General features: G+C 65.2%; 59 protein-coding genes (1 of these 59 running past the window's edge). 36 read left to right on the top strand and 23 right to left on the bottom strand.

Features of this window, described 5'->3' with window-relative positions; all coding sequences use genetic code 11:
* Together VJ673_RS22755 and VJ673_RS22750 are read left to right on the top strand one after the other, a co-directional pair.
* On the top strand, positions 1–709 hold the 3' portion of the coding sequence (locus VJ673_RS22755) for a hypothetical protein (protein WP_324128461.1). Its footprint begins 233 nt before the window's first position; the window shows 709 of its 942 coding nt (coding positions 234–942); its start codon lies off the left edge, out of view; its stop codon occupies positions 707–709.
* A gap of 37 nt (positions 710–746) precedes the next feature.
* Entirely contained in the window at positions 747–932 is a 186-nt protein-coding gene (locus tag VJ673_RS22750; RefSeq protein WP_324128460.1) for a hypothetical protein, read from the top strand.
* A gap of 1 nt (position 933) precedes the next feature.
* On the opposite strand, the gene mnmA is transcribed toward VJ673_RS22750, so the two are convergent.
* The 3 genes from mnmA to VJ673_RS22735 all read right to left on the bottom strand — a co-directional run bounded on the left by mnmA (position 934) and on the right by VJ673_RS22735 (position 3,207).
* A complete protein-coding gene (gene mnmA, locus VJ673_RS22745) occupies positions 934–2,031 on the bottom strand; it encodes a tRNA 2-thiouridine(34) synthase MnmA (protein WP_324128472.1) in 1,098 nt (365 codons plus the stop codon).
* Between the two features lie 16 nt (positions 2,032–2,047).
* Positions 2,048–2,596, bottom strand: a complete 549-nt coding sequence (locus VJ673_RS22740) for a hypothetical protein (RefSeq protein WP_324128459.1) — start codon at positions 2,594–2,596, stop codon at positions 2,048–2,050.
* A 155-nt stretch (positions 2,597–2,751) separates the two neighbouring features.
* Positions 2,752–3,207, bottom strand: coding sequence for an NUDIX hydrolase (locus VJ673_RS22735; RefSeq protein WP_324128458.1), 456 nt, complete (start codon positions 3,205–3,207; stop codon positions 2,752–2,754).
* 199 nt (positions 3,208–3,406) lie between these two features.
* Between VJ673_RS22735 and VJ673_RS22730 the strand changes: the two genes are divergently transcribed.
* From VJ673_RS22730 to VJ673_RS22715, 4 genes are all read left to right on the top strand, one after another.
* Positions 3,407–4,327: a branched-chain amino acid transaminase gene (locus VJ673_RS22730; RefSeq protein WP_324128457.1), complete on the top strand. Its 921-nt coding sequence runs from the start codon at positions 3,407–3,409 to the stop codon at positions 4,325–4,327.
* Positions 4,328–4,340: 13 nt separating this feature from the next.
* Entirely contained in the window at positions 4,341–4,541 is a 201-nt protein-coding gene (locus tag VJ673_RS22725) for a zinc-finger domain-containing protein (protein WP_324128456.1), read from the top strand.
* A 102-nt stretch (positions 4,542–4,643) separates the two neighbouring features.
* Positions 4,644–5,075 carry a YybH family protein gene (locus VJ673_RS22720; protein WP_324128455.1) on the top strand — a complete coding sequence of 144 codons (432 nt, stop codon included), beginning with the start codon at positions 4,644–4,646 and terminating at the stop codon, positions 5,073–5,075.
* 129 nt (positions 5,076–5,204) lie between these two features.
* Entirely contained in the window at positions 5,205–6,596 is a 1,392-nt protein-coding gene (locus VJ673_RS22715) for a phosphomannomutase/phosphoglucomutase (RefSeq protein ID WP_324128454.1), read from the top strand.
* A 42-nt stretch (positions 6,597–6,638) separates the two neighbouring features.
* Here the strand turns inward: VJ673_RS22715 and VJ673_RS22710 are convergent, their stop codons facing one another.
* Positions 6,639–9,182, bottom strand: a complete 2,544-nt coding sequence (locus VJ673_RS22710) for a putative bifunctional diguanylate cyclase/phosphodiesterase (protein ID WP_324128453.1) — start codon at positions 9,180–9,182, stop codon at positions 6,639–6,641.
* 147 nt (positions 9,183–9,329) lie between these two features.
* Positions 9,330–11,948, bottom strand: coding sequence for an alanine--tRNA ligase (alaS, locus tag VJ673_RS22705; RefSeq protein ID WP_324128452.1), 2,619 nt, complete (start codon positions 11,946–11,948; stop codon positions 9,330–9,332).
* Between the two features lie 152 nt (positions 11,949–12,100).
* On the opposite strand from alaS, the gene VJ673_RS22700 reads away from it, so the two are divergent.
* The gene (locus VJ673_RS22700) at positions 12,101–12,652 is read left to right on the top strand and encodes a cob(I)yrinic acid a,c-diamide adenosyltransferase (RefSeq protein ID WP_324128451.1); all 552 of its coding nucleotides are present in this window, start codon (positions 12,101–12,103) and stop codon (positions 12,650–12,652) included.
* A 7-nt stretch (positions 12,653–12,659) separates the two neighbouring features.
* Positions 12,660–13,739 (top strand): cache domain-containing protein, encoded by a 1,080-nt coding sequence (locus VJ673_RS22695; protein ID WP_324128450.1) that lies wholly within the window; start codon positions 12,660–12,662, stop codon positions 13,737–13,739.
* A gap of 51 nt (positions 13,740–13,790) precedes the next feature.
* Here VJ673_RS22695 and aroG read toward each other — a convergent pair whose 3' ends face one another.
* Entirely contained in the window at positions 13,791–14,876 is a 1,086-nt protein-coding gene (aroG, locus tag VJ673_RS22690; RefSeq protein WP_324128449.1) for a 3-deoxy-7-phosphoheptulonate synthase AroG, read from the bottom strand.
* A gap of 164 nt (positions 14,877–15,040) precedes the next feature.
* Here aroG and VJ673_RS22685 point away from each other — a divergent pair, with 164 nt between their 5' ends.
* From VJ673_RS22685 to msrQ, 5 genes are all read left to right on the top strand, one after another.
* A complete protein-coding gene (locus tag VJ673_RS22685) occupies positions 15,041–15,442 on the top strand; it encodes a COG4315 family predicted lipoprotein (RefSeq protein ID WP_324128448.1) in 402 nt (133 codons plus the stop codon).
* A gap of 24 nt (positions 15,443–15,466) precedes the next feature.
* A complete protein-coding gene (locus VJ673_RS22680; protein ID WP_324128447.1) occupies positions 15,467–15,967 on the top strand; it encodes a sigma-70 family RNA polymerase sigma factor in 501 nt (166 codons plus the stop codon).
* 2 nt (positions 15,968–15,969) lie between these two features.
* Positions 15,970–16,737, top strand: coding sequence for an anti-sigma factor family protein (locus tag VJ673_RS22675; protein ID WP_324128446.1), 768 nt, complete (start codon positions 15,970–15,972; stop codon positions 16,735–16,737).
* A gap of 85 nt (positions 16,738–16,822) precedes the next feature.
* Positions 16,823–17,764, top strand: coding sequence for a protein-methionine-sulfoxide reductase catalytic subunit MsrP (msrP, locus tag VJ673_RS22670; protein WP_324128445.1), 942 nt, complete (start codon positions 16,823–16,825; stop codon positions 17,762–17,764).
* Positions 17,765–17,781: 17 nt separating this feature from the next.
* Positions 17,782–18,471: a protein-methionine-sulfoxide reductase heme-binding subunit MsrQ gene (msrQ, locus tag VJ673_RS22665; protein ID WP_324128444.1), complete on the top strand. Its 690-nt coding sequence runs from the start codon at positions 17,782–17,784 to the stop codon at positions 18,469–18,471.
* Between the two features lie 172 nt (positions 18,472–18,643).
* On the opposite strand, the gene mog is transcribed toward msrQ, so the two are convergent.
* Entirely contained in the window at positions 18,644–19,234 is a 591-nt protein-coding gene (gene mog, locus VJ673_RS22660; protein ID WP_324128443.1) for a molybdopterin adenylyltransferase, read from the bottom strand.
* Positions 19,235–19,250: 16 nt separating this feature from the next.
* The gene (gene yjgA, locus VJ673_RS22655) at positions 19,251–19,826 is read right to left on the bottom strand and encodes a ribosome biogenesis factor YjgA (RefSeq protein WP_324128471.1); all 576 of its coding nucleotides are present in this window, start codon (positions 19,824–19,826) and stop codon (positions 19,251–19,253) included.
* Between the two features lie 61 nt (positions 19,827–19,887).
* Here yjgA and pmbA point away from each other — a divergent pair, with 61 nt between their 5' ends.
* Both pmbA and VJ673_RS22645 read left to right on the top strand, forming a co-directional pair.
* Positions 19,888–21,228, top strand: coding sequence for a metalloprotease PmbA (pmbA, locus tag VJ673_RS22650; protein ID WP_324128442.1), 1,341 nt, complete (start codon positions 19,888–19,890; stop codon positions 21,226–21,228).
* A gap of 124 nt (positions 21,229–21,352) precedes the next feature.
* Positions 21,353–22,453, top strand: a complete 1,101-nt coding sequence (locus VJ673_RS22645; protein ID WP_324128441.1) for a TRAP transporter substrate-binding protein — start codon at positions 21,353–21,355, stop codon at positions 22,451–22,453.
* Between the two features lie 145 nt (positions 22,454–22,598).
* On the opposite strand, the gene VJ673_RS22640 is transcribed toward VJ673_RS22645, so the two are convergent.
* Together VJ673_RS22640 and VJ673_RS22635 are read right to left on the bottom strand one after the other, a co-directional pair.
* Entirely contained in the window at positions 22,599–24,332 is a 1,734-nt protein-coding gene (locus VJ673_RS22640) for a TRAP transporter large permease (protein ID WP_324128440.1), read from the bottom strand.
* On the bottom strand, positions 24,325–24,921 hold the full coding sequence (locus VJ673_RS22635) for a TRAP transporter small permease subunit (protein ID WP_324128439.1): 597 nt from the start codon (positions 24,919–24,921) through the stop codon (positions 24,325–24,327). Before VJ673_RS22635 ends, VJ673_RS22640 begins: the two co-directional genes overlap by 8 nt.
* A 210-nt stretch (positions 24,922–25,131) precedes the next feature.
* On the opposite strand from VJ673_RS22635, the gene VJ673_RS22630 reads away from it, so the two are divergent.
* From VJ673_RS22630 to ribD, 4 genes are all read left to right on the top strand, one after another.
* Positions 25,132–25,770, top strand: coding sequence for a histidine phosphatase family protein (locus tag VJ673_RS22630; protein ID WP_324128438.1), 639 nt, complete (start codon positions 25,132–25,134; stop codon positions 25,768–25,770).
* A 77-nt stretch (positions 25,771–25,847) separates the two neighbouring features.
* The gene (gene glyA / locus VJ673_RS22625) at positions 25,848–27,098 is read left to right on the top strand and encodes a serine hydroxymethyltransferase (RefSeq protein ID WP_324128437.1); all 1,251 of its coding nucleotides are present in this window, start codon (positions 25,848–25,850) and stop codon (positions 27,096–27,098) included.
* Positions 27,099–27,200: 102 nt separating this feature from the next.
* Entirely contained in the window at positions 27,201–27,710 is a 510-nt protein-coding gene (nrdR, locus tag VJ673_RS22620; protein ID WP_015434652.1) for a transcriptional regulator NrdR, read from the top strand.
* Entirely contained in the window at positions 27,691–28,785 is a 1,095-nt protein-coding gene (gene ribD / locus VJ673_RS22615; RefSeq protein WP_324128436.1) for a bifunctional diaminohydroxyphosphoribosylaminopyrimidine deaminase/5-amino-6-(5-phosphoribosylamino)uracil reductase RibD, read from the top strand. Before nrdR ends, ribD begins: the two co-directional genes overlap by 20 nt.
* Positions 28,786–28,820: 35 nt before the next feature.
* Here the strand turns inward: ribD and VJ673_RS22610 are convergent, their stop codons facing one another.
* The 4 genes from VJ673_RS22610 to VJ673_RS22595 are packed head-to-tail and all read right to left on the bottom strand — an operon-like array spanning position 28,821 to position 32,990.
* Entirely contained in the window at positions 28,821–29,576 is a 756-nt protein-coding gene (locus tag VJ673_RS22610; RefSeq protein ID WP_324128435.1) for a HesA/MoeB/ThiF family protein, read from the bottom strand.
* 14 nt (positions 29,577–29,590) lie between these two features.
* A complete protein-coding gene (locus tag VJ673_RS22605) occupies positions 29,591–30,040 on the bottom strand; it encodes a hypothetical protein (RefSeq protein WP_324128434.1) in 450 nt (149 codons plus the stop codon).
* 23 nt (positions 30,041–30,063) lie between these two features.
* Positions 30,064–31,443 carry a S41 family peptidase gene (locus tag VJ673_RS22600; RefSeq protein WP_324128433.1) on the bottom strand — a complete coding sequence of 460 codons (1,380 nt, stop codon included), beginning with the start codon at positions 31,441–31,443 and terminating at the stop codon, positions 30,064–30,066.
* A 44-nt stretch (positions 31,444–31,487) separates the two neighbouring features.
* Entirely contained in the window at positions 31,488–32,990 is a 1,503-nt protein-coding gene (locus VJ673_RS22595) for a murein hydrolase activator EnvC family protein (RefSeq protein ID WP_414635683.1), read from the bottom strand.
* Positions 32,991–33,262: 272 nt separating this feature from the next.
* Between VJ673_RS22595 and VJ673_RS22590 the strand changes: the two genes are divergently transcribed.
* The 6 genes from VJ673_RS22590 to VJ673_RS22565 are packed head-to-tail and all read left to right on the top strand — an operon-like array spanning position 33,263 to position 36,279.
* Positions 33,263–33,592 (top strand): ArsR/SmtB family transcription factor, encoded by a 330-nt coding sequence (locus tag VJ673_RS22590; RefSeq protein WP_324128431.1) that lies wholly within the window; start codon positions 33,263–33,265, stop codon positions 33,590–33,592.
* Positions 33,593–33,630: 38 nt separating this feature from the next.
* Entirely contained in the window at positions 33,631–34,047 is a 417-nt protein-coding gene (locus VJ673_RS22585) for a rhodanese-like domain-containing protein (protein ID WP_324128430.1), read from the top strand.
* Positions 34,048–34,049: 2 nt separating this feature from the next.
* On the top strand, positions 34,050–34,313 hold the full coding sequence (grxC, locus tag VJ673_RS22580) for a glutaredoxin 3 (protein WP_324128429.1): 264 nt from the start codon (positions 34,050–34,052) through the stop codon (positions 34,311–34,313).
* Positions 34,314–34,365: 52 nt separating this feature from the next.
* On the top strand, positions 34,366–34,836 hold the full coding sequence (gene secB, locus VJ673_RS22575; RefSeq protein ID WP_324128428.1) for a protein-export chaperone SecB: 471 nt from the start codon (positions 34,366–34,368) through the stop codon (positions 34,834–34,836).
* 4 nt (positions 34,837–34,840) lie between these two features.
* Positions 34,841–35,287, top strand: a complete 447-nt coding sequence (locus VJ673_RS22570) for an SH3 domain-containing protein (protein ID WP_324128427.1) — start codon at positions 34,841–34,843, stop codon at positions 35,285–35,287.
* Positions 35,275–36,279 carry an NAD(P)H-dependent glycerol-3-phosphate dehydrogenase gene (locus tag VJ673_RS22565; protein ID WP_324128426.1) on the top strand — a complete coding sequence of 335 codons (1,005 nt, stop codon included), beginning with the start codon at positions 35,275–35,277 and terminating at the stop codon, positions 36,277–36,279. Before VJ673_RS22570 ends, VJ673_RS22565 begins: the two co-directional genes overlap by 13 nt.
* Positions 36,280–36,305: 26 nt before the next feature.
* On the opposite strand, the gene VJ673_RS22560 is transcribed toward VJ673_RS22565, so the two are convergent.
* Positions 36,306–36,773: a tRNA (cytidine(34)-2'-O)-methyltransferase gene (locus VJ673_RS22560; RefSeq protein ID WP_324128425.1), complete on the bottom strand. Its 468-nt coding sequence runs from the start codon at positions 36,771–36,773 to the stop codon at positions 36,306–36,308.
* A gap of 1 nt (position 36,774) precedes the next feature.
* Positions 36,775–37,476, bottom strand: coding sequence for a ComF family protein (locus VJ673_RS22555; protein WP_324128424.1), 702 nt, complete (start codon positions 37,474–37,476; stop codon positions 36,775–36,777).
* Positions 37,477–37,548: 72 nt separating this feature from the next.
* Between VJ673_RS22555 and bioB the strand changes: the two genes are divergently transcribed.
* From bioB to VJ673_RS22540, 3 genes are read left to right on the top strand one after another with little or no spacing between them, the layout of a single operon-like run.
* Complete coding sequence (gene bioB, locus VJ673_RS22550) at positions 37,549–38,538, top strand: biotin synthase BioB (RefSeq protein ID WP_324128470.1); 990 nt, start codon at positions 37,549–37,551, stop codon at positions 38,536–38,538.
* Between the two features lie 18 nt (positions 38,539–38,556).
* Complete coding sequence (locus tag VJ673_RS22545) at positions 38,557–39,450, top strand: methyltransferase domain-containing protein (protein WP_324128423.1); 894 nt, start codon at positions 38,557–38,559, stop codon at positions 39,448–39,450.
* Positions 39,447–40,109, top strand: a complete 663-nt coding sequence (locus VJ673_RS22540; RefSeq protein WP_324128422.1) for a pyrimidine 5'-nucleotidase — start codon at positions 39,447–39,449, stop codon at positions 40,107–40,109. The genes VJ673_RS22545 and VJ673_RS22540 overlap by 4 nt, the downstream gene beginning before the upstream one ends.
* Positions 40,110–40,152: 43 nt before the next feature.
* On the opposite strand, the gene hemB is transcribed toward VJ673_RS22540, so the two are convergent.
* Complete coding sequence (hemB, locus tag VJ673_RS22535) at positions 40,153–41,169, bottom strand: porphobilinogen synthase (RefSeq protein WP_324128421.1); 1,017 nt, start codon at positions 41,167–41,169, stop codon at positions 40,153–40,155.
* A 196-nt stretch (positions 41,170–41,365) separates the two neighbouring features.
* Positions 41,366–42,016 carry a ribosome biogenesis GTP-binding protein YihA/YsxC gene (gene yihA, locus VJ673_RS22530; protein WP_324128469.1) on the bottom strand — a complete coding sequence of 217 codons (651 nt, stop codon included), beginning with the start codon at positions 42,014–42,016 and terminating at the stop codon, positions 41,366–41,368.
* A gap of 123 nt (positions 42,017–42,139) precedes the next feature.
* Here yihA and VJ673_RS22525 point away from each other — a divergent pair, with 123 nt between their 5' ends.
* The 4 genes from VJ673_RS22525 to phoU all read left to right on the top strand — a co-directional run bounded on the left by VJ673_RS22525 (position 42,140) and on the right by phoU (position 45,642).
* The gene (locus VJ673_RS22525; RefSeq protein WP_324128420.1) at positions 42,140–42,769 is read left to right on the top strand and encodes a c-type cytochrome; all 630 of its coding nucleotides are present in this window, start codon (positions 42,140–42,142) and stop codon (positions 42,767–42,769) included.
* A gap of 160 nt (positions 42,770–42,929) precedes the next feature.
* Positions 42,930–44,177 carry a molybdopterin molybdotransferase MoeA gene (moeA, locus tag VJ673_RS22520; RefSeq protein WP_324128419.1) on the top strand — a complete coding sequence of 416 codons (1,248 nt, stop codon included), beginning with the start codon at positions 42,930–42,932 and terminating at the stop codon, positions 44,175–44,177.
* A 23-nt stretch (positions 44,178–44,200) separates the two neighbouring features.
* On the top strand, positions 44,201–44,869 hold the full coding sequence (gene rpiA, locus VJ673_RS22515; RefSeq protein ID WP_324128418.1) for a ribose-5-phosphate isomerase RpiA: 669 nt from the start codon (positions 44,201–44,203) through the stop codon (positions 44,867–44,869).
* Positions 44,870–44,940: 71 nt separating this feature from the next.
* Complete coding sequence (gene phoU, locus VJ673_RS22510; protein WP_324128468.1) at positions 44,941–45,642, top strand: phosphate signaling complex protein PhoU; 702 nt, start codon at positions 44,941–44,943, stop codon at positions 45,640–45,642.
* A gap of 91 nt (positions 45,643–45,733) precedes the next feature.
* Here phoU and VJ673_RS22505 read toward each other — a convergent pair whose 3' ends face one another.
* The 5 genes from VJ673_RS22505 to VJ673_RS22485 all read right to left on the bottom strand — a co-directional run bounded on the left by VJ673_RS22505 (position 45,734) and on the right by VJ673_RS22485 (position 51,506).
* Positions 45,734–46,006 carry an oxidative damage protection protein gene (locus VJ673_RS22505; protein WP_324128417.1) on the bottom strand — a complete coding sequence of 91 codons (273 nt, stop codon included), beginning with the start codon at positions 46,004–46,006 and terminating at the stop codon, positions 45,734–45,736.
* 44 nt (positions 46,007–46,050) lie between these two features.
* Complete coding sequence (locus VJ673_RS22500; protein WP_324128416.1) at positions 46,051–47,745, bottom strand: sensor domain-containing diguanylate cyclase; 1,695 nt, start codon at positions 47,743–47,745, stop codon at positions 46,051–46,053.
* 58 nt (positions 47,746–47,803) lie between these two features.
* On the bottom strand, positions 47,804–49,159 hold the full coding sequence (argA, locus tag VJ673_RS22495; RefSeq protein ID WP_324128415.1) for an amino-acid N-acetyltransferase: 1,356 nt from the start codon (positions 49,157–49,159) through the stop codon (positions 47,804–47,806).
* A 126-nt stretch (positions 49,160–49,285) separates the two neighbouring features.
* On the bottom strand, positions 49,286–50,773 hold the full coding sequence (gene pap / locus VJ673_RS22490) for a polyphosphate:AMP phosphotransferase (protein ID WP_324128414.1): 1,488 nt from the start codon (positions 50,771–50,773) through the stop codon (positions 49,286–49,288).
* A gap of 10 nt (positions 50,774–50,783) precedes the next feature.
* Positions 50,784–51,506 (bottom strand): 16S rRNA (uracil(1498)-N(3))-methyltransferase, encoded by a 723-nt coding sequence (locus VJ673_RS22485; RefSeq protein ID WP_324128413.1) that lies wholly within the window; start codon positions 51,504–51,506, stop codon positions 50,784–50,786.
* 132 nt (positions 51,507–51,638) lie between these two features.
* On the opposite strand from VJ673_RS22485, the gene VJ673_RS22480 reads away from it, so the two are divergent.
* The 4 genes from VJ673_RS22480 to VJ673_RS22465 form a co-directional block, all read left to right on the top strand.
* Entirely contained in the window at positions 51,639–52,448 is an 810-nt protein-coding gene (locus VJ673_RS22480; RefSeq protein WP_324128411.1) for an inositol monophosphatase family protein, read from the top strand.
* A gap of 93 nt (positions 52,449–52,541) precedes the next feature.
* A complete protein-coding gene (locus VJ673_RS22475; RefSeq protein WP_324128410.1) occupies positions 52,542–52,790 on the top strand; it encodes a hypothetical protein in 249 nt (82 codons plus the stop codon).
* Positions 52,791–52,823: 33 nt separating this feature from the next.
* Positions 52,824–53,699 (top strand): phosphoribulokinase, encoded by an 876-nt coding sequence (locus VJ673_RS22470; RefSeq protein WP_324128409.1) that lies wholly within the window; start codon positions 52,824–52,826, stop codon positions 53,697–53,699.
* A gap of 132 nt (positions 53,700–53,831) precedes the next feature.
* Positions 53,832–55,028, top strand: a 1,197-nt coding sequence (locus tag VJ673_RS22465) for a transketolase family protein (protein WP_324128408.1), incomplete at its 3' end; no start/stop codon positions are given.

Genomic DNA, 55,028 nt, shown 5'->3' with positions numbered 1-55,028 from the left:
CCCCGAACTCAAGCGCGTCAAGGGCGCAATGCTGGCGGGCGCGCTGTTCAACCGCGCGACCGACATCTTCACGAAGCTGATGGAACTGCAGGAGTCGGGCATCGAGATCGAGTCCGACAACGCCTTGATGCGCGAATGCGGTTTCTGTCTGCAGGAAGCGCTGACGCTGGGCAAGCTCGTGCGCCATCGCAGCGGCGAGGAAGGCATCGACGAGCTCTGGGGCGAGCCTTTCCGCGCCTTCTCGATCCCGGTCGAAGCCTTCTACGACAGCCGTTACATCAAGATCTCGCAGACGCTGCGCGACATCGACCGCATCGCAGCCGTGATGGTGGAAACCTTCGGCGGAACCTATTTCTTCGAAGGCATCGAGGACCCGACGCTGCGCTTCACCGAGGCGGCCAAGGTCAAATGCGAAACCCTGCGCACCGACCCGGCGATCTTCGATGTGTGGGCCACCTTCGCCGTCGCCGCCGAGCACCTGGCCGCATTCTCGCCACGCCTGGTCTCTGCAACGAGCCCCGAAGACCTGCAACTCGCCGCCGACGGCATGAACCTCATCATCCAGGGGCGCGATCTCGTCAGCTACATCACGCGCGCGCGCGTGCCGATGCCGAAGAGCACGCTCGCTTATGTCGAGCGCTGCGAGCGCTATCGCAATACACTGCGCCTGCGCTCGCAACCGGCCCCGCTCCTATCACCTACCCGTTGAAGGAAGTTCGCCCCTCGCCTGGGGCCTGCAACACACGATGAAAAAAACCGACCTCGAAAAACTCAACGGCCTCAAGATCCGCGGCCGCATGAAGAACGTCGATACGCCCGCGCGCTTCAGCCGCGACTCGAATGCGAACGGCGCCGCCGCCAAGCTCAACCCGCTGATGGCCAAGCTGCTCGGCAAGCGCAACGAGGACAGCGGCAACGACGGCAGCGTCTGACTTAGACGATCACCCCGCCGCCCAGGCACACCTTCGACTCATACACCACCACGCTCTGCCCCGGCGTCAGCGCCCACTGCGGCTGCGCGAACGCAATCTCGGCGCGCCCGTCGGCCAGCGCGTCGATCTCGCACGGCATGTCCGGCGTGCGGTAGCGCGGCTTCGCCGTGTACACCCAGTGCGTGTGCGGGTCGCGCCCCGCGATCCAGTTGAGGTCCGTCGCCGTGAGCGTGCTCCGCAGCAGCGCCGGATGGTCGTGCCCCTGCACCACGTGGAGCACGTTCGCCTTCACGTCCTTGCCGGCGACGTACCACGCGTCGTGCTCGCCCGCCTCGTCCTGGTTGCCCTTGATGCCGCCGATGTGCAGGCCCTTCCGCTGGCCGATCGTGTGGTACATCAGGCCCTGGTGCTCGCCGAGCACGCGGCCGTCGTCAAGGTTGCGGATCTCGCCCGGCTTCGTCGGCAGATAACGCATCAGGAACTCGCGGAACGGACGCTCGCCGATGAAACAGATACCGGTCGAATCCTTCTTCGCGGCGACATGTAGCCCCGCCTCCGCGGCGATCCTGCGCACTTCGCGCTTGTAGAGGCCGCCGAGCGGGAACAGCGTCTTCGCAAGCTGCGCCTGCGTCAGGCGATACAGGAAGTAGCTCTGGTCCTTGGTGCCGTCCTCGGCCTTCAGCAACTGGTACTCGGTGCGCCCGTCGTTCACCCACTCACGCACGCCAGCGTAGTGCCCGGTCGCGATCTTGTCCGCACCGAGCTGCATCGCATGGTCGAGGAAGCAGCGGAACTTGATCTCGGAATTGCACAGGATGTCCGGGTTCGGCGTGCGGCCGGCCTCGTACTCGCGCAGGAAGTCGGCGAAGACGCGATCCTTGTACTCGGCGGAGAAGTTCACGACCTCCAGGTCGATCCCGATCACGTCGCACACCGACGCGACGTCGACGAGATCCTGACGCGTCGAGCAGTACTCGTCGTCGTCATCGTCCTCCCAGTTCTTCATGAACAGGCCCGTCACCTGATAGCCCTGCCGCTTGAGCAACAGCGCCGTCACCGACGAGTCGACGCCGCCGGACATGCCGACGACCACCTTCATTCCGTTGGGATCGGTATTACTGGACATTCGGTCCTTCTCCACTCAGCCATTGATCCAGCGGCAGCACCACCGCAGGATCGCCATGATCCACGAACCAGCTATCGACCGCAAAGCGCGCCCCCGGATGCCCAGTCGGACGCACCTCCACCACGGGTGCCGGCACGACGATGTCCGCGAGCACCTCGGTGCAATCGCACATCGCCAACATGGGCGCGACGTAATCGGGCACCAGGGCCGGCGCATCGGGCAACCGCTCCGGCGCCGGCGGTTCCAGTTCCTCGATGACCGCCGAAAAATGCTGGAAGATCGCGAAATGCCGCCTTTCCGGCTCCAGCACCCGGTGAAAATGCAGCCAGCCGCGGGCGGACATCATCTCCAGGAAGCGCGTCGTGTTGGTCGAGTGATCGATGCAATCCATCCGCCCCTCGACCCCGTCGTCCAGAAAATTACCGCGACGGTCCGCGGCGATCGGCGTCTGCTCCCCGGCAAGCCCGTACAGCTTTCCGATTGCCCCTGCGATCGCCACGCGCTCGGAAGCGGCGTCATTCGCCTGCTCGATTTCCATACGTACCGTCGCGAGGCGATCCTCCGCGAGGCTCACGAACCCGGACGTCACACAGCCGTAGTTGAAACACACCTCGAGCTCTGCGGCTGCATGCGCTGCGAGCCCCCATCCGAGGGCGCACGCGACGAAAACGGCGCGCGGGCTCATCATCCCGCTCAGACCGGATGATGGCGGATCAGCTCGAGCCCGTAGCGCCGCCCCGCGATCCAGTCCTCGACCACCTGCAGGACCAGCGGGCTGCGATGCCGTTCGCGGCACGCCCGCAACTCCTCCGGCGTAAGCCAGACGGCGCGCACGATGCCTTCATCGAGCGTACGTCCGGGCTGCTCGTCGCCGACCGCGCCGCCGAAAGCGAAGCGCAGATAGGTCAGATTGCTGGCGGGCACCGTCCACTGGTAAATCCCGACCAGGTATTCGGGCACGAAACCGTGAGCCGTCTCCTCCAGCGTCTCGCGGGTTGCCGCATCGACGAGCGACTCGCCGAACTCGACGTGGCCCGCGGGCTGGTTGAAACGCAGCCCGTCGGCAGTATGTTCCTCGACCATCAGAAAGCGCCCGTCGCGCTCGATCACCGACGCCACGGTCACATTGGGTTTCCAGCTTCTCTCCATACCCGGTCCGCCTGCCCAGAAACGGCGCATTTTAACGCGACCGACGCTGTTTCCGCCGTACCGGACATCGGAGCCTCTCGACACAGGCAACCGAGCCCCATCCCGGACGCCGCAAACCTTCCGCCTTGCGCTAGAATTCACGGTTTGTTTCGGACCCCTGCAAGGCCCGAATTCCTCACATCCGCCGGAGAACCCCTATATGTCCATGGCTGACCGCGACGGTTTCATCTGGCAGGACGGCAAGCTCGTGCCCTGGCGCGAAGCCACGACCCACGTCCTGACCCACTCCCTGCACTACGGCCTGTCCGTATTCGAGGGCGTGCGCGCGTACAAGACGGCCAAGGGCACCGCGATCTTCCGGCTCGCCGAACACACCCAGCGCCTGCTGAATTCCGCCAAGATCTACATGATGGACATTCCTTATTCCAAGGAAGACCTCATGGAAGCGCAAAAGGAAGTCGTGCGCGCGAACAAGCTCGAATCCTGCTACCTGCGCCCGCTCGCCTTCTACGGCTCGGAAAAGATGGGCATCTCGACGCGCGGCTCGACCGTGCACGTGGCGATCGCCGCCTGGCCGTGGGGCGCCTACCTCGGCGAGGAAGGCCTCGAGAAAGGCATCCGCGTGAAGACCTCGTCCTTCTCCCGTCACCACGTCAACGCCACCATGCCGCGCGCGAAGGTCGCCAGCACTTACGCCAACTCGATCCTCGCGAACCTCGAAGCGACGCAAGACGGCTACGATGAAGCGCTGCTCCTCGACACGCAGGGCTTCGTCGCGGAAGGCGCCGGCGAGAACCTCTTCGTGATCAAGGACGGGAAGATCTACGAACCCGAGATCGCCTCGGCGCTGACCGGCATCACCCGTGACTCGGTGATCACCATCGCGCGCGAGTTCGGCCTCGAAGTACAGTCGAAGCGCCTCACCCGCGACGACATCTACATCGCCGACGAAGCCTTCTTCACCGGCACCGCCGCCGAAGTCACCCCGATCCGCGAACTCGACAACCGTGCCATCGGCGCCGGCAAGCGCGGCCCGATCACGCAGAAGATCCAGGCCCGCTTCTTCGATGTCGTCAATGGCCGGGCACCCGAATACGAACACTGGCTCGCTTACGTCTAAGGAACCCGCTGCCATGGCTGAAAACCAGGACAAATCGCAACCGATCGCCGTCACGGCTCACGACCTGCCGCTGTACTGCCCGCAACCCAATGCACCGCTGTGGGCACGTCATCCGCGCGTGTTCCTCGATGTGCTGGCCGAAGGTGAAACCGTCTGCCCGTACTGCAGCGCGAAGTACGTGTTCACCGGCGAGCGCCCCAAAGGTCACCACTGAGGGGCCACCGCAGAGCGGTGACAGCAAAGGCAACATGATCCATGGGGGCGGCAACGCCCCCATGCCTTTTCAACAGCAGGAAACCGGGATCGACCTTCCGCCGTGAGCAAACCGATCTTCACATCCGCTGCCGAGGCCGAGGCGGCCTTCTACGACGCGCTGGCCCGAGCCGATCTCGATTCCATGATGGCCATATGGTCCGAGGACGACGAGGTGGTCTGCGTGCATCCCGACGCCCCGCGCCTCATCGGCCTCGCCGCCGTGCGCGAATCCTGGCGTCAGATCTTCGCCAGCGGCATGCGCCTGCAGGTGCACACCTCCCACTGCGTCGCGTGCGCCAACACGCTGCTGACCGTACATAACGTCATCGAACACGTCGCGATGAAGGACGACGACCAACTGCATCCGCCGATGGTCGCGACCAACGTCTACGCACGCGGCGCCTCCGGCTGGAAGATGGTCATGCATCAGGCATCGCCGACGCCGGACGTGCAGCGCACCGCAAACGGCGACGCGCCGCGCGTCGTGCATTGACGAACCCGTCCGCGCGCGAAGTGTCCGGATGCAACAGGGCGCGCCCCGGGCCCACGCATCTGAGATAATCCCGCCGTTTCACGCACTCGCGCGATGCCGCGCTCTTCACTCGAAATACCTGGATAGCCCATGACTTCGACGCACTACGCCGCTCCCGCACCCGAAATCTTCAAGGCATACGACATCCGCGGGATCGTCGACAAGACCCTCACCGCCGACGCAGTCCGCGCGATCGGCCACGCACTCGGCTCCGAAGCGGTCGCACGCGGCCAGCGCGCGATCACGGTCGGCCGCGACGGCCGCCTCTCCGGCCCGGAACTCGCCGGAGCCCTCGCGGACGGCATCCGCGCCGCGGGCGTCGATGTCGTCGATATCGGCTGCGTCCCGACCCCGCTGACCTATTTCGCCGCCTATGACACGGGTACCGACTCCTGCGTCAGCGTCACCGGCAGCCACAACCCCCCTGACTACAACGGCCTCAAGATGGTGCTGGGCGGTCAGACCCTTTACGGCCCGATGATCCAGGACCTGCGCCGCCGCATCGTCGAAAACGAGCTCACCCACGGCACCGGCGAACTGCGCCACGCGAGCGTCGAGCAGGCCTACATCGAGCGCGTCACTTCCGACGTCAAACTCGCCCGTCCGATGAAGATCGTCATCGACTGCGGCAATGGCGTCGCCGGCGCGATCGCCCCGGATCTCTTCCGGCGGCTGGGTTGCGAGCTCGTCGAGCTCTTCTGCGACGTCGACGGCACCTTCCCCAACCATCACCCCGATCCGTCCAAGCCCGAAAACCTGCAGGACGTGATCCGCGCCCTGAAGGAAACCGATGCCGAACTGGGCCTCGCCTTCGACGGCGACGGCGACCGCCTCGGCGTCGTCACGAAGGACGGCGAGATCATCTACCCGGATCGCCAGCTGATGCTCTTCGCGGCCGACGTGCTGTCGCGCGTACCGGGCGGCGAGATCATCTACGACGTCAAATGCACCCGCAATCTCTCCGGCTGGATCCGCGAGAACGGCGGCAAGCCGACGATGTGGAACACCGGGCACGCGCTCGTGAAGGCCAAGCTCAAGGAAACGGGCGCACCGCTCGCCGGCGAGATGAGCGGCCACGTGTTCTTCAAGGAGCGCTGGTACGGCTTCGACGATGGCCTATACGCCGGCGCGCGCCTGCTGGAGATCCTGTCGCGCCACGCCGACCCGAGCGCCGTGCTGAAGGCGCTGCCTGACGCCGTGAGTACGCCGGAACTGAACCTCAAGATGGCCGAAGGCGAGCCCTTCGAACTGGTGCGTCGCCTGAAGGAATCGGCGAAATTCGACGGTGCGACCGAAGTCATCACGCTCGACGGCGTGCGCGTCGAATACGCCGACGGTTTCGGTCTCGCGCGCCCCTCGAACACCACGCCGGTGGTCGTCCTGCGCTTCGAAGCCGACACGGCCGAAGCCATCGCCCGTATCCAGGCCGACTTCCGGCACGCGATCGAAGGCGTCTGGCCCGGCGTCAAGCTGCCATTCTGATCGTCGGCCCCGCCGCAGGGCGGGGTCCTGCAACGGCCTCCGTCAGGCGGCGTGGGTTGCCGCATCGGGCGCGAGCAGCGCGCCGGCATCCTTCGCGGCGAGCGGACGCGAGAAGTAATAGCCCTGCATGATGTCGCAGTCCATACCGACCAGGGCTTCCATCTGCGCCTGCTCCTCGACGCCTTCCGCCACCACCTCGAGCCCGAGGCCGTGCGCCAGACCGATGGTCATGCGCACGACATGCGCGCCGCGCTGCTCGAGAACCGTGTCGATCATCGACTTGTCGAGCTTCAGGCAGTCGACGGGCAGGTTCTGCAGGTAGGTCAGCGAACTGTAGCCGGTGCCGAAATCGTCGATCGCAATCTTCACCCCCAGGGCGCGCAGACGCTCCAAGGCTCCACTCCCGTCGGACAGATTGTCGATCACCATCGATTCGGTGATCTCCAGCGTCAGCGCCTTCGGCTCGAGGCCGCTACCACGCAGGACCTCCGCCACCGCACCGACGAAATCCGACAGCAGGAGCTGGCGCGCCGAAACGTTCACGCTCATCCGTAGATCAGGCCGCCCGCTGCGTTGCCAGGCCAGCAATTGGGCACACGCAGTTTCGAGAATCCAGCGCCCGACTTCGACGATCTGCCCGCTACGCTCGAGCAGCGGCACGAACTCGGCCGGCGACACGAAGCCGAGTTCGGCGTGCTGCCATCGGAGCAGCGCCTCGAAGGAGATGACCTGACGCGTGCGCAGATCGAGCTTGGGCTGATAGACGAGCGAAAACTGCTGCTCGCGCACCGCGTTGCGCAGCTCCCGAACGAGGAGGTTCTGACGGGCCGCCTTGAGCCGCATCTCGTCGCTGAACATCCGGTACTCGCCGGCGCCGCTGCTGCGCGCATGCCGTAGCGCGTGCTCGCAGCACACGAGCAGTTCTTCGGTGCCGTCGGCGTCGTCCGGGAACACCGCGAGCCCTGCGCTCAAGGACACCTCGGCGTGCTGGTTGTCGAAGACCAGAGGTTCGCGGAAGGCCTCCATGATGCGTTCGATGACGATTCCGACGTCCTCGGGTTTTTCCAGATCCTCGAACATCAGCGTGAAGTCGTCGCCACCGACGCGCGCGAGCGCCCTGTGCTCGATCGCCTCGCGCACCGTGACTTCGTCATTGACGCGGAGCGTGTCGCGCAGGCGTGCAGCCACCGCCGCCAGCAACGCATCCCCCGCCTGGTGCCCGAGCGTGCTGTTGATCACACTGAAATTGTCGATGTCGAGGAACATCAATCCGACCTTGCTGCCGTAGCGCCGCGCGCGGCCCACCGCCTGTTCGAGGCGCTGCCCGAAGAGGCGGCGATTGGGCAGCATCGTCAGGGCGTCGTAGAGCGCCAGGCGGACCAGTTCGGCGTGATGGCGGCGCTGGTCGCGCACGGCCCGCCAGAAGATCAGCATCAGCACCGCCAGCAAGGCCACGCGCGCGAAGATTGCCCGGTTGCGCTCGTCGCGGATCGGTTCGGCCAACTGGTCGAGCTGCTCCGGCGTCAGGTAGTGATAGATCCGCATCACGCCATCGGTGCGAAGGCTGACCTCGGACGACGCCCAGCGGCCCGGCAGGTTGTCGCGCGCGCTCGCGAGCCCATGTGCGAACAAGGGATTGCGGCGATCGTAGATTTCGATGCCATAGCCTTCGTGGGAGAGCGCGAAGTTCGACGCTTCCTCGGGCATCACCCAGCCGGCGCGTTCGGCCGCCTTTCGATCACCCTCCGTGACGATCAGGTGCGGCACGCCGATCAGCACCGCTTCGAGCACGTTGATACGCAACACGGCGGAGATGACGCCCTTCAGACGGCCGTCGCCCTGCCCGTAGACGGGAACCGAATAGAGCAGGCCCTGGGTGTTACGGACGTCGCCGCCCGTCACCGACTCGTATTGGGTGTTGTCGCAGGTGCGCAGCGTCGGCGACAGCACGGCCGGGATGCCGTCGATGTTGTTCTCGAACACCCAGCGCGGGTAGCGCTGCCGGAACCACTCGATCTGCTTGAGGTAATAGTCGTACTCGGCCTCCTCGTATTCCTCGGGGGAGTCCACGGTCGCCGCGTAGCCATTGTTTCCGAACGGGTCGCTCTTCTTGATTCCCCTATCGAACATCAGGAAAGGTACTTCCCCGTCCTGCGGACGGAAGCCGTCAAGTACGTAGTAGACCTCCGACACCTGAATGTTGCGCGACAGATTGACGTAGATCTGCCGCGCCGTCTCGTAGGTATCGACCGAGATCCGCCCTTCGTTCAGCACGTGCTCCTGGTGACTGCGCCGGTTGCGGCCCGGCACCGCCCGGATCGCCGGGATCAGCGAAATCGTCCGTGCGTGCTGGTAGGTGGCGCGGAAGATATCGTCGAAGTCCTCGCGCTTGCGTTCGAGCAGACGCCCCTGATACTCGCGGATCAGGTTCTCCTCGCGATCGGCGTACTCCAACACCAGCTGGCGCACGTTGAAGAGCCAGAAGCCGGCGATGACGGCCACCATGGCCCAGACGAGATAGGAATGCGCGATGCGGTCGAAGGAACCCGACCACCAGTCCTGCAGCGATGTTCGCCGTTTGGGCATCAGTGACGTCGTAACGATGTGTTTCCAGATTAACGATTATCGGCGGCGGAGGGGACCGCAGACAATGACGAGGATCAGACAAACGTAATACGCCGGACAAACAAAAAGCCGCCCGCAGGCGGCTTCTTCATCGGAACGGACGAGGACTCAGCGTCGCTGCTCGACCCAGGCCGGAACCGCGGCCAGCGCTTGCGCCAGGTTCTCCGGCTGTGTGCCGCCGGCCTGCGCCATGTCGGGCCGGCCACCGCCCTTGCCACCCACCTGCTGGGCGACCATGTTGACGAGTTCGCCCGCCTTGAGCTGAGCCGTGAGATCCGGCGTCACGCCGGCCACCAGGCTCACGCGCCCGTCGGCGACGGTGGCGAGCACGATCGCGGCGGACTTCAGCTTGTCCTTGAGCTTGTCCATCGTCTCGCGCAGCGTCGCCGCGTCGGCGCCGTCAAGGGTCGCCGCCAGCACCTTGCAGCCCTTGACGTCGACCGCCTGCGCGGCGAGATCGTCACCCTGGCTCGCGGCGAGCTTGGACTTCATGCGCGCCAGTTCCTTCTCCAGCGCACGCACGTTGTCGAGGATGCCCGCGACACGCTCGGCCACGTCTTCCGGCTGCACCTTCAGCAGCGCGGAAATGCCCTGCACGCGTCGCTCCTGCTCCTGCGCGTAGCGCAGCGCCGCCTCCCCGGTCACCGCCTCGATACGGCGCACGCCCGCTGCGACACCGCCTTCCGAAACGATCTTGAAGAGGCCGATATCACCCGTGCGGGCAACGTGCGTGCCGCCGCAAAGTTCCGTGGTCGAACCGATGGTCATCACGCGCACTTCTTCGCCGTACTTCTCGCCGAAGAGCATCATCGCACCGGTCTTCTGCGCGTCCTCGAGCGCCATGATGCGCGCGTCGGTCGCCGCGTTGGCCAGGATCTCCGCGTTCACCAGCTCCTCGACCTCGCGGATTTCCTCGGCCGTCAGCGGCGCGGTGTGCGAGAAGTCGAAGCGCGTCTTCTCCGGATCGACCTGCGAGCCCTTCTGCTGCACATGGGCGCCGAGCACTTCCCGCAGCGCCTTGTGCATCAAGTGAGTCACGGAGTGGTTGCGCGCGGTCCGCCCACGAGCGACGGCATCGACGCGCGCGACGACAGGCTGCGCCACCGCGATCTTGCCGGTCTTCACTACGCCGTGGTGGCCGAACACCGTCGCCTGGATCTTCAGCGTGTCCTCGACCTCGAAGAGGCCCGCGCCTCGGAGTTCGCCGCGGTCGCCGACCTGACCGCCGGACTCGGCGTAGAACGGCGTGTTGTCGAGCACGACCACACCCATCTCGCCCTCAAGAAGTTCATTGACCGTCACGCCGTCGCGGTACAGCGCGAGCACGTTGGCGCGCTCCTCGAGCTTCTCGTAGCCGTGGAAGGTCGTCGCCGGGCCTTCATATTCGAGGTTCGCCGCCATCTTGAACTTGCCGGCCGCACGCGCCTGCTCCTTCTGGCGTGCCATCGCCGCATCGAAGGCCGCCGCATCGACGGTTACTTCGCGCTCGCGGCAGACATCCGCGGTCAGGTCGAGCGGGAAGCCGTAAGTGTCATGCAGCTTGAACGCGGTCTCGCCATTGAAGACGCCATTGCCCGATGCGCTCATCGCCTGCAGCTCGGCTTCGAGGATCGCCATGCCGTTTTCGATCGTCGCGAAGAATCGCTCCTCTTCCTGGCGCAGGATCTCCACGATGCGGGACTGGCCGGCGCGAAGCTCGGGATATGCGTCGCCCATCTCGGCAACGAGGTCCGCCACCAGGCGATGGAAGAACGCGGCACGAGCGCCGAGCTTGTAGCCGTGGCGGATCGCGCGGCGGATGATCCGGCGCAGCACGTAGCCGCGACCTTCGTTGCCCGGGATGACGCCGTCGGCGATCAGGAAGGAGCAGGCGCGGATGTGGTCCGCGAGCACCTTCAGGCTCGGGCTGTCGAGATCGGCGCACTTGGTTTCGCGCGCCGCCGCACGGATCAGGTTCTGGAAGAGGTCGATCTCGTAGTTGCTATGCACATGCTGCAGCACGGCCGAGACGCGCTCGAGGCCCATGCCGGTGTCCACGCTCGGCTTCGGCAGCGGATGCATCACGCCGTTCTCGTCGCGGTTGAACTGCATGAAGACGTTGTTCCAGATCTCGATGTAGCGATCGCCGTCTTCCTCCGGCGATCCCGGGGGGCCGCCCCAGATCTCGGGACCGTGGTCGTAGAAGATCTCGGTACAGGGGCCGCAGGGACCGGTGTCGCCCATCATCCAGAAATTGTCGGACAGGTAGCGCGCGCCCTTGTTGTCGCCGATGCGGATCACACGCTCGGCGGGCACGCCGACTTCCTTCGTCCAGATGTCGTAGGCTTCGTCGTCTTCCGCATAGACGGTGACCCACAGCTTGTCCTTCGGCAGCTTGAAGACGTCGGTCAGCAGCTCCCACGCGTAGCTGATGGCATCACGCTTGAAGTAGTCGCCGAAGCTGAAGTTGCCCAGCATCTCGAAGAAGGTGTGATGGCGCGCCGTGTAGCCGACGTTCTCGAGGTCGTTGTGCTTGCCGCCCGCGCGCACGCACTTCTGCGAGGTCGTCGCACGTGTGTAGGGGCGCTTGTCGAAGCCGAGGAAGACGTCCTTGAACTGGTTCATCCCCGCGTTCGTGAACAGCAGCGTCGGGTCCTCGTGCGGCACCAGCGAGCTGGACGCGACGATCTGGTGACCCTTCGATTCGAAGAACTTCAGGAACTTATCGCGAATTTCAGCGCTTTTCATGGGCAGTTTGATCGAGCTAGAAGTCATGGAACCCGGCGTCCGGGTGAATATGGCAGTTTATCACGCCCGCCGATCGCGCTTTGCGCGGCGGGATGTGGCCGGAGGCGGCCTCCCCCTATAATGGGGGACCCCAACATGGAGACGCTTGATTCATGGGACATCGACTCTCGAAGATCTACACCCGCACCGGTGACGCCGGCACGACTGGCCTCGGCGACGGCAAGCGCGTATCGAAGAACAGCCTGCGCATCCACTCGCTCGGCGAAGTCGACGAATTGAATGCCATCGTCGGGCTGCTGCTGTGCGAAGAACTGCCGGAAGACGTGCGCGCGCTACTTACCGATGTGCAGCACGACCTGTTCGACCTCGGCGGCGAGGTGTGCATTCCCGGCCTGAGCATGATCAGCGGCAAGCAGGTCGAAAAGCTCGAAACCGAACTCGACCGCCTCAACGACCCGCTGGAACCGCTGAAGGACTTCATCCTGCCCGGCGGTACCCGTCCGGCCGCGCTCGCGCATCACGCGCGCACCGTGTGCCGGCGCGCAGAACGCTCGCTGGTCGCATTGGCGCTTGAAGAGGCGGTCAACGATGGCCCCCGTCAATATCTGAACCGCCTGTCGGACCTGCTCTTCGTGCTCGGCCGCGTCCTCAATCGCGCCGGCGGCCGTGGGGACGTGCTGTGGCAGAAGGGCAAGAACGCCTGACGGCCGCATGTTCGAGCCGAGCCCCGTGACGATGCGGCAGCGTAGCACCCAGTACCAGCGGGCGCTGCTGCTGCCGCTGACGATCGCGATCGCCGTCCTGATGACGACGGTCGTGATCGCCGAATACTTCCGCGAGAACCAGGCGCTCGAGACCGAGCGCGAGCGCAACGTCGCCGCGGTGCGCGACGCCTTCGGCCTGGCGATCAGCCGGGATTCGGACAAGCTCGGCGCGACCCTCAAGCCCATCATCCGCAACGCCTATCTCCGCAACTTCTTCCTCAACGGCGAACGACGAGGGCTGCACGACGCCACCGATGAGCTCTTCGAAGCCTTGCGGCGAGATCACGGCATCACGCATTTCTATTTCATCGACAGGAACCGGAAGATGTTCCTGCGCGTGCAGCGCCCGGAAAGCTTCGGCGACCAGATCGACCGCACGACGCTGCTGCAGGCGGAGCAAAGCGGAAAAGCAGCGAGCGGGCTCGAACTCGGACAAAAAGGCGTCTTCACGCTACGCGTCGTGGAGCCTTGGCTCGACGAGGTCGGCAACCGGATCGGCTACATCGAACTCGGCATGGAGATCGACCGCACGCTCGCGCAATTGCATGAGCTCACCGGCGTCGATCTATTCCTGCTCGTCGACAAGCGCTTCCTGAACCGGGACCAATGGGAGGAAGGCATGGACATGGTCGGGCATCTCAGGGACTGGGACCTGATTCCCGACAAGGTCGTCGCCGGGCGCACACGCAATGCAAACGACGTGCTGCTCGCCGCCCATCCCGGCTTTCAGAGCGGAGGCGCTGCGCTGGAGGGCCGACATCGCGCGCACAGCGCCGGCCGTTCGATCGAATTCAGCTCTCAGCCGCTGACCGACGCCTCCGGCCGCACGCTCGGACTCGTGCTGATGGCGCACGACCTGACGGCAATGGAAAGCCGTCAGCAGCGCTTCCTCGCGATCATCGTCGCAGCGGCGCTGGTTTTCGGCACGGCGGTCCTGCTGATCACCAATCGTGCGCTTGCCCGCATCTTCGCCGAACAGAATGCCGTCGCCGAGACGGAAGAAAAGGCGCGCAAGGCGGCAGGCTGACGTGCGTTGCAGCCGCGCTCGCCCTGGGCGCTGCGGCTGCGTTTCAGCCCATCATTCGTAGCTCGTCGCCCGCGCAACGCGCCGCTGGCGCACACCTTCGGCCAGGGTTTCGAGCACGGCCACGCTGTCTTCCCAGCCGATGCAGGCATCGGTGATGCTTTTGCCGTATTCGAGCTCGCGACCCGGCACGAGATCCTGGCGCCCTTCCTTGAGGTGCGACTCGACCATCACACCGAAGATGCGGTCGTCGCCACCGCCGACCTGCTGCGCGACGTCCTGCGCGACGTCGATCTGCAGCCGGTGCTGCTTACGGCTGTTGGCATGCGAGAAATCGATCATGACCTTGCCCGGCACGCCGGAGGCCGCGAGTTCCTTGCATGCCGCGTCGACGCTCGCCGCATCGTAGTTCGGCACCTTGCCGCCGCGCAGGATCACGTGGCAATCCTCGTTGCCGCGCGTCGACACGATCGCGGAGTGCCCGGCCTTGGTCACCGACAGGAAATGGTGCGGCGACTGTGCCGCCTTGATCGCGTCGACCGCGATCCGCATGTTGCCGTCGGTCCCGTTCTTGAAGCCGACCGGACAGGACAGCCCTGATGCGAGCTCCCGATGGACCTGGCTCTCGGTCGTCCGCGCGCCGATCGCACCCCAGGAGATGAGGTCCGCGATGTACTGCGGCGTGATCATGTCGAGGAACTCGGTTGCCGCCGGCAGCCCCAGTTCGTTGATTTCCCACAGCAGCTTGCGCGCGAGGCGCACGCCTTCGTTGATGCGGAAGCTGTTGTCGAGATAGGGATCGTTGATGAGGCCTTTCCAGCCCACGGTCGTGCGCGGCTTTTCGAAATAGACCCGCATCACGATCAGAAGGTCGTCGCGGAAACGCCCAGCTTCCGCCATGAGCTTGCGCGCGTATTCGAGCGCCGCTTCGGGGTCATGGATGGAGCATGGCCCGATCACGACCAGCATTCGGTCGTCGGCGCCGAACAAAATGCGATGAATTGCCTGCCGCGTCTCGAAAGCGACTTCCGCGGCACGGGCCGTGGCCGGAAACTCACGCAACACGTGCGCCGGGGGCACGAGTTCCTTGATTTCCTGGATGCGGACGTCGTCGATGTGGATCTTCATTGAGGCAGACATGTCGAAAACTCTGGTCGGATACGTTGGCGGGTCTTGGATTCTAGCCGAAGTTCGGCCTCGGCCGCGGCCTTGGCGGCCGACGAATCCTTCCATCGACGCTGACTCGGGAATAATCGCGGTGTCCGCGCTGTTCATGCATTACCTTCCAGCCAAGGAGTCGGACCATGAACACGCTCGTCAAAATCGCCCTCCCCGCCCTCACCGCCCTCCTCGGCGCCTGCGGCGGCATGCAGGGCTACGGAAGCGCCTCCACACAACCCGCCCCCGCCACGGCACGCGGCAGCGTGCTCGCCAACGCCTCCGGCATGACGCTCTATACCCTGGACCGCGACCCGGCCGATGCGACGAAGAGCACTTGCAACGGCCCGTGCGCGACGAATTGGCCGCCGCTGATGGCCGCCGCCACCGACAAGGCAAGCGGCGAGTGGGCAATCGTCACGCGCGACGACGGCGGCCATCAGTGGGCCTACAAGGGCAAACCGCTGTACCTCTGGGCGAAGGACAGCAAACCGGGCGACGCGACAGGTGAAGGCGTGAACGGTGTCTGGCACACTGCGAAGCCCTGACCCCGACGTCCCACGCTACGCACGATGATCCCGCGCGACGCCCTGCTGGCCGAGATTCCGCGCCTGCGCCGCTACGCCCGTGCCCTCACGGCGGACGCCGCGCGCGCCGACGACCTCGTCCAGGACACGCTCGAACGCGCGCTGATCAAGGGCCGGCTGTGGCGGCCCGGCAACCTGCGTGCATGGCTGCTGACGATGATGCACAACGTCTTCGTCAATCAGTACCACGCCGGCGCCGCGCTCGACTATCGTGCGCCGGAAGACCTCCCGGAAGTCGCCGTGCGCGGGCGCCAGCTCGATGGCATCGAGATGCGCGACCTCGAACGGGCCCTGCAGCAACTGTCGGTCGAGCACCGGGAGGTCTTGCTCCTCGTGGCACTTGAGGACCTGAGCTACGAGGAGACGGCGAAGGTGCTCGGTGCGCCGATCGGTACCGTGATGTCGCGTCTGTCGCGAGCCCGCGAACGCCTACGCCAGGTGCTTGACGGTCAGTCGGCGCCGGATTATCTGAAGGTGGTGAAATAGCGATGCGACGCCCGATCTGCGAAGACGACCTGCACGCCTGGGCCGACGGCCGGCTCGACGCGGCGCGGCGCGCCGAAGTGGAAGGCTGGCTCGCCGAAGATCCCGCGCGTGCCGAACGCATCGCCGGCTGGCGCCGCGACAGCGAACGCCTGCACGCCGCCTTCGACCCTATCCTCGACGAGCCGATCCCCGCGCGGCTGCGCGCCGTGGTCGAGCGCAAGGAGCGACCTCCGATGCTGCGCGCGGCAGCGATCGTCGCCTGGGTCGTCGTCGGCACCGTGGTCGGCACCGGACTGGGTTATCGGCTCGGCCGCGAAACGTCACCGCCCGCGGACGCGCTCGCCGTTCTGCCCCGCACGGCGGCAGTCGCCCACGCCGTGTATTCGCCCGAAGTGCGCCACCCCGTCGAAGTCGGCGCCGACCAGCAGCAGCACCTCGTCGCCTGGCTCTCGAAGCGGCTCGGCGCCCCCGTGCACGTGCCCGACCTCTCGGCCGACGGCTTTGCCCTGCTCGGCGGACGCCTGCTCCCCGATACCGCAGGCCCCAGCGCCCAATTCATGTACGAAGACGACGGCGGACGACGGCTGACGCTCTACGTCAGCATACGCGACGACGGCCCGGACACCACCGCCTTCCGCTATGCGCAGGAAGGCGACGTCGGCGTCTTCTACTGGGCCGACGGACGCTTCGCCTATGCGCTGTCCGGGCAGTTCAAGCGCGAGACGCTATTGCCGCTCGCAAACGCGGTGCATCACCAGATCACGCCCTGATCCCTCAGCCAGCCGGAGCGCGGAACTTCCGACCCGCCCCCTTGCCGAAGCCGAAACCAGAAGGCCCGCTCCCGAAACGCTCCCCATGCTGATCCTGCCCTCCAACGACACCGCCCCTTCGGAAATCACCCCCCGAGACCTCTTCGACAACCGACGCCGCTTCCTGCAAGCCGCCGGCCTGACGCTCGCCGCCGGTGCGGCAGCATGGATAGGCGCCGTGCCCTCGGCTCGCGCCGCGACGAAGCTCGGCCCGCTCGCCCGCTCACCGCTCAGCACCGACGAAGCGCAGACGCCCTTCAAGTCGGTGACGACCTACAACAACTACTACGAATTCGGCACCGAAAAGGAAGACCCGGCCGAGAACGCCGGGAAACTCCAGGTGCGTCCCTGGACTGTGCGCGTCGAAGGCCTCGTCGGCAAACCGCGCACCTTCGACATCGACGACCTGATCAAACTCGCGCCGCTTGAAGAACGCATCTACCGGCTGCGCTGCGTCGAAGCCTGGTCGATGGTCATCCCCTGGCTCGGATTCCCGCTCTCGGCGCTCCTCAAACAGGTCGAACCGCAAGGCAGTGCGAAGTACGTGCAGTTCGTCAGCCACTACGATCCGAAGATCATGTTGCGGCGGCCGGTGCTCGACTGGCCCTACACCGAAGGCCTGCGCCTGGACGAAGCGATGCATCCGCTCACGCTCCTCACGCTCGGCCTCTACGGCGAAGTCCTGCCGAACCAGAACGGCGCGCCGGTCCGCGTCATCGTGCCGTGGAAATACGGCTTCAAGAGCGCGAAATCGATCGTCGCCATCCGCCTCGTCGAAAAGGAACCTCCGACCGCCTGGAACAAGGCGGCGCCGAGCGAGTATGGCTTCTACTCGAACGTCAATCCGCAGGTCGACCACCCGCGCTGGAGCCAAGCGAGCGAGCGCCGCATCGGCGAATTCCGCAAACGCCCGACCCCGATGTTCAACGGCTACGCCGAGCAGGTCGCGAGCCTTTACCAAGGCATGGACCTGCGCCGCAACTTCTGACCCAGCCCTTGCCCGACATGAACTTCCGCACCCCGACTGCGACGCAGATCGCCGCCATCAAGGCCGTGCTGTTCGCGCTGTGCCTGATCCCCCTCGCCCTGTATATCCAGCGCGGCCTCGACGACGCCCTCGGCGCCAACCCGATCGAAACCATCACGCGCGCCAGCGGCGAATGGACACTGCGCTTCCTGCTGATCACGCTCGCCGTCACCCCGCTGCGCCGCTTCAGCGGACTCAACTGGCTGCTGCGCCTGCGCAGAATGCTCGGACTCTTCACCTTCTTCTACGCCTGCCTGCACGCCACGACCTATTTCTGGCTCGACCAGTTCTTCGACCTGCACGGCATCGCGAAGGACATCCTGAAGCGCCCCTTCATCACCGTCGGCTTCTCGGCCTTGGTGCTCCTCGTGCCGCTCGCCGTCACATCGAGCAACGCGATGATCCGACGCCTCGGCGGACGCCGCTGGCAATCCCTGCACCGCTCGGTGTACGCGATCGGCGTCCTCGCCGTCATCCATTATTGGTGGCTCGTGAAGGCCGACATCCTGAAACCGGCGATCTATGCCGTGCTGCTTGCAGTCCTGCTCGGGATGCGCGGATGGTGGCGCGAACTGGAACGCCGGCGGCAACTCGCGGCCGCGGCGCCCCCTTCTCCCCCACGCGGGAAAGTCATCCCGCTAGTCGTCAAAGCGCCGCGACAAACCTGACGTGCACAGGAAACCACCGACAGGGGCGCCGTCGAAGTCGCGAAGTAAATAGCTCGGACCCCCTAGCCTCCGCCGTGCCGTGTTTCGTGCTGAGGCGTCCGCTTGCGCCAACGAAGCGCGAAATGCGGCACGGCGGAGGCGGCTCGAAGCCCCTCACGCCAACCCCCAAACCTCAGCCCTGCTTCGGCCGAATCGCGTTCTTAGGCCGAAAAGCCTTGATCACCGCCTCGTCGGTCTCGACATAAGGCCCGCCAATGAGATCGATGCAGTAAGGAATCGCGGCAAAGATCCCGACATGACTCACCGAGCCATCAGCCCCACGCAGCCCTTCGAGCGTCTCGCGAATCGACTTCGGCTGCCCCGGCAGATTCACGATCAGGCACTTGCCGCGAATCACCGCCACCTGACGCGACAGAATCGCCGTCGGCACGAAATTCAGGCTGATCCGGCGCATCTCCTCGCCGAAGCCGGGCATCTCCTTCTCGCCCACCGCCAGCGTCGCCTCAGGCGTCACATCGCGCGGCGCCGGCCCCGTACCGCCCGTCGTTAGGATCAGCGAACAACCCGCCGTATCCACCAGATCGATCAGCGTCCGCTCGATCAACGGACGCTCGTCCGGAATCAAGCGCGTCTCGGCGCGCCACGGCGTCGTCAGCGCACGCCCCAGCCAGTCGCGCAGAGCAGGGATCCCCTGGTCTTCATACGTCCCGTCCGAAGCACGGTCGCTGATCGAAACGAGGCCAATCGTAATGTCGTCGCTCATGGGGCTTTCCTGTCACTCAATCTTCGGGTTCGTCGTCCGCCGCATCGCCCGCATCGGCCCCGCCGGCAGCCCCGGCATCCAGATCGCGCAACACACGGAAGATCTCGCGGAACGCGCGCGGCGGCTTGCTCTGCTCGCGCTCCTTCAAGGCGTTGCGCCGCAGCGTGCGCAACTGCTGGAAATCGGCCTCCGGCCACAGCTCGCCGATCGCCTGCAGCGTCTTCTCGTCCTCGATCAGATCCACACGCAACTTCTCGAGACGATGCTGGCGCGCGATCTCAGCCTTCGACACGCCATTGAAGACATCCAACTGCGCGATGATCGGTTCCGGATCGACGTTGCGCATCAGCTTGCCGACATATTGCATCTGCCGCCGCCGCGCCTCGTGCTTCGTCATGCGCTTCGCCTCGCGCACCGCATCCGCGAGCGACTCCGGCATCGGCACCTTCTTCAGCTGGTCCAGCGACAAGGCCACCAGCTGTTCGCCCAGATCCTGCAACGCATGCATGTCGCGCTTGCGCTGGCTCTTGCTGGGCGGCTCCGTACCGGCGTCATCGCCCGGATACGTTTTGTCATGGTCGTCGTGGATCATCAAAAGTACAGTCGGAAGGAACGGGGTAAGATTATAGCCTTTGCTAACCGGTCTCCCGCCCATGTCCGATCAAGGCTTCTCCTTCTCCGCCAGCCAGCTGCAGGATATGGCCGGCAACATCCTCGACTATGCCCGCCAGCGCGGTGCCACCGCGTGCGAAACCGACGTCTCCGAGGGCTTCGGCCACTCCGCGACTGTGCGCAAGGGCGAAGTCGATACTATCGAATACAACCGCGACAAAGGCATCGGCGTCACCGTCTATCTGGGCCAGCAGCGCGGCCATGCCAGCACCTCCGACTTCACCCGCGCGGCGCTCGAAGCGACCGTCGACGCAGCCTTGTCGATCGCCCGCTTCACCGCCCCCGACCCCTGCGCGGGACTCGCCGACGCCGCGCTGATGGCGCGCGACTGCCCGGACCTCGACCTCTACCACCCCTGGCGCCCGAGCGTCGAAGACTCCATCATCACCGCCCGCCGGTGCGAGGAGGCCGCCTTCGCCGTCAGTCCCAAGATCACGAACTCCGAAGGCGCGAGCGTCTCGACCCAGGAGTCCCACTTCGTCTCCGCCAACAGCGCCGGCTTCATGGGCGGCTACGCCAGCTCGCGCCACAGCGTCTCATGCTCGGTCATCGCCGGCGAAGGCGACGGCATGCAGCGCGAATACTGGTACGACAGCCGCCGCGACGCCGCTGAACTGATGGCCGCCGACGCCGTCGGGCAGCGCGCGGCCGAACGGGCACTGGCCCGTCTCGGCGCGCGCAAGATCAAGACCTGCGAAGCGCCGGTGCTCTTCGAAGCCCCGCTCGCCGTCGCCCTCATCGGCAATTTCGTCCACGCCACGAGCGGCGGCTCGCTGTACCGAAAATCCTCCTTCCTCCTCGACAGCCTCGGCCAGCCGGTGTTCTCGCCGATCGTCAACATCGCCGAGCGCCCCCACGTCGCCAAGGCCTTCGGCTCCTCCCCCTTCGACAGCGACGGCGTCGCCACCCAGGATCGGGACGTGGTCGTCGATGGCGTGCTGCAAGGCTACTTCCTGTCGACCTACTCGGCGCGCAAGCTCGGCATGCAGACCACCGGCAACGCCGGCGGATCGCACAACCTGATCGTGCGCAGCGGAGACATGGACTTCGCGGCGCTCATCAAGCACATGGATCGCGGCCTCGTCGTGACCGAACTCCTCGGCCACGGCGTGAACTACGTCACCGGCGACTACTCGCGCGGCGCGGCGGGTTTCTGGGTCGAAAAGGGCAAGATCAAGCATCCGGTCGAGGAAATCACCATCGCCGGCAATCTGCGCGACATGTTCCGCAGCATCGTCGCGATCGGCAACGACGCCCTGCCGCGCGGCGCGAAACACTGTGGTTCGCTGCTGATCGAACGCATGAAGATCGCTGGAAACTGAGGCTCGGCGCGCTCCGCGAGCGATTTTGCGCGATGGGAAAACCCCAATAGCTCGTCGCGCTTACGCTCGGCTATCGTTCCGCGGCCTTGTAAACAAATCCGTCAAACCACACGAGGAGGAGAATATGGAGCGTCGTTCGTTTCTGAAGAAGGCAGGCGTCGGCCTCGCCGCGGGCGCAGGAGTAGCCACGTCGGCTCGCGCGGCCGAACTCCCGTCGATCAAATGGCGCCTGGCGTCCGCTTTCCCGAAGAGCCTCGACACCATTTACGCCGCCGCCGAGATCGTCTCGAAGCGCGTCGCCGAAGCGACCGGAGGCAAGTTCCAGATTCAGGTTTTCGGGGCGGGCGAACTGGTTCCCACCGCGGGCGTCCTCGATGCCGTCAAGGACGGCACCGTCGAAATGGGCCACTCGACCTCGTACTACTTCGTCGGCAAGGACCCCACCTTTGCGTTGGACTGCGCCATCCCCTTCGGCCTCAACAGCCGCCAGCAGACCGCGTGGACCTACGAAGGCGGCGGCATCGATCTGTTGCGCGAGTTCTTCAAGGACTACAACATCTACAACATGCCCTGCGGCAACACCGGCGCACAGATGGGCGGCTGGTTCCGCAAGGAGATCAAGACCGTCAAGGATCTCGAAGGCCTGAAGTTCCGCGTCGGCGGTCTCGCCGGCCAAGTGCTCGCCAAGCTCGGCGTCGTGCCGCAGCAGATTCCCGGCGGCGACATCTATCCGGCGCTCGAGAAGGGCACGATCGACGCAGCGGAGTTCGTCGGCCCCTACGACGACCAAAAACTCGGCCTGAACAAGGTCGCCAAGTACTACTACTACCCGGGCTGGTGGGAAGGCGGCCCGCAGGTGTCGGCCTACGTAAACATCAAGCAGTGGGCAAGCCTGCCGAAGGAATATCAGGCCATCCTCGAGGACGCCTGCTCGCATGCACACGTCGTGATGCAGGCTCGCTACGACGTCAAGAACCCGATCGCCTTGAAGCAACTCGTCGGCTCCGGCACCCAGTTGCGCCCCTTCCCAAACGAGGTCATGGCTGCCTGCTACAAGGCTGCACACGATCTTTACGACGAAATCGCCGCGAAGAATCCGAAGTTCAAGAAGATCTACGACCACTGGAAGAAATTCCGTGACGACCAGCTGCAGTGGTTCGCCGTCGCCGAAAATCGCTTCGACAACTTCATGCAGGCAACTCGCGCCGCCACCGCCAAGAAGTAAGCGCCCGCCCCCCTGCCAATCCCTGCGTCGCCACCAGGCACGCAGGGATTTTTGTTGGTCCGTGACTCCGAGCGCCCCTAGAGACCACGGTCGAAAAAAAGCCCGCGACCGGCGCGGGCTTTTTCGTGTCGGAACGGAACGCGGCCTACTTTTGTCCCTTCAAGGCCTTCTCCAGCGCCTTCGTCGCGTCGTCCTCGGCGGGCGGCGTCTCACCCTCCTTCGCACCTTCGCCACCGTCGATGATGACCGGCTCTTCCGGCATCGACGAATCCGGCGGGACCTCGATCTGGATGTCCTCCACATTGACCTTCGTCTGTTCGCCCAGGCCCGTCGTCACCAACTGCGGGAAGATGATCACCAGCGCAACCATGACGATCTGGATCAACACGAAGGGCACCGCTCCCCAGTAGATCTGCATCGTCTTGATCGGTGCGGTCAGCTTGCCCGTGACCTTATCGACGAACTCGCGTGCAGGCGCGACGCTGCGCAGATAGAACAGCGCGAAGCCGAACGGTGGGTGCATGAAGGACGTCTGCATGTTGATACCCAGCAGCACACCGAACCAGATCAGGTCGATGCCGAGCTTCTCGGCGACCGGCCCGAGCAGCGGCACGACGATGAACGACAGCTCGAAGAAGTCGAGGAAGAAGGCGAGCACGAAGATCATGATGTTCACCACGATCAGGAAGCCCACCTGCCCGCCCGGCAGGTTCAGCAACAACTCCTCCACCCAGCGATGGCCGTCAACACCATAGAAGGTCAGGCTGAACACGCGCGCCCCAACCAGGATGAAGACGACGAAGGACGTCAGCTTCAACGTCGAGTTCATCGCCTGCTCCATCAAGTTGCGCGACAGCCTGCGCCGGGCCACCGCCATGATCAGCGCACCGGTCGCCCCCATCGCGCCGCCCTCGGTCGGCGTCGCGACGCCGAGAAAGATCGTGCCCAGCACCAGGAAGATCAGTGCGAGCGGCGGGATCAGCACGAAGGTCACGCGCTCCGCCAGCCTCGACAGCAGACCCAGCTTCAGCCCCTTGTTCGCGACCGCAATGACGAAGGCGACCGCAATACCCAACATCATGCACACGACGATCAGCTCATCGGTCGGCGTCTCGTCCGGCCGGGTCCGCCCGAACGCGACCGCCGCAGCGACCGACAGGATCGTCAGCACAAGCAGCGACGCGCCCCCGCTCTTGCCGTTCGGCTCCCGGAAAATCCGCGCCTCCGACGGGAGCGCCGGCGCCCACGAGGGGCGGAAGATTGCGACCAGGACGACGTAGCCGACATACAGGCCTGTCAGCACGAAACCCGGGATGAATGCCCCCTTGTACATGTCGCCGACCGAACGCCCCAACTGGTCGGCCATGATGATCAGCACCAGCGACGGGGGAATGATCTGTGCCAACGTTCCCGAGGCCGCGATGACGCCGGACGCAAGGCGGCGGTCGTAACCGTAGCGCAACATGATCGGCAGCGAAATCAGGCCCATCGAGATCACCGACGCCGCCACCACCCCGGTCGTTGCCGCCAGCAGCGCGCCGACAAAGACCACTGCGAACGCGAGACCGCCCCGCACCGGACCGAAGAGCTGCCCAATCGTGTCGAGCAGATCCTCCGCCATCCCGGACCGCTCAAGGATCAAGCCCATGAACGTGAAGAAGGGAATCGCGAGCAAGGTATCGTTGCTCATGACGCCGAAGATCCGCTCCGGCATCGCGCCGAACAGGGTCGGATGCAGCAGCCCGAGTTCGATGCCGACCAGACCGAAGACGATGCCGTTCGCCGCCAGCGCGAACGCGACCGGGTAACCCAACAGCAGGAAGAGCACCATGGCGGCGAAGATGACGGGCGCCATGTTGTGGGCGATGAGCTCAATCATTCTTCTTCGCCTCCTGCATCTTGCGGATCTCCTCGATCAGGTTCTCCTCGGCAGTCGGCTGGTCGTGCTGTTCCGTCGGATCCGGAATCAGCCCCTGCAGCACCGCGATACGCTTGATCAATTCAGAAATCCCCTGCAGCCCGAGCAGGACGAAACCGACCGGTACCAGCAGCTTGGCGGGCCACAGTGTCAAGCCGCCGGCATTTGCCGATACCTCGCCCGAGGTGAAGGAGTTCACGAACCAGGGCACCGACAGCCAGATCATCATCGCGCACAGGGGCAACAGGAAGACCAGCGTGCCGAAGATCTCGATCTTGTGCTGCGTCCGCTTCGAGAAGCGCCCCGCCAGGACGTCGATCCGCACATGTTCGTTGTGTCGCAAGGTGTAAGCGGCACCGAGCAGGAAGACACCGGAGAACAGATACCACTGGATCTCGAGAAAAGCGTTCGAGCTGACGCTGAACACTTTACGCACCACGGCATTTGTTGCGCTGATCAGTACCGCGATCAAAACGAGCCAGATCGCGCTTCGCCCGATCCGCTCGTTCAACCCGTCGATCAGACTCGACAGCTTTATAAATGACGACACCCGTCTCCTCCCTGGCAGTCTAGAATTCGTGCCTAAGCCCCTGCTACCGCAGGGCGCAGTTTCGTAACATGGAATTATCCCTGGCACCCTGTGGACGTAAATCAGGGGAAACGCTAGGAGACGTCCTCCACCAAAGCGCTGCGGCGGCCCTTTGCGACCGCAATGCACGCCGAACGATAGCGCATCATCATTCTGCCGGAACAGCACGTCATGAAGACTCGCCTTTGCCTCGTCCGACACGGGGAAACTGCCTGGAACACCGAACAGCGCCTACAAGGCCACCTCGACATCCCCTTGAACCCGACCGGCGAAGCGCAGGCGTTGGCCACTGCGGCCAGCCTCGCGACCGAGCACTTCGCCACGATCTATTGCAGCGACCTGCAACGTGCCAAACAGACCGCCGCGGCGATCAGCCGCCAACGCGCGAGCCGTGTCGAATACCAGCCGCACCTGCGCGAACGCCATTACGGCCACTTCCAGGGCCTGACCTATGCCGAAGCCGAAGCCCGCTTCCCCGAGGATTACCGCCGCTTCAAGCAGCGCGACCCGCAATTCACCTTCCCCGGCGGAGGTGAAAGCCTTGCCGACTTCGCACAGCGCATCGCCGACGTCTTGAGCCAGGTCGCCGCCCGACATCGCGGCGAGCAGGCGCTGATCGTTACCCATGGCGGAGTGCTAGACATCGTGCACCGACTCGCTTCGGGCAAGCCGCTCAACACCCCCCGCGACTTCACGATCCCGAACGCCGCACTCAACTGGATCGAGTACGACGGATCGCACTGGCAGCTCATCAGCTGGGCCGACAAACGCCATCTCGAAGCGGCCCGCGACGAGCTTCCGAACGCCTGACCGACGCCGATTTGGCATGCCCCCTGGCGGTGCATGTTAATATTCTCCTTTGAACCCACCCCATCGAGACTGTTTTCATGTTCTCTGCGCAAGACACCCTCGCCAAGGTCGATCCCGAAGTTTCGGCCGCCATCCAAGCTGAAAATCGCCGTCAGGAAGATCACATCGAACTGATCGCGTCGGAAAACTACGTTTCCAACGCCGTGATGGAAGCGCAGGGTTCGCAGCTCACGAACAAGTACGCCGAGGGCTACCCCGGCAAGCGCTATTACGGCGGCTGCGAGCACGTCGACGTCGTCGAGCAGATCGCCATCGATCGCCTGAAGAAGCTCTTCGGCGCCGACGCCGCCAACGTGCAGCCGAACTCAGGCTCGCAGGCCAACCAGGCCGTGCTGATGGCCTTCGCCAAACCGGGCGATACCATCATGGGCATGAGCCTCGCCGAAGGCGGTCACCTCACCCACGGCATGCCGCTCAACATGTCCGGCAAGTGGTTCAACGTCGTCGCCTACGGCCTGAACGACAAGGAAGAGATCGATTACGAGCAGATGGAGCGCCTCGCGCGCGAGCACAAGCCGCGCATCATCATCGCCGGCGCCTCCGCCTACTCGCTGCGCATCGACTTCGAACGCTTCGCTAAGATCGCGAAGGAAATCGGCGCGATCTTCTGGGTCGACATGGCCCATTACGCCGGCCTGATCGCCGCGGGCTACTACCCGAACCCCGTGCCGCACGCCGACGTCGTCACCTCGACCACGCACAAGACGCTGCGCGGCCCGCGCGGAGGCATCATCCTGATGAAGGCCGAGCACGAAAAGGCCATCAATTCGGCGATCTTCCCAGGCCTGCAGGGCGGCCCGCTGATGCACGTCATCGCCGGCAAGGCCGTCGCCTTCAAGGAAGCGGCGACGCCGCAGTTCCGCAACTACCAGGAACAGGTCATCGCCAACGCCCGCGTCATGGCGCGCGTACTCGGTGAAGAGCGCGGTCTGCGCATCATCTCCGGCCGCACCGAAAGCCACGTGTTCCTCGTCGACCTGCGCTCGAAGAACATCACCGGCAAGGCCGCCGAAGCCGTGCTGGGCGCCGCGCACATCACCGTCAACAAGAATTCGATCCCGAAGGACCCGGAAAAGCCCTTCGTCACCTCCGGCATCCGCATCGGCTCGCCGGCGATGACCACGCGCGGCTTCACCGAGATCGAAGCCGAGCAGATCGCGCACCTGATCGCCGACGTGCTCGACGCGCCGGAAGACGCTGAGGTCCTCGAACGCGTCCGCGGCAAGGTCGCCGAGCTGTGCGCGCGTCACCCCGTTTACGGCAAGTAAGTGACAGCCAGCCACGTTTCGATGGCTGAAGACCGGGGCGTGCCGAGCAAGAGCGGCGCGCCCCGCTTTTTTTCCGCGTGAGTTCGACAGGGCCTCGCGACCATGAAATGTCCCTTCTGCGGCGATCCGAACACCCAGGTCACCGACACCCGTGAAAACGAGGACGGCGAAGTCGTCCGCCGCCGCCGCCGCTGCGCGAAGTGCGACAAGCGCTTCACGACCTACGAGCGCATCGACCTGAAGATGCCGCACATCATCAAGCGGAACGGCATCCGCACTGAATTCGATCACGCGAAGCTCTCCAGCAGCATGAAGCTCGCGCTGCGCAAGCGCCCCGTCTCGCTCGACGCACTCGAAGCCTCCATCGACCGCATCGAGGCGAAGCTGCTGTCGATGGGCGAGACCGAAGTGCCGAGCGAAAAGATCGGCGAACTCGTCATGCGCGAACTGAAGCGGCTCGACAAGGTCGCCTATATCCGCTTCGCATCGGTGTATCGCAATTTCGCCGACGTTGACGAGTTCTCCGAAGTCATCCGCGAAGTGAAATCACGGCCGAAGCGCCGCGGGACCGACTCCACTCCGAATTCCGAGAATGACCTTTTCGGCAACTGATCATCGCGCGATGGCGCGCGCCCTCGAACTCGCAGCGCTCGGCCTCCATAGCACCACCCCCAATCCGCGCGTCGGCTGCGTCTTGATTCGCGACGGCGAGGTGGTCGGCGAAGGCTGGCATCGTCGCGCCGGCGAAGCGCACGCCGAAATCGAGGCCTTGCGCGTTGCGGGCGAGGCCGCCCGCGGCGCGACCGCCTACGTCACGCTCGAACCCTGCTCCCATCACGGCCGCACGCCGCCCTGTGCGGACGCCCTCGTCGCCGCCGGCGTCGCTTCGGTCGTGGCGGCGATGGAAGACCCTAATCCGCTCGTCGCCGGCCGAGGCCTCGCGCGCCTGCGCGCTGCCCGGATTCCCGCGACGGCCGGCCTGATGGCCGACGAGGCACGCGAGCTCAACATCGGCTTCGTGTCCCGCATGACGCGCGGACGCCCGTGGCTACGCCTCAAGGCCGCCGGCACGCTCGACGGCAAGACGGCGCTCAATAACGGCGTCAGCCAATGGATCACGGGCGAGGCCGCCCGTCGCGACGGCCATCGCTGGCGTGCACGCGCGTGCGCGATCCTGACGGGCATCGGCACCGTCCGCAAAGACGATTCGCAACTCACCGTGCGCGCGATTCCCTGCGATCGCCAACCCGCCCGCGTGCTCGTCGACGCGCGGCTCGAAGTCCCGCTCTCGGCAAAGATCCTGCAAGGCGGCACAACGCTGATTGCCGCCGCCACCGGCGACGAGGCGAAGATCGCCGAGCTCACTGCGCGCGGCGTCGAGATCATGATGTTGCCGAACTCCCAGGGCAAGGTCGATTTGTCGGCGCTGATGCTGGAACTCGGCCGCCGGGGATTCAACGAGGTCCACGCCGAGGCCGGTTTCCGGCTCAACGGCTCTCTGCTGCGCGAAGGCTGCGTCGACGAGCTGCTGCTCTACCTCGCGCCGATGCTGGTCGGCGATGCCGCGCAAGGACTCTTCAATCTCGCCGAGCTGACCCGCCTCGACGAGGCCGTGCGACTCGATGTCCGCGACTTGCGCCGCGTCGGCGAAGACCTGCGCCTCATTGCACGCCCGCGCCGGGCCTGAGGCTTCGAGTCCCGCTCGGCTGTCCAGCTCAGAGATCAGTTATCCCGGGACCCGCATACGGCGCAGCCCGGATCGCGCCCGAGCGTCACGCTGCGCCATTCCATGGCCAGGCCATCGAGCAGCAATAGCCGCCCGTCCAGAGTGGTTCCGCAGCCCACCAGCAACTTCAGCGCTTCCGCAGCCTGCGTGGCGCCAATGATGCCGGTCAGCGGCGCAAAGACACCCATCACCGCGCAGCGGATCTCCTCGACGTCCAGCCCCTCGGGGAACAGGCAGTGATAACAGGGGCTGTCCGCCTGCCGCAGGTCGAATACCGAGACCTGTCCGTCGAAACGGATCGCCGCGCCGGAAACCAGCGGCTTGCGGAAACGCACGCAGGCCCGGTTGATCGCGTGGCGCGTGGCGAAATTGTCCGAGCAATCGAGCACGACGTCGGCGGCAGCGACTTGCGCCTCCAACGCCCCGGCTTCGAGGCGTTGCGCGAGTGTCTCCACACGCGTTAGCGGATTGAGCCGCAGCAGAGTATCCCGCCCCGACTCGACTTTCGGCCGGCCCACGCCTTCGGCGCTGTGCAGGATCTGACGCTGCAGGTTCGTCAGATCCACCGTATCGCCGTCGCACAGCACAAGCGTGCCCACACCGGCCGCCGCAAGATACATCGCCGCGGGAGACCCGAGCCCCCCCGCCCCGACGATCAGCACCCGCCCCGCAAGAATGGCTTCCTGCCCCTCCACCCCGATTTCCGGAAGGAGGATGTGGCGGCTGTAGCGCAGCAATTGATCGTCATTCATCAGGGGGATAGGCTTCACTTGTAATCGCGGATTTCGGGCGGAGTGTCGTCGTGATCGCCGTGCAAATGATGGTCGTACGCCTGGATATAGACTTCATTCGATTTCTTGATCAGGCGTTCCGGCGATTCGAGATTGTGGCGCTGCGTTTCCTCGCAGAAATACACGATCGCGCGCATCAGCCTGGCGTATAGCGTGTTTTCGAGGTGGAAGCCGGCGTCGGAAAGCGCGTTCTCCAGCGTCTCGAGCGAGTAGTCGAGCACGGAGTACGAAACGCACAGGACGTGCAGCCTTGCCGTACGTTCGACGCTCAGCCCGCGCAGGATGCCGAGCGACACGATCGCCCGTTCCAGTTGCCCCGGGGGCCAGGGTGCGAAGCGGATCTCGCGTTCCTTGCGCAGTCCAGCAGCGGCGACGGGGTGGTCATGATGTCTGCCGGCCAGCCTGTATGCTGTTTCGCGCCGCATCATGACCTCCCCTTATCACCTCATTATTTCTTATTCTGGACGATCTGCAGTCCCTTGAGAAGGTTGAGCGCCTGTCCCAGCTGGTAGTCGTCCTTGCCGGCGAATTCAAACCGGTGCGGCGACGCAGCTTCGTCGTCGTTCGGTTGCTGCTTGGAGGCATCCGCCCCGTTCTTCGCCTTGCCCGCTTCCGGATCCTTGTCGTTGCCGAGGTGGCCGTCCAGATCGGCTTCACGCAGGCGGCGCGACGAACCGTTGGCGGTTTCGTCGACGACGATATCGGGCTCGATGCCCTTAGCCTGGATCGAACGGCCGCTCGGCGTGTAGTAGCGTGCGGTCGTGAGCTTGATCGCCGTGCTGTTGTTGAGGGGCAGAATGGTCTGCACCGAGCCCTTGCCGAAGGTCTGCGTCCCCATCACGACGGCACGATGATGATCCTGGAGCGCGCCGGCAACGATTTCGGACGCGGATGCGCTGCCGCCGTTCACCAACACCACCATCGGCACCTTGCGTGCGTCGGCCGGCAGGCTCTTCAGGAAGTCCTCGCGCGTCCCGCGCAGGTAGTCTTCGGCCGACGCGCGATATTCACGCTTGGCGTCCTCGGTCCGCCCGTCGGTCGACACAACCAGCGTGCTCGGCGGCAGGAAGGCTGCAGCCACGCCGACCGCGCCATGCAGCAGGCCGCCCGGGTCGTTGCGCAGATCCAGCACCAGCCCCTTCAGGTCGCCGCCCTTCGACAGCTTGCCCAACTGCTCGACGACCGACTGCGCCGTGTTCTCCTGGAACTGGGCCACGCGGAGGTAACCATAGCCCGGCTCGATGGCCTTGGACTTGACGCTCTGGACCTTGATCACCTCGCGCGTGAGCTTCACGATGATCGGCTTCTGCTCGCCCTTGCGCGCGATCGTCAAAGTGATGTCGGTCTTCGGCTTGCCGCGCATGCGCTTGACGGCGTCGTTGAGGTTCATGCCCTTCACCGGCGTGTCGTCGAGCTTGACGATCAGGTCGCCCGTCTTGACGCCGGCGCGAAAGGCCGGGGTGTCCTCGATCGGCGAGATCACCTTGACGAAGCCGTCTTCCATGCCGACTTCGATGCCCAGCCCGCCGAACTCGCCATGCGTGCCGACCTGCAATTCCTTGTAGGCTTCCGCATCGAGATAGGCCGAATGCGGATCGAGGCCGCTCAGCATGCCACTGATGGCATGGTTGATCAGGCTCTTGTCCTCGACGGGCTCGACGTATCCCTGCTTGATTGCATTGAACACATCGGCGAACGCGCGCAATTCCTCCACCGGCAACTGCGCCTGCGACACGCGGTCCGCGTTGGCGGAGAAATTGAGGCTGATCAGAACGCCGGCGAACACGCCGGTCATGACCAACCCTACCTTTTGAAGCTTGTTGCGCATGAGCACTCCATCGAGGAAATTTCGCCCGGCCCGCGCCGGAAAGTTCAATTGAGCTGCACCCACTTCAGAGGATCGAGCGGCTGCCCCCGGTAGCGGATTTCAAAGTATAAACCCGATTGGCCGTCGCTTCCGCTGGCCCCCACGCGCGCGATCGTCTCGCCGCCGGCAATGTTGTCGCCCACCACCTTCAACAAGGCGTCATTATTGCCGTAGATCGTCAAGTAGTCGCCGCCGTGATCGAGAATGATGAGATTGCCATAACCGCGCAGCCAATCGGAGAAGACCACTTCCCCCGACGCCACCGCACGCACCTCGGCGCCCCCCGCCGCGCGAATGAACACTCCGCGCCACGCCGTTCCTCCTTCCGCCCTTGGAGCGCCAAACCGCCCCACGAGTTCTCCGCGCGCAGGAAACTTCATGCGGCCGCGCAACTGGGCAAAACTGACTCCCGAAGGCGTCGGACCGGCGGACTGACGAACCTCGCCGACGACCGCTTCGCGCGGCGCCGTTGCGCGCGCCTCGTCGCGTCGCGGCGCGGTCTCGGCCCGCGCGGACTCGGGTTTCGACAGTTCAGGCTTCACCACCTCCACTTTCGGGGCCTCCGGCTTGGAGGGCTCGATTTTCGGAGGAATGGCCTTCGCCACTTCCGCGCGGCTCGCTCGTAGGGCGGCACGCTTTGCTGCTTCCGCCCTTGCCGCATCGGCTCGGGCAGCCTCAACCCTTGCAGCTTCCAGCCGTGCCGCCTCAGCGCGCGCGGCCTTCGCTGCCGCTGCTGCGGCCGCTGCGCGTGCCGCTTCGCGCTCCGCCGCGCGTTTCACCAACACTGCGACGAGTTGCCCCAAGCGCTCCTGATCCTGCCGCAATCCCTGGACTTCCGTGCGTTGGCTGCGCAACTGGTCCGCCAGCCCCACAACGGCACGGCGCCGCTTCTCTTTGACGGCCTCGAGTTCGTCGCGACGCGCACGCTGCTCGGCCTCCAGCGTCGCAAGGCGGTCCCGACGCGCAGCGATTGTCTCTCCGAGCTGGGCCTTCGAACGCAGATCGGCGCGCAGCGTATCAATCAGTTCGAGATGCGCCTTGCCGAGCTGTTCCAGGTAGTAGGCGTCGCGGGCAAGCTGATTCGGATCCCCAGTCGACAGGAAGGGCGCCACGCTCCCGGCCCCGCCGCGCACATAATGGCGCCGGAGCCACTCCGAAAGCTCCTTTTGCCGACCGCTCACGCGCTGCTCGACCGCCAGCCGATCGGCTTCGAGCTGCGCGAGCGCCTTTTCCGCCGCGGCGCGCTCGTCGCCGAGTTGCTGCAGCTCGCGCTGCATGCGCGATACGGCGCGCTCCGCCTCCGCGAGCTCGCTGGCGGCGCTGGAGCGGGACTCCTCGGTATCGGCGATTTCCTTTTGAAGGTCGCGGATGCGGCGGCGAACGTCCTCGAGATCTGAACGTTTCTGCTCGACGTCACCATTTTCCGCGGCGTGGGCGACGACGCCCGACAGTAGGACGGCAGCCGCGACGACGTGCAAGCCTTTGTAATAGCGGAAACGAATCTTCATCACCGGGGCAACGCTCGGGCCTCGACCTTCCCTTGTAGGGCGACCGTCCCGCTCAGATCCAAACCGGCCGGACCGGAAAAACCCCTTTCCCGGCTCCAGTGGGAGTCGTCGGAACGACGCAGAACGATTCTGTACATGAGTACTCAAGGGAGAAAGCATGATTTGGAACGGGCGGCAGACGGTCCCGGCCCGACGTACAAAGGCGCCGAAGGCGCGCTTTAATGCGCTGCGGTATTTTATACTACTCACTTGATCTGCACTTCCCGCCCGCCGTGGATAACAACGCCATCATCGATCTCATCGACAAGCACGAACATATCGAGACCGCGGCACGCGCATTGAAGGCCATCGCCCATCCCTTGCGCCTGAAGATCCTGTGCGTGCTGGGCGACAGCGAAGTGTGCGTACAGGATATTGTCGAGGCCGTCGGGACCTCGCAGAGCAACATCTCGCAACACTTGGCGATCCTGCGCGACAAGGGTGTCCTGCAAACTCGCAAGGATGCAAACCGGGTTTTCTACCGTGTCTGCGACCAGCGCACGCTGCAGCTCATCGTGCTGATGCGCGAGGTCTTCTGCGGCGTGCCGGCGGGCAAGGCCTGAATCCGGACTCAACACCGCAACATCAACGGAGCATTCAATTGGAATTCCTGCAGCAGAATTGGTATTGGGCCGCACTGGCGGTCGCTAGCGGCGGTTGGCTGCTCTTCGACGTTGCCCGCAATAGTGCCGACAAGTCGCAGCTCTCCCCGGTCGAAGCCACGCTGCTGATCAACCGCGAAGACGCGCTGGTGGTCGACGTGCGCGAACAGGTGGAGTACGCCAAGGGCCACATCGCCAATTCTCGCCACATTCCGGCCGGCGAACTCGAACGGCGCAGCAGCGAACTCGAAAAATTCAGGAATCAACCCATCATCCTGTGCTGCGCGACCGGTACGCGCTCGTCGGCAGCCGCAGGGACGCTGCGCAAGGCCGGCTTCGAGAAGGTCTTCAATCTACGCGGCGGACTGATGGAATGGGAAAAGGCCGGCCAGCCGGTCAGCCGCAAGAGGAAATAGCCATGACTGCCAAGGTCCGCATGTACGCCACTGCCGTCTGCCCTTATTGTGTGCGCGCCGAACAGCTGCTGCGCCGCAAGGGCGTCGCCGAGATCGAGAAGATCCGCGTGGATCTGGATCCGGCACGTCGTGACGAAATGATGAGCATCACCGGTCGCCGCACCGTCCCGCAGATCTTCATCGGCGAGACCCACGTCGGCGGCTGCGACGATCTCTATGAACTCGAGCACCAGGGCCGACTGGACGAATTGCTGCAGCCGTCCTGACGGTCACCCTCCGATCCACCTTCGAACCCTCACCACATCACCAGGCCACCACATGTCCGATAACACCCAGGCAGCACAACCCGTCTTCTCGATCGAAAAGATCTACGTCAAGGATCTGTCGCTGGAAGTCCCCAACGCGCCGCGCATCTTCCTCGAGCGCGAGAACCCCCAGATCAACGTCCAGCTGCGCAGCGAAGCCGCCGGCGTCGACGACGGCGTCTACGAAGTGACCCTGACCGTCACGGTTTCCGCCAAGCTCGCAGAAGACCGCACCGTGTTCCTGGTCGAAGTGGCCCAGGCCGGCATCTTCCAGATCCGCAACATCCCCGAAGGCGATCTCGAGCCGGTCACGATGATCGGCTGCCCGAACATCCTCTTCCCGTATGCGCGCGAAGCCATTTCGGACGCTGTCACCCGTGCCGGCTTCCAGCCCGTGGTGCTCGCTCCGGTCAACTTCGAGGCCCTGTACCAGGCTCAGCAGCAAGCCCCCGCGCGTGAAGCGGGCGAACTGCCGATCCAGTAAGACCATGCGGAAGAGCGTTCGCGCCCTGGCCGCGGCGGCGGCCCTCCTCGTGCCCGCAACCGCGGCATTCGCCATCGACTATCGATCGGTCGCCGAACCGTCGGTGCTGTTCGATGCTCCGTCGGACAAGGGCAAGCGCCTGTTCATCATCGCGGCCGGCACGCCGGTCGAGGTGATCGTCAGCCTCGACAAATGGGTCAAGGTGCGCGATGCCGGCGGATCGATCAACTGGATCGAACGCCGCGCGCTGTCGGACAAGCGCACCGTGATGGTCACAAGCCAGAAGGGGACCGTGCGCCAGCGCGCCGCCCTCGACGCACCGGTCGCCTTCGAGGTGGCCAAGGACGTCGTACTGGAAGTCACCGGCGGCCCCGCCGACGGCTGGCTGCCGGTCCGGCACAAGGACGGCGCGACCGGGTTCATCCGCATCACCGAGGTATGGGGGCTTTGAGCCCGAAGCGCATCGCGGTCTTCGGCGCCGGTGCCTGGGGGACGGCGCTCGCCATCGCCTTCAGCCTGCGCCACCAGGTCACGCTGTGGGGACGCGACGCCGGGCACATCGCCAGCCTGGCCGAGCGCCGCAGCAACGAGCGCTATCTCCCTGATGTACCGCTGCCGCACTCCCTCGCGGTGTCGGGCGATTTCGAGGCGACGGCTCGCGGCGCGGACCTGCACCTCGTCGTCACGCCGCTAGCGGGACTAAGGAGCACGGTCGCAGAACTGCGGGGCATCCAGCCGCGCACGCCCTTGATCTGGGCTTGCAAAGGGCTCGAGGCAGGAACGGGGATGCTGCCGCACGAAATCGTTGCCGACGAGCTCGGTGACGACAGCCGTTGCGGTGTATTGACCGGACCGAGTTTCGCCGCGGAAGTCGCGCGCGGCATGCCCACTGCCGTGACGCTGGCAGCGCGCGAGCTCGACTTCTCCACCGAATGGGTTCAGGCGCTGCATCAGCCGCGTCTGCGCATCTACGCCAACGGCGACGTCGTCGGGGCGGAGATCGGCGGCGCCGTCAAGAACGTCCTCGCGATCGCCGCGGGCGTGTCCGACGGCATGGGCTTCGGCCTCAATGCCCGCGCCGCACTCATCACCCGAGGACTCGCCGAAATCGCCCGGCTCGCCGCCGCACTCGGCGGGCGCGCGGAAACCTTGATGGGGCTCGCGGGCATGGGCGATCTGATCCTGACCTGCACGGGCGATCTCTCGCGCAACCGCCGCGTCGGCCTCGCGCTCGCGCACGGCAAGCGGCTCCACGAAATCCTCGCCGAACTCGGCCATGTCGCCGAGGGGGTCCCGACCGCACGCGAGGTCGTGCAGCTGGCAAAGCGCCATCAGGTCGCAATGCCGCTATGCGAAGCGGTCGATGCCCTGCTCCACAACGACCGCCTCGGCCCGCGTGAAGTGGTCGAGCAATTGCTGTCGCGCGAACCGAAGCAGGAATAAGCGGCAGCGCCGGGCGGTGGCCGGGCCTACATCCGGGCGCCCCCGAACCCCAGCTGGCGCCAAGCCTCGAAGGCGACGACCGCCACTGCATTGGACAGATTCACACTGCGGTTCGATGGATACATCGGAATACGCAGCGTGTGTGCCTCCGGCAGCGAGGCCAGCACCTCGGCCGGCAGGCCACGCGACTCCGGACCGAAGAGCAGCACATCCTCGTCCCGGTATTCGACCAGATCGTAACGCTCGGCACCGCGAGTGCTCAGCGCGAACATGCGCCGACCGGCGAGCACACTGACGCACGCATTCCAGTCCTCATGCACCGTGACGCGCGCGAGATCGTGATAGTCGAGCCCTGCACGCGCGAGGTGTTTGTCCGACAGATCGAAACCGAGCGGGCGCACGAGATGCAGGTGCGCACCGGTGTTGGCTGCGAGGCGGATCGAATTTCCGGTATTCGGAGGAATTTCAGGCTGGTACAGGACGATGTGCAGCATGTCAGACGGGGGAAGGAGTACGCGCAACGACGCAGTTCTCGACGCGCGCCGCACCGCTCGCTTTCAGCGTGCGAGCCAGCTCGTCGAGGGTCGCGCCAGTAGTCATCACGTCGTCGATGACGATCACGGTCTTGCCGGCGAACGAGGTGTCGCAGCGGAAAGCCCCGCGCATATTGACGCGTCGCCGGCTCCACGGCAAGGTCGCCTGCGATGCTGTGTCTCGCACCCGTCGGACCGCTTCGAGCTCCAGCGGCAGATTCCAGGCTCGCGCCAGCGGACGCGCGATCTCCACCGCCTGATTGAAGCCCCGCTCGCGCAGCCGGCGCTCATGCAGCGGCATCGGGACAAGGATCGCATTCTCGACGGGTGCGACCCATTCCAGCAGCAGTTGCGCCACCAGCCCGGACACCGCCAGCCGCCCGCCGTACTTCAGGGCCTGCAGCAGCCGGTCCGCGGGAAAAAGATACCTCAGCGCCGCCACGCTCGCATCGAAAGCGGGCGGTTCGCGCTGACAGCTGCCGCAGACTGCGCCTCCCTTCACCGGTATCGCGCAGACCGGGCAACAGTCGTAGGCAAGCGGCAGTTCTCCGCGGCACCGCGCACATAGCAGCTCACGTCCTGCGCCGCCACCGCAGACGAAGCAGTCGTTTGGCAGTACGCAATCGGCGAAGAAAGCACTCGCAGCGCGGATCAATCGGGCCACGTTTGACAAGATTTCAACGAATGAACGAACATGTGAAGCTTCGCATTAAACCGTGGAACCCGTTTCATGACAATGACTTCCGTATGCCAAAGCGCTAAAACTCCCACTTTGGACCAATCCGCTGTCGAGCGCCGTAAATGGACGGTCGCGGAAGTCGAGGCCTTGTTCGAACTGCCCTTCATGGACCTGGTGTTCCGCGCGCAGCAGGTTCATCGCGAGCATTTCGACCCGAACGCAGTGCAGCGCTCGACGCTGTTGTCGATCAAGACCGGCGGCTGTTCGGAAGATTGCAGCTACTGCTCGCAATCGGCCCGCTACAAGACCGGGCTCGACCGCCAGCAGCTGATGGCAATCGAGGAAGTCGTCGAAAAGGCCAAGGCCGCCAAGGCCAAGGGTTCCAGCCGCTTCTGCATGGGCGCGGCGTGGAAGGGCCCGAAGGAAAAGGAACTCGAAACCGTCATGGCGATGGTGCGCGAGGTTAAGGCGCTGGGCATGGAAACCTGCGTCACGCTGGGCATGCTGAAAGGTGATCAGGCACAGCGGCTCAAGGACGCCGGCCTCGACTATTACAATCACAACATCGACACCGCGCCGGAGTTCTACGGTCAGGTCGTCACCACCCACACCCTTGCCGACCGCCTCGACACTCTCGATCAGGTTCGTAACGCCGGCATCAACGTCTGTTCGGGCGGCATCGTCGGCATGGGCGAAGGCCGCAAGTCGCGTGCCGGCCTTATCGCGCAGCTCGCGAACATGCCGACCCCGCCGCAATCCGTGCCGATCAACAACCTCGTCGCCGTGCCCGGCACGCCGCTCGCCGACGTCGGCAAGCTCGACCCCTTCGAGTTCGTCCGCACCATCGCCGCCGCGCGCATCACGATGCCGACGAGCTTCGTCCGCCTGTCCGCCGGTCGCCAGCAAATGAACGACGAGATGCAGGCCCTGTGCTTCCTCGCGGGCGCGAACTCGATCTTCTACGGCGATCAACTCCTGACCACCGACAACCCGGACGTCGACCACGACCAGGCGCTATTCGACCGCCTCGGCCTGCGCGCAATCTGATCCGGCCATCCGTTTCCGATGGCCATCGACCAGGACTTCGCACTCGACCGCCCCCTGCTGAAGCGACGCTTCGAACGCGCAGCCGCGACCTACGACGAGGTCGCGGTGCTCGCGCGCGAAGTCGGCCGCCGCATGGACGAACGGCTCGACTACATCCGCGTCCAGCCCAAGCGCGTCCTCGACCTCGGCTGCGGCACGGGCGCCGACCTGGAGATGCTCGGCAAACGCTTCCCCACCGCCCAACGCGTCGGCGCGGACCTCGCCTTGCCGATGCTCGCCCGCGCACGTGGCGAGCGCGGCCTGTTCGACCGCCTGCGCGCTTTCGGCCGCACCCAACGTTCGGAATTTGCCTGTACCGACGCCGCTGCCCTGCCCTTCGCACGCGCGAGCATGTCGCTCGTGTGGTCCAACCTGATGCTCAACTGGCTCTCCGATCCGCTGCCGGCGCTCAAGGAGATCCACCGCGTCCTGGAAGTCGACGGTATGCTCATGTTCTCGACCTTCGGCCCCGACACGCTGCGCGAGCTGCGTGCGGTACTGCCGACGAAGGGGGGCGAGCGAGTCCATCGCTTCATCGACATGCACGATCTGGGCGACGCCCTCGTCCAGGCCGGCTTCACCGATCCGGTGATGGACATGGAGATGGTCACGATGACCTACTCGAGCGTCGACGAACTTCTGCGCGACCTACGCCTCGCGGGCTGTGCGAATGCCAGCACCGCGCGCCCGCGCGGCCTCTCGGGGCGGACGGGCTGGGCCGGCGCGCGACGCGCGCTGGAGGCGCTGCGTCGCGACGGCCGATTGCCCGCAAGCTTCGAGGTCGTGCAGGGGCATGCGTGGAAAGCCCAGCCGAAGACGACCGAAGACGGCCGTTCGGTGATCCGCTTCCAGCCCAAGCCGGGTGGGCGGTGAGGCGTTCCTCAGCCACACGGCCGGTGTGGCTGTTCGATCTGGATAACACGCTGCACAACGCGAGTGCGCACATCTTCCCGCACATCAATCGCAGCATGACGGCCTACCTCGCGAAGCACCTCGCGTTGAGCGCCGAGGAAGCGAATGCATTGCGCGTCCATTACTGGCGCCGCTACGGCGCGACGCTGACGGGACTGATGCGCCATCACGGAACCGACCCGCGACACTTCCTCGCCGCGACCCATCGCTTCGAGCGACTGCACCGCATGATGGTCTTCGAACGAGCCCTGCGCTCGATGCTGCGCCGCCTGCCGGGACGACGGATCGTGTTCTCGAACGGTCCGCAGGAATACGCGGAAGCGGTGCTGCAGACGATGGGCGTGAGGCGATTCTTCGAGAGCGTGTACGGCGTCGAACAGATGCGTTTTCACCCCAAGCCGGCGATCCAGGGGTTCCGCCACCTGCTCCACGACCATCGGCTCGACCCGCGACGCTGCGTACTGATCGAGGACTCCGCGATGAACTTGCGTACAGCGAAACGTCTCGGCATGCAGACGGTTCTCGTCGGCCGCGGACTCGGGAAACCGGCCTACGTGGACTTCAGGATCGCGTCCATCCTCGACCTGCGGCGGATAGCTGGCCGAATGGGTAGCCGATAACGACAAGACGGCGGCGGGAGAGCCCGGCCGCCGCTTGTTTGAATTACGCCTGGCCTTTGAGCACGCGCGCGGCTTCGAGCGCGTAGTAGGTCAGGATGCCGTCGGCACCGGCGCGCTTGAACGCGAGCAACGATTCCATCATGCAGGCCTCGTGCGACAGCCAGCCGTTTGCGGCGGCCGCCTGCAGCATCGCGTATTCGCCGCTGACCTGATAGACGTAAGTCGGAACCTGCAGCTCGGCCTTCACTCGCCGCACGATATCCAGGTAAGGCATGCCCGGCTTGACCATGAACATGTCCGCGCCTTCGGCGATGTCGAGGGCGACCTCGCGGATCGCCTCGTCGCTGTTGGCCGGATCCATCTGGTAGGTGTACTTGTTGCCCTTGCCCAGGTTGCCCGCCGAACCGACGGCGTCGCGGAACGGACCGTAGAAGCTCGACGCGTATTTCGCCGCGTAGGCGAGGATGCGCGTGTAGATGCGATTGTCGCCGTCGAGTTCAGCGCGGATGCGCGCGACGCGCCCGTCCATCATGTCCGACGGAGCGACGACGTCGGCGCCGGCCTGCGCGTGACACAGCGCCTGCTTCGCGAGCGCCTCCAGCGTCTCGTCATTGAGCACGTAACCGCGCGGATCCTCGGGATCGATGAGCCCGTCCTGGCCGTGGCTCGTATAGGGGTCGAGCGCGACGTCGGTGATCACGCCCAGTTCGGGAAACCGCGCCTTCAGCGCCTGCACGACGCGCGGTACGAGCCCTTCCGGATTCCACGCTTCCTCGGCACCCGGCGTCTTGCCCGACGCTTCGATCACGGGGAACAGCGCCAGCGCCGGCACGCCCAGCGACACCGCCTCTTCGGCGACGCGCAGCAGATTGTCGAGCGACACGCGGCTCACGCCCGGCATCGACGGCACGGGCTGGGTGACGTCGTTGCCCTCGAGAACAAACACCGGGTAGATCAGGTCGTCCGTCGATAGGCGCGACTCGCGCATCAGCCGGCGCGAGAATTCGTCGCGGCGCATTCGCCGCATACGGGTAGCGGGAAAAATTCCGGTTGGGCGCATGTTCAATACAGATCCAATATCAGTTGAATGACAAGAAACAATCCGTAACCAGTTCAGCCGGGAACTTCGACGGAGGCGACTGACTCTCATGACTCAGATGGTGACGAGCCATCTCCCGCTTCACCTCCCTGAGCGGGTGCCTTAATCCCGTTAAGGCGTTTGACCCCGGGCTTTCTCCCCTTTGGCCCGGGGTTTTTTATTTGCCCGCCGCCCGCAACTCGGCCGCGGTCGGGATCGCCGGCAGATCGTCGGTCGGCAGACCCAGCCACCCGGCAACCTTGTGTTCCACCTCCTCCATGCCGATCTTCTTCAGACTCGAGAAGAGCTGAACGCTCACCTGCGCTCCCAGCGGCGCCAGCTCACGCCGCACCTTCGCCAGCGCGGCTGCCGCTTCGTTGCGCGACAGCTTGTCCGACTTGGTTAGCAGGCAATGGATCGGCCTGCCGCCGGGCAGACACCAGTCGAGCATCTGCCGATCGAGCGGCGTCAGCGGATGTCGCGAATCCATGATCAGCACGAGACCGATCAGATTTTCCCGCTGTCGCAGGTAGGTTTCGAGCAGGGACACCCACTGCTTGCGGATCGCCTCGGGGACCTTGGCGTAACCGTAGCCCGGCAAGTCGACCAGCGCGGCGCCACAATCGAGGCGGAAAAAGTTGATCAGCTGGGTGCGCCCCGGCGTTTTCGAAACATATGCCAAACGCGTATGTTCGGCAAGCGTATTGATGGCACTCGACTTGCCGGCGTTCGAACGCCCCGCGAACGCAATCTCGGCGCCGACCGGAATGGGCAGGTCGCCAGGCTTTGCAATGGAAATTTCAAATCGTGCGTTGCGGAAAAGGGGCATCGGGAAGGGGGCAAAAACGCTGGATGGTTTGGGTTTAGACGGACATTGCGTCGCGCAAAACCAAACACTCAGTATAGAATATAGCGTTTGCGATAACCACTCACGGCTTTTTCTGAGGACACCATGATCAAGCGTTCCCTGCTGCTCTCGCTGCTGCTGGCTGCCGGCGGCCTTCACGCCCAGGACCAGGCGGCACCCGACCTTGCCAAGGCAAAACAGACCGCAGAGACGATCTGCGCCGGTTGCCACGGCGCCGACGGCAACAGCCTCGCCCCGACCTTCCCGAAGCTCGCCGGCCAGCATGCCGACTACGTCGCGAAGCAGCTGCGTAACTTCAAGGCCGCCGGCGACAAGCCCGCCGAGCGCGCGAACCCGATCATGGGCGGCATGGTTGCAGCCCTCGACGAAAACGACATGAAGGCGCTGGGCCTGTACTTCGCGTCCCAGACCCAGAAGCCCGATGCCTCGAAGAGCCCGGAGCTCGCGAAGCTCGGCCAGAACATCTGGCGCGCCGGCATCCCGGCGAAGAACGTTCCCGCCTGTGCCGGCTGTCACGGCCCGGCGGGCGCCGGCGTTCCGGCACTATTCCCGCGCATCGGCGGTCAGTATGCCGACTACACCGAAGCCCAGCTGAAGGCCTTCCGTGACGGCGGCCGCAAGAACGACCCGGCGCTGATGATGCAGACCATTGCCCTGAAGCTGACCGACCCGGAAATGAAGGCGGTTGCGGACTACGCGGCCGGCCTGCACTAAGCCGAACCCGTCGCGCTTCCTGCGCCGACAAGAGGGGTGGTCTTGACCACCCCTTTTTCATTTCGGGTCCTGTCCGCGACGCGCCGCTTGGGCCGATAATGCAAGGTCTCAGTGGCGCGGCACGTCCCCCGTGCCGCTTCCCTAGCCGGAAAGGAGAGTCATGGAACAAAAAACCGGTGCACCGGCGCGCATACCGAATCTCAGCGCAGACGACGCACGACGCGCGATCCTCGATCGCCTGACAGCAGTCCCCGGCCGCGAGCGGGTCGCGGTACGCAGTGCCCTCGGGCGCGTACTCGCCGAAGCGGTGATGGCGCCCTGCAACGTCCCTGCCCACGACAATTCGGCCATGGACGGCTTTGCCGTGCGTTTTGCGGACCTGGCAAGCGGGGCCGAGACGGCGTTGACCGTCGTCGGCACGGCGTTTGCGGGCAAACCCTTCTCCGGCATCGTCGGCGCAGGCCAGGCGGTGCGCATCATGACCGGCGCACCGATCCCGGAAGGCGCCGACACCATCGTCGTTCAGGAAATCGCACGCATCGCAGGCGGACAAGTCTTCGTCCCCGCAGGACAGCGTGCCGGACAGAATCTGCGCCGTGCGGGGGAGGATCTTGCGCTCGGCGGCGTTGCGTTGCCTGCAGGCAAGCGCTGCGGGCCGGCGGAATTGGGGCTGCTTGCGTCGCTCGGGGTCGCCGAAGTCACCGTTCACCGACGCCTGCGCGTCGCCTTCTTCTCGACGGGCGACGAGCTCGCGTCGATCGGCAAGCCCCTGGCGCCCGGTGAAGTTTATGACAGCAACCGCTACACGCTCTTCGGTGCACTGAGCCGCCTCGGCTGCGAGCTTCTCGACATGGGCGTCGTGCGCGACGATCCGGCGGCGCTCGAAACGGCTTTCCGCGAAGCGTCCGCCAGTGCGGACGTGATCCTCACGAGCGGCGGCGTGTCGGTCGGTGAGGCGGATTTCATCCGCGAACTCGTGAACCGCCTCGGTCAGGTCGCGTTCTGGAAGATCGACATCAAGCCGGGTCGCCCGATGGCGTTCGGCCGCGTCGGCGACGCGTGGCTGTTCGGCCTGCCCGGCAACCCCGTTGCGGTCCTCGTGACCTTCTACCAGTTCGTGCAGGACGCGCTGCTCACGCTCTCGGGGGTCGCCCCGATTCCCGACACCCCGCTCTTCGCGGTTGTTTGCGACAGCGCCATCCGCAAGCAGCCGGGACGACGCGAATACCTGCGCGGGCGACTCGTCCGTCGCGACGGAAGGCAGACCGTCGAACTGGCAGGCGCACAGGGCTCCGGCATCCTGCGCTCGATGTCAGAGGCGAACTGCTTTATCGTGCTGCCCGAAGCGGGCGGCGACGTCGCGCCGGGCGACACCGTGCAGATACAACTTTTCGACGGGCTCATCTAGCCCGTGCAACAGGACAGATCCACATGACCCAGGACGAACTCAAAAAGGCTGCTGCGCTCGCGGCACTTGATTACATCGAGGACGGCATGATCGTCGGCGTCGGTACCGGCTCGACCGTCAACCACTTCATCGACGGACTCGCCGCAATGAAGGACCGTATCGCGGGCGCCGTATCGAGTTCGGAGGCAAGTTCGCGGCGGCTGGCGTCGTATGGCATCCCGGTCATCGACCTGAACGATGTCACCGACCTGTCCGTTTACGTCGACGGCGCCGACGAGATCGACGAGGGCTTCGCGATGATCAAGGGCGGCGGCGGCGCGCTGACGCGCGAGAAGATCGTCGCAGCCGTCGCGGACCGCTTCATCTGCATCTGCGACGCCTCGAAGCTCGTCCACTGCCTCGGCGCATTTCCGCTGCCGGTCGAGGTGATCCCGATGGCGCGTGCCCATGTCGAACGCGAGTTGCGGCATCTCGGCGGCGACCCGGTGCTGCGCGAAGGCTTCGTGACCGATAACGGCAACATCATCCTCGACGTCCACGGCCTGCGCATCCCGCAACCGAAGGCCTTGGAGACCGAGATCAACCACATTACCGGCGTCGTCACGAATGGACTCTTCGCGCGCCGCGGCGCGGATCTGCTGCTGCTCGCGAGCCCACAGGGCGTCGAGCGCCGGGTGGCGATCAAGGGCTGACCCGCAACTGCAACACTTCCGTCACATTGAGCTGCTAGGCTCGGTTCTGATCGAGGAATTGAAGGATGAAGATGAGCCGTCACACCTATACGCAGTACGACAAGGAGCTCGACGCGATCCGCAAGCGTCTGCTTGAAATGGGCGGACTGGTCGCGCAACAGCTGTCACGAGCCATCGACGGCCTGGGCGACGGCAACCCGGCCGAGCTCGAAATCGTCATTGAGCAGGACCGTCACGTCAATGACGAAGAGGTCGCGCTCGACGAGGCCTGCATTCAGCTGATCGCCCGCCACGGCCCGACCGCCGGTGACCTGCGGATGGTCATGACGATGATCCAGATGATCACCGACCTCGAACGGGTCGGAGACGAAGCGAAGAAGATCGCGAAGGCGGCCCGCCGCATTCTCGAATCCGACAGCAGCTTCGTGCCCAAGGTCGAGCTGCGCCACGTCGCGGAGATGGTCGTGGACATGCTGCAGCGCTCGCTGGATGCCTTCGCGCGCATGGACCCGTCGTCCTCTGCGGACATCGTGCGCAAGGACAAGGAGGTCGACGCGCTCTTCAAGGGGATCATGCGCCAGCTGATCACCTACATGATGGAAGATCCGCGCCTGATCACCCGCTCGCTCGACGTGCTGTTCATTGCGAAGTCGATCGAACGGATCGGCGACCACGCGAAGAACGTGTCCGAATACGTCGTCTACATGGTCAAGGGCAAGGACGTGCGCCACGAAGGCGTCGAGGCGCTGGAGCGCGCGAGCGGCGCCCAGTAGGGAGCGCGGCCTTCGCGGCCGGATCTGGAAAGACGACGGGAGGTGGGGCTTTGTGCCCGACCTCCCGTTTTTTATGCCTGGAACCGGAAAATCAAGCGCTCGGGGGCACGTAGCCGCCGACCTGATCGGCGCCGCCGCCAAAGAAATGTTTTTCCATCTGTTCCGACAGATACTTGCGCGCACGCGCATCCATCAGGTTGAGACGGTTCTCGTTGATCAGCATAGTCTGATACTTGACCCACTGCTGCCAAGCTTCCTGCGACACGTTCTCGAAGATGCGCTGTCCGAGAGCGCCCGGGACCGGCGGGCGCTCCAGCCCTTCCGCTTCCCGTCCGAGCTTTACGCAATTGACCATACGGGTCATCTTTCAATCCTCTTGCCAGGTTGGTTGATCAGTATCCGGAATCGTCATTCTATCGGATTCGCAGGCGCGGATTCGTCGGCGCGCTGTTCGGCCAATGTCCAGCGGCCGCGGCCGGCGTTCTTCGACGCGTACATCGCCTGGTCGGCGACCGCGATCAGTCCTTCGCCGTCGAGGGCATGCTGGGGATATAGCGCAATGCCGATACTAGCCGACAAGCCGACGGTCCGGCCGGAAAACTCGAAACGCAGCCCGGTGATGACTTCCAGTACCCGCCGCGCGAGCTCGCACAACTCGGAGGTATTGGTATCGGGCACGAGCAGTGCGAATTCGTCCCCGCCGAGCCGGCAGAATAGCTCGTTGCGTCGCACGACGTCACCCACGGCGCTCGCCAGCGCCACGAGGACGGCGTCGCCCGCCTGGTGGCCGAATTCGTCGTTGATCGGCTTGAAGCCGTCGAGGTCGATCGCGAGCAGGCCGAGTTGCATCTCGCGCCGCGAGGCCTCCGCCAGCAGACGGTCGAGTTCTTCGTGGAAGCGTCGGCGATTGAATAGCCCGGTCAGCGGATCGTGCTCGGCCAGTTCGACAAGTCGCCGCTCGATGCCGCGCTGTTTGGTGACGTCCTCGTAGATCCACACGCGACCAATCCCGCGCCGCCCCTGAACCGCCTCGACGACGGCCGAGATGTCGGTGACGATGTGCCCGTTCCGGAACCGCACTTCATAGGGTTCGCTGACGACGTAGGTGCGCAAGACTGCCTCGATATGCTCGATGTAGGTCTCGGGCTGCTCGATCAGGTCGGCGATCCGGCTTTGCAGCACGACGTCGCGCACACCGATCAGGTTTTCGTCGGGCGGGAAGCCCCAGATATCGAGCATCGCGCGGTTGTAATAGAGCACGCGGTGATCGCGATCCATGAACAGGATGCCCAGCCGGATGACGTTGAGCAGCGCTGACAGGCGCTGGCGCTCGTCGTTGCTGCGCGCGAGATAGCGCTCGCGCAGCGCCTGCGCCCGACGCAGCTCTGTGACGGTCTCGAGCAGCTTGTACTCGGTCTCCTTGCGCGCCTGGATGTCTTCAGCGGACATCCGCAGGCCCGCGGGCGCAGATGACATCGCCCGCAGCGGGCGCCAGTGACAGGCCACCCAGCAGATGCGCCCGTCCTCGCGCAGCAGGCGCATCTCGAAATCCTCGCCTTCGCTGCCTTCAGCGACGCGCTTGGCCATCCGCTGGCAATAGCCGCGGTCCGATTCATGCACGAGCAGGGTGATCGCATCGGGCGCGGCGAGACAGGCTTCGGGCGACCAGCCCGTCAGGCGCTCGATCGACGGGCTGATCCACATCAGATGCCCGTCCAGGCCGAAGATTGCCTCCAGGCCATGCACGCCTTGGGCGAGCTCGCGCAGTTGCGTCACGCCGATTTCGGCCGCATCCATCAGTGCCAGAGGGTCGCGCGGCGGCCGCTCCGGGGGGGTGACAAGGCGCGCGCGCGCACCGAGCGATTCGAGACGGTCGGCGAAGTCGGCGGCAGCGCCAGCGTGATGCCGGCTGCAGGCCTCCGCGTGACGTTGCACGATCCAGGCAACCGCTCCCGCAACCGCCGCCATGGCCAGGCCAGCCGCCGCTGCAGCGCTCAAGCCGTCCAACTGAGTTCCTGCAGTCGCGACGATGCCAGCCGCCAACGCGGCCAAGGCGCCCGAGGCGATGGCAACGGCACGAGGGCTGGGCGGAGCCTTCACCACGCCGCAGCTCCGCAACGCAATGCCGCACCCGACTTGCTGGAAGATCCGCACACGCAGGTCATAGGGGTTTGACGAAGACCTTGGAGCGGCGCTGGTAGTTGTAGAGCTCGCGCTTCTGCCGCGGCAGGGCTTCGGGCCCGATCTCGGAGAAACCGCGCTCGCGGAACCAGTGCGCCGTGCGCGTCGTCAGCACGAAGAGGCGTTGGAACTGCTGGGCGCGGGCGCGCTGCTCGATGCGTCGCAGCAGCTGGTCGCCCAGGCCGGCGCGCCGATACTCGGGCGTCACTGCGAGGCAGGCGAGTTCGGCAGCCCGTTCGTCGGAAAACGGATACAAGGCGGCGCAGCCGACCAAAACGCCGTCATGCTCGACGACCGAGAAGCGGTCGATTTCCTGTTCGAGCAGTTCGCGACCGCGCCGCACCAGCGTGCCGTCGGCCTCCATCGGCGAGATCAGCGCGACCAGCGCAGCGACGTCCTCGACCGTGGCTTCACGCAGGCGGAACAGGGCGTCGCGCGACACGACGGTGCCGACGCCGGCATGCGTGAAGAATTCGAGCAGCAGGCCGCCGTCCTTGTCGTGATCGATCAGGTGCGCCCTTGCCACCCCCCTGCGCACGGCACGAATCGCATAGGGCAGGTAGAGGTGCAGGTCTTCGGTCAGCCCCTCGCCGGCCGTGAACATGCGCTCGGCCTCGTCGGCCGTCACCGAATCGATCAGATGGCCGTCGGCGTCGAGAAGTCCGGGCGCATCGCACAGGTAGATGAGCTTCTCCGCCTGAACCGCCACTGCCACGGCCTCGGCAACTTCCTCCAGCGGCAGATTGAAGATTTCGCCCGCGGGCGACACGCCCATCGACGAGATCAGCACGACGTTCTGCTGGTCGAGATCGGCGTTGATTTCCTCGGCGATGATCTTCCGCACCGCACCGGTGTATTGATAGTCGATGCCGTCGACGACGCCTACCGGCCGCGCCGTGATGAAGTTGCCGCCCGTCACGCGCATGTAGCTGCCCGCCATGGGAGTATTCGGCAAGCCCTGGGACAGCAAGGCCTCGAGTTCGAGACGGGTGACGGCCATCGCCGCCTTCACGCATTCGAGCGCGGCGGCGTCCGTGACCCGCAAGCCGTTGTGGTAGCGCGGCTCGAGGTCGCGGCGCGCGAGTTCGGCGTCGATCTGCGGGCGGGCCCCGTGTACGAGAACGAGCCGGATGCCGAGCGCTGCCAGCAGATTGCAGTCGTAGGCCAGGCTTTGCGCGCGATCGCCCGCGGCCACTTCACCGCCGAAGGCGAGCACGAAGGTCCGGCCGCGAAAGGCATGGATGTACGGCGCAGCGCCGCGCACCCAGGCGACGAATTGTTCGGTGGAAGCAGCGACTTCGGCGGCTGCGACGGAAGGATTCGTAATGCTGTTCAACGGGTCACTGCTCCGGCTCCAGGATGCGCCTGCCGTCTCGCGGCATGACTTGCGCTTACCTGCACTGAATTGATTCTAGCGGAATAGTCCGCACAACGCGGCGCACAAATCCGCACCGCTCGTTCGTCACTTGCCCAGCGCTCCTTCGAGGCGGGCACAGATCGTGCGCAACACCTTGATGCGCGCATAGAGCTTGTTTTCGGCCTCGACCAGCGTCCAGGGCGAATTCTCGGTACTGGTTCGGTCGACCATGTCGCAGACGGCGTGCCCGTAATCGTCCCACTTTTCGCGATTGCGCCAATCCTCCGGCGTCAGCTTGAAACGCTTGTGAGCCTCCGCCTCGCGCGCCTTGAAACGCGCCAACTGTTCGTCCTGCCCGATGTGCAGCCAGAACTTGACGACGACGGCCCCCGCGACCCCCAGCTGGTCCTCGAAGTCGTTGATCTCCGCATACGCACGCATCCAGTCGGCCTCGCTGCAAAACCCCTCGACACGCTCGACCAGCACGCGCCCATACCATGAGCGGTCGAAGATCGCCACGCGTCCCTGGCGCGGCAGGTGTCGCCAGAAGCGCCACAGGTAAGGCTGAGCGCGCTCCTCCTCGCTCGGAGCCGAAACGGGGATGATGTTGTAGCGGCGCGCGTCCATCGCTGCTGTAACACGACGTATCGTGCCGCCCTTGCCCGCCGCATCCGCCCCCTCGAACACGAGGATCAGCGACCGCTTGCGGAAGGAGTCGTCGCGCGTGAGCAGCGCGAGGCGGCCCTGATAGTGCTCGAGCTGCTCGCCGTATTCCTTCTTTTCCATCGGCTGCCGCAGTTGCAGGCTGTTGAGCAGGTTGCGTTCGTCCGGCATCGAGGGCAGCGGGGGCGCCGATTGCCTTGCCGCCCAGTTGCGGGTCGCGACGTCCAGGCGCTTGCGCAGCGCCTCGTGCAAGGTGCGGCCGACCGCGAGACTGCGGAAGCATGGGTCCGATCCATCGACGATCATCCACGGCGCCTCGCCCGTGCTCGTTCGCCGCAACGTGTGCTCGGCGATTTCGCGATATCGATCGTACAGATCGACGTAGTGCCACTCCTGCTCGGTGACACGCCAACGGGTGCGAGGATCCTTTTCGAGCGCCTTGAGGCGTTTGCGCTGCCCGTCCTTGGACAAGTGAAACCAGAACTTCACGAGCAGCACGCCTTCGCGCGCGAGCATCGCTTCGAAGCGGTTGATCTCGTCGAGGCGCTGGTCGAGATCCGACTTCTTCGAGCGCTTTTCGACGCGCTCGTTGATCGGATCCGTATACCAGTTGCCGAACATGACGCCGATCTTGCCGCGCGGCGGCAGGGCACGCCAAAAACGCCACATGAACGGGCGCTCGGCCTCCTCCGACGTGGGCGAATCGAAGGCCGAGGTCTGGACGTGGCGCGGGTCCATCCAGGTGTTCAGGAGATTGACCGTCTCGCCCTTGCCGGCACCATCGACGCCGTTGATCAACACGATCACGGCAAAAGCCTTCGTATCGAGCAGCTCGAACTGGGCATCGAGGAGCTGCGCACGCAGCACCGGAACGGCGGCGTCGTACTCGGCCTTGTCGGTCTTGTGTCCCAGTTCAGCGGATTCGAACATCGCGCCTCTCCTAGTAGTCGCCCCACAAGGCCTGCATCGCGGCCATCGCAGCGAGCCCGGCCGTCTCGGTGCGCAAGACACGCGGTCCGATCGCGATGCCCGTGCAACCGGCGCTGCGGCAGGCCGCCAATTCGGCGTCCGACCATCCCCCTTCGGGCCCGACGAGCAAATGCACCGCGCCGTCCGGCTTCGGCAGCGACGCGAGTCCTCCACTCGCCGCCGGGTCGAACATCAGCCGCCGAGCAGTGTGCGCGTCCGCCAGATACTCGCGCAAGCCGCGGATGGGCGCGATCTCGGGCACGCGGTTGCGGCCGCTCTGCTCGCAGGCCCCGACCGCAATCTGCCGCCAGTGGGCGACGCGCTTGGCGGCGCGTTCGTCTGCCAGCCGCAGCACCGAACGCTCGGCCTGCACCGGATGAATCGCGACGGCGCCGATCTCGACCGCCTTCTGCACGATCCAGTCCATCTTGTCGCCGCTGGCGAGCGCCTGGACCAGCACCAGCTGCAGCGGAGACTCGCGCTCGACCGCGCTGAAGTCATGCAGCGTCGCGAAACACTCCTTGCCCCGGACGTGCAGCTGCGCGGCCGTTTCGCCGCCATCACCGTGGAAGAGCGTGACCATTTCGCCGTCACGCAGGCGCAGCACGCGCACGGCATGGTGCGCCAGTTCATCGGGCAACCGGACTTCGCCGCCGGCGGGCAATGGGATGGGAAGAAAGAAGCGAGGGATCATCGTGGTATTATCGCGGCAATGCTTGTGTTCCGGGAGAATCGCAATGATCTTCACAATTCTTCCGCAGCACCTCCCGAACCGATACCCCCGGGTAGCTGGCCTACCGCCCCGCGCGGGACTACGGGACTAACGATGCCCACCGCAGCACACCGCCTCGCCCACGCCCGCGCGCTGGAGTCTGTCGCGCGCGAGATCGCACGCGACGTGATCCTGCCGCGCTATCTAAAGAGCGCGCGCAACCGCAAAGCCGACGGATCCCTCTTTACCGAAGCCGATCTGGAATCCCAGCGCCGGTTCGCCGAAGCGCTGCCACGCCTCGCGCCCGGCCCCGTCCTCGGCGAGGAGATGAGCGGCGCCGAGCAGGCTCACATCTGGAGTGCCGGGCGCCGCGGCCTGTGGTGTATCGATCCGATCGACGGCACGACCAATTTCGCGAACGGGATTCCCTTTTTCGCCGTCTCGATCGCGTACCTCGTCGATCACGAGCCGCGCTTCGGCGTCGTCTACAACCCCGTCACCGACGAGTCCTTCTATGCGGCGAAGGGTGCTGGCGCCTTCCTCAACGGCGTCGAGCTGCCGCTACGCTCGGGGGCGACCAGCCTGCGCGACGCCGTCGCGGGGATCGATTTCAAACGCATCAGCCACCACCTCGGCGACGAGCTTGCGGTACGTCCGCCCTATTACTCGCAGCGCAATTTCGGCTCCAGTGCGCTCGAATGGTGTTTCGTCGCCGCGGCCCGGCTCGACGTCTACGTGCATGGCGGCCAGATGCTGTGGGACTACGCGGCGGGACGGCTGATCCTCGCGGAAGCCGGCGGGGTCGCCGCGGCTCTCGACGGCGGCACCTTGATGGCTGGGCCGTCGATCAAGCGCGGGGTGATCGCGGCGGCCAGTCCCGCCCTCTTCACGGAATGGCGCAACTGGATCGCCGGGCATTCTTGAGCCTTCGAAACCGTCGATAGCCACGCGTGCAGGACGGATTTACCGGCAGGATTCAGGCTATTATTTTCGTCTGACGACTCTTCGACGCAGCTCATGACTCAGGCTTCTCTCCCTACCGGCACGCCCGACCGCCGCCAATATCACCGCGTGCGGGAAATCTTTGCCGAGGCCTGCGAAAAGCTCGCTCCGTTCTTCGCGCCGGAAAACCGGTGGGGGAATGTGACGCTGGATCATCTGGCCTATCGCGTGGTGCGTGAGAACTACCCGGAATTGAGCTTCGAAGAAGTTCACGTGCTGGTCCTGGCTGCCCATCGCGTGTACACCAAAAGCCCCAGCACCTGACAGCGCCGGACGACCCGTGCGCCGCGTGAGACGATGTCGACCAAGCACCCCATCATCGCCGTGACCGGCTCCTCAGGCGCCGGCACCACTACGGTCAAGCATACCTTCGAGGCGATCTTCCATCGTGAGGACGTCAACGCCGCAATCGTCGAAGGCGATAGCTTCCATCGCTACACGCGCGACGAGATGAAGAACCTGATCGAGGACGCGGAACGCGCCGGGCAGCGTGGGATCAGTCACTTCGGGCCGGAAGGCAACCTCTTCGAGGAACTCGAAGCCCTGTTCCGCGCCTATGGCGAATCGGCGACCGGCCGCTACCGCAACTACATCCACGACGCCGAAATTGCCGCGCGCCGCCGTCTGCCGATCGGCACCTTCAGCGACTGGGAAGACCTCCCAGTCGGCACCGAGTGCCTGTTCTACGAAGGCCTGCACGGCGCGGTCGTCACCGAGAAGGTCGATGTGGCCCGCCACGTGGATCTGCTGATCGGGGTCGCGCCGACGATCAACCTCGAATGGATCCAGAAGCTGCATCGCGACACGCGCGAGCGCGGCTACTCGAAGGACGCCGTGCAGGACACGATCCTGCGGCGCATGCACGACTATGTGCATTACATCGTCCCGCAGTTCTCCCACACGCACATCAACTTCCAGCGCGTGCCGGTCGTCGACACGTCGAATCCCTTCATCGCGCGCGAAGTGCCGACGCTCGACGAATCGATGGTCGTGATCCGCTTCAAGGACCCGCGCGGCGTCGATTTCCCCTACCTGCTGCGCATGATCCACGATGCTTTCATGTCGCGCGCGAACACCATCGTGATCCCCGGCGGCAAGCTGGACCTCGCGATGCAGCTGATCCTCACGCCGCTCATCTGGAAGCTGATGGAACGGCGCCGCCAGTGGGTTTGAGCTTCTGAACGGGCATATTTGGCCTGATCGCGCAGAGACTTACCGCGCCTTGCGGCGCAGCAAACCCTACCCAAGCGGGGGCCTTTTCGGCGATAATTCCGCCCTTTTCCAGCCCCCCGCCCCGAGAAATCCATGCAGCCTGCCAGCCAAGAGACGCCGCGCAACGTCCGGCCTCCGGTCTTCAACCCCGTCACCGGCGCGATCCGCGCCCTCGCGATGGACGCCGTCCAGCAGGCCAATTCGGGCCATCCGGGCGCACCGCTGGGCATGGCGGAAATCGCCGAAGTGCTGTGGCGCCGCTACCTGCGCCACAACCCGGCGAACCCGCAGTGGGCCGACCGCGACCGCTTCGTGATGTCGAACGGCCACGGCTCGATGCTGATCTACGCGCTGCTGCATCTCACCGGCTACGATCTGCCGATCGAGGAGCTCAAGCGCTTCCGCCAGTTGCATAGCAAGACGCCTGGCCACCCCGAATACGGCTACACGCCGGGCGTCGAGACGACCACCGGCCCGCTCGGCCAGGGCATCAGCAACGCGGTCGGCATGGCGCTGGCTGAAAAGATGCTCGCAGCGGACTTCAACCGTCCCGGCCACGCGATCGTCGACCACTACACCTACGTGTTCCTCGGCGACGGCTGCCTCATGGAAGGCATCTCGCACGAAGTCTGCTCGCTCGCCGGCACCCTCGGGCTGGGCAAGCTGATCGCCTTCTACGACGACAACAACATCTCGATCGACGGCCACGTCGACGGCTGGTTCACCGACGACACGCCGAAGCGCTTCGAAGCCTACGGCTGGCAGGTGATCCCGAACGTGCAAGGCCACGACGCGGCCGAAATCGACGCCGCGATCCGCGCTGCCCAGGCCAACACCACGCAGCCGACGCTGATCTGCTGCAAGACCGTGATCGGTGCCGGCTCGCCGAACAAGCAGGGCAGCCACGACGTGCACGGCGCGCCACTCGGCGCCGCCGAAATTGCGGCGTGCCGCGAACATATCGGCTGGACCCACGCGCCGTTCGAAATTCCGGCCGACATCTACGCCGAATGGAACGCCCGGGAGAAGGGCGCTGCGCTCGAAGCCGGCTGGAACGAGCGTTTCGCCGCATATGCCCAGGCTTTCCCGGAACTCGCTGCCGAGTTCAGCCGCCGCATGGCGGGTGAACTGCCGGCCGACTGGTACGCCCACGTCGACGCCGTGATCGCGAAGATCGTCGACAAGGCCGAGACCATCGCCACCCGCAAGGCGAGCCAGAACAGCATCGAAGCCTTCGCGCCCAAGCTGCCCGAACTCGTCGGCGGCTCGGCCGACCTCGCGGGCTCGAAC

Origin of the sequence: Aromatoleum sp., from assembly GCF_035254505.1 — a bacterium.
Lineage (GTDB): Bacteria > Pseudomonadota > Gammaproteobacteria > Burkholderiales > Rhodocyclaceae > Aromatoleum.
Note: the sequence above shows the minus strand (reverse complement) of the source record. Positions and strands in the feature narration are given on the sequence as shown.

What these genes read in the sequence shown, in the direction of transcription:
- VJ673_RS22570 (WP_324128427.1), top strand. Translation starts at nt 34,841, where the DNA reads ATGCGGAAGAGCGTTCGCGCCCTGGCCGCGGCGGCGGCCCTCCTCGTG.
- VJ673_RS22715 (WP_324128454.1), top strand. Translation starts at nt 5,205, where the DNA reads ATGACTTCGACGCACTACGCCGCTCCCGCACCCGAAATCTTCAAGGCA.
- pmbA (WP_324128442.1), top strand. Translation starts at nt 19,888, where the DNA reads ATGTCCGATCAAGGCTTCTCCTTCTCCGCCAGCCAGCTGCAGGATATG.
- VJ673_RS22605 (WP_324128434.1), bottom strand. Translation starts at nt 30,040, where the DNA reads ATGCGGCGCGAAACAGCATACAGGCTGGCCGGCAGACATCATGACCAC.
- mnmA (WP_324128472.1), bottom strand. Translation starts at nt 2,031, where the DNA reads ATGAAGGTGGTCGTCGGCATGTCCGGCGGCGTCGACTCGTCGGTGACG.
- ribD (WP_324128436.1), top strand. Translation starts at nt 27,691, where the DNA reads ATGACCTTTTCGGCAACTGATCATCGCGCGATGGCGCGCGCCCTCGAA.
- VJ673_RS22725 (WP_324128456.1), top strand. Translation starts at nt 4,341, where the DNA reads ATGGCTGAAAACCAGGACAAATCGCAACCGATCGCCGTCACGGCTCAC.
- rpiA (WP_324128418.1), top strand. Translation starts at nt 44,201, where the DNA reads ATGACCCAGGACGAACTCAAAAAGGCTGCTGCGCTCGCGGCACTTGAT.
- VJ673_RS22735 (WP_324128458.1), bottom strand. Translation starts at nt 3,207, where the DNA reads ATGGAGAGAAGCTGGAAACCCAATGTGACCGTGGCGTCGGTGATCGAG.
- bioB (WP_324128470.1), top strand. Translation starts at nt 37,549, where the DNA reads ATGACTTCCGTATGCCAAAGCGCTAAAACTCCCACTTTGGACCAATCC.
- VJ673_RS22470 (WP_324128409.1), top strand. Translation starts at nt 52,824, where the DNA reads ATGTCGACCAAGCACCCCATCATCGCCGTGACCGGCTCCTCAGGCGCC.
- glyA (WP_324128437.1), top strand. Translation starts at nt 25,848, where the DNA reads ATGTTCTCTGCGCAAGACACCCTCGCCAAGGTCGATCCCGAAGTTTCG.
- secB (WP_324128428.1), top strand. Translation starts at nt 34,366, where the DNA reads ATGTCCGATAACACCCAGGCAGCACAACCCGTCTTCTCGATCGAAAAG.
- msrQ (WP_324128444.1), top strand. Translation starts at nt 17,782, where the DNA reads ATGAACTTCCGCACCCCGACTGCGACGCAGATCGCCGCCATCAAGGCC.
- VJ673_RS22750 (WP_324128460.1), top strand. Translation starts at nt 747, where the DNA reads ATGAAAAAAACCGACCTCGAAAAACTCAACGGCCTCAAGATCCGCGGC.
- VJ673_RS22475 (WP_324128410.1), top strand. Translation starts at nt 52,542, where the DNA reads ATGACTCAGGCTTCTCTCCCTACCGGCACGCCCGACCGCCGCCAATAT.
- VJ673_RS22560 (WP_324128425.1), bottom strand. Translation starts at nt 36,773, where the DNA reads ATGCTGCACATCGTCCTGTACCAGCCTGAAATTCCTCCGAATACCGGA.
- grxC (WP_324128429.1), top strand. Translation starts at nt 34,050, where the DNA reads ATGACTGCCAAGGTCCGCATGTACGCCACTGCCGTCTGCCCTTATTGT.
- VJ673_RS22485 (WP_324128413.1), bottom strand. Translation starts at nt 51,506, where the DNA reads ATGATCCCTCGCTTCTTTCTTCCCATCCCATTGCCCGCCGGCGGCGAA.
- VJ673_RS22730 (WP_324128457.1), top strand. Translation starts at nt 3,407, where the DNA reads ATGTCCATGGCTGACCGCGACGGTTTCATCTGGCAGGACGGCAAGCTC.
- aroG (WP_324128449.1), bottom strand. Translation starts at nt 14,876, where the DNA reads ATGTCTGCCTCAATGAAGATCCACATCGACGACGTCCGCATCCAGGAA.
- msrP (WP_324128445.1), top strand. Translation starts at nt 16,823, where the DNA reads ATGCTGATCCTGCCCTCCAACGACACCGCCCCTTCGGAAATCACCCCC.
- VJ673_RS22675 (WP_324128446.1), top strand. Translation starts at nt 15,970, where the DNA reads ATGCGACGCCCGATCTGCGAAGACGACCTGCACGCCTGGGCCGACGGC.
- VJ673_RS22630 (WP_324128438.1), top strand. Translation starts at nt 25,132, where the DNA reads ATGAAGACTCGCCTTTGCCTCGTCCGACACGGGGAAACTGCCTGGAAC.
- pap (WP_324128414.1), bottom strand. Translation starts at nt 50,773, where the DNA reads ATGTTCGAATCCGCTGAACTGGGACACAAGACCGACAAGGCCGAGTAC.
- nrdR (WP_015434652.1), top strand. Translation starts at nt 27,201, where the DNA reads ATGAAATGTCCCTTCTGCGGCGATCCGAACACCCAGGTCACCGACACC.
- moeA (WP_324128419.1), top strand. Translation starts at nt 42,930, where the DNA reads ATGGAACAAAAAACCGGTGCACCGGCGCGCATACCGAATCTCAGCGCA.
- VJ673_RS22700 (WP_324128451.1), top strand. Translation starts at nt 12,101, where the DNA reads ATGGGACATCGACTCTCGAAGATCTACACCCGCACCGGTGACGCCGGC.
- VJ673_RS22525 (WP_324128420.1), top strand. Translation starts at nt 42,140, where the DNA reads ATGATCAAGCGTTCCCTGCTGCTCTCGCTGCTGCTGGCTGCCGGCGGC.
- VJ673_RS22480 (WP_324128411.1), top strand. Translation starts at nt 51,639, where the DNA reads ATGCCCACCGCAGCACACCGCCTCGCCCACGCCCGCGCGCTGGAGTCT.
- VJ673_RS22610 (WP_324128435.1), bottom strand. Translation starts at nt 29,576, where the DNA reads ATGAATGACGATCAATTGCTGCGCTACAGCCGCCACATCCTCCTTCCG.
- VJ673_RS22695 (WP_324128450.1), top strand. Translation starts at nt 12,660, where the DNA reads ATGTTCGAGCCGAGCCCCGTGACGATGCGGCAGCGTAGCACCCAGTAC.
- VJ673_RS22640 (WP_324128440.1), bottom strand. Translation starts at nt 24,332, where the DNA reads ATGATTGAGCTCATCGCCCACAACATGGCGCCCGTCATCTTCGCCGCC.
- phoU (WP_324128468.1), top strand. Translation starts at nt 44,941, where the DNA reads ATGAGCCGTCACACCTATACGCAGTACGACAAGGAGCTCGACGCGATC.
- VJ673_RS22680 (WP_324128447.1), top strand. Translation starts at nt 15,467, where the DNA reads ATGATCCCGCGCGACGCCCTGCTGGCCGAGATTCCGCGCCTGCGCCGC.
- VJ673_RS22685 (WP_324128448.1), top strand. Translation starts at nt 15,041, where the DNA reads ATGAACACGCTCGTCAAAATCGCCCTCCCCGCCCTCACCGCCCTCCTC.
- mog (WP_324128443.1), bottom strand. Translation starts at nt 19,234, where the DNA reads ATGAGCGACGACATTACGATTGGCCTCGTTTCGATCAGCGACCGTGCT.
- VJ673_RS22645 (WP_324128441.1), top strand. Translation starts at nt 21,353, where the DNA reads ATGGAGCGTCGTTCGTTTCTGAAGAAGGCAGGCGTCGGCCTCGCCGCG.
- VJ673_RS22600 (WP_324128433.1), bottom strand. Translation starts at nt 31,443, where the DNA reads ATGCGCAACAAGCTTCAAAAGGTAGGGTTGGTCATGACCGGCGTGTTC.
- VJ673_RS22595 (WP_414635683.1), bottom strand. Translation starts at nt 32,990, where the DNA reads ATGAAGATTCGTTTCCGCTATTACAAAGGCTTGCACGTCGTCGCGGCT.
- hemB (WP_324128421.1), bottom strand. Translation starts at nt 41,169, where the DNA reads ATGCGCCCAACCGGAATTTTTCCCGCTACCCGTATGCGGCGAATGCGC.
- VJ673_RS22710 (WP_324128453.1), bottom strand. Translation starts at nt 9,182, where the DNA reads ATGCCCAAACGGCGAACATCGCTGCAGGACTGGTGGTCGGGTTCCTTC.
- yihA (WP_324128469.1), bottom strand. Translation starts at nt 42,016, where the DNA reads ATGCCCCTTTTCCGCAACGCACGATTTGAAATTTCCATTGCAAAGCCT.
- VJ673_RS22565 (WP_324128426.1), top strand. Translation starts at nt 35,275, where the DNA reads ATGGGGGCTTTGAGCCCGAAGCGCATCGCGGTCTTCGGCGCCGGTGCC.
- alaS (WP_324128452.1), bottom strand. Translation starts at nt 11,948, where the DNA reads ATGAAAAGCGCTGAAATTCGCGATAAGTTCCTGAAGTTCTTCGAATCG.
- yjgA (WP_324128471.1), bottom strand. Translation starts at nt 19,826, where the DNA reads ATGATCCACGACGACCATGACAAAACGTATCCGGGCGATGACGCCGGT.
- VJ673_RS22545 (WP_324128423.1), top strand. Translation starts at nt 38,557, where the DNA reads ATGGCCATCGACCAGGACTTCGCACTCGACCGCCCCCTGCTGAAGCGA.
- VJ673_RS22505 (WP_324128417.1), bottom strand. Translation starts at nt 46,006, where the DNA reads ATGACCCGTATGGTCAATTGCGTAAAGCTCGGACGGGAAGCGGAAGGG.
- VJ673_RS22740 (WP_324128459.1), bottom strand. Translation starts at nt 2,596, where the DNA reads ATGGAAATCGAGCAGGCGAATGACGCCGCTTCCGAGCGCGTGGCGATC.